47 protein-coding genes, 9 tRNA genes, 3 rRNA genes and 2 other annotated features (2 of these 61 running past the window's edge) are annotated in these 57,671 nt (G+C 48.0%); all 59 genes read right to left on the minus strand.

All coding sequences use genetic code 11. The features are described from left to right. A protein-coding gene (ruvC, locus tag AC1S8V_RS23275; RefSeq protein WP_482070965.1) for a crossover junction endodeoxyribonuclease RuvC crosses the window boundary here: on the minus strand, positions 1-295 show its 5' portion. It extends 209 nt beyond the left edge of the window; 295 of the gene's 504 nt are visible here — the first part of the coding sequence; it begins with the start codon at positions 293-295; the stop codon falls past the left edge of the window. Between the two features lie 303 nt (positions 296-598). After that, positions 599-1,291 carry a BofC C-terminal domain-containing protein gene (locus tag AC1S8V_RS23280; RefSeq protein WP_482070966.1) on the minus strand — a complete coding sequence of 231 codons (693 nt, stop codon included), beginning with the start codon at positions 1,289-1,291 and terminating at the stop codon, positions 599-601. A gap of 200 nt (positions 1,292-1,491) precedes the next feature. Then, positions 1,492-1,565 (minus strand) — tRNA-Pro (locus AC1S8V_RS23285). Between the two features lie 8 nt (positions 1,566-1,573). Then, positions 1,574-1,652, minus strand: a tRNA-Leu gene (locus AC1S8V_RS23290). A gap of 16 nt (positions 1,653-1,668) precedes the next feature. Further along, a tRNA-Arg gene (locus tag AC1S8V_RS23295) sits at positions 1,669-1,745 on the minus strand. Positions 1,746-1,751: 6 nt separating this feature from the next. Next, a tRNA-Gly gene (locus AC1S8V_RS23300) sits at positions 1,752-1,826 on the minus strand. Between the two features lie 24 nt (positions 1,827-1,850). Next, positions 1,851-1,928, minus strand: a tRNA-Asp gene (locus AC1S8V_RS23305). 27 nt (positions 1,929-1,955) lie between these two features. Next, positions 1,956-2,029: transfer RNA gene (locus AC1S8V_RS23310), tRNA-Met, on the minus strand. A 20-nt stretch (positions 2,030-2,049) separates the two neighbouring features. Then, a tRNA-Val gene (locus AC1S8V_RS23315) sits at positions 2,050-2,125 on the minus strand. A gap of 123 nt (positions 2,126-2,248) precedes the next feature. Beyond that, positions 2,249-2,320 (minus strand) — tRNA-Glu (locus AC1S8V_RS23320). 4 nt (positions 2,321-2,324) lie between these two features. Further along, positions 2,325-2,400: transfer RNA gene (locus tag AC1S8V_RS23325), tRNA-Asn, on the minus strand. 84 nt (positions 2,401-2,484) lie between these two features. Continuing rightward, positions 2,485-2,601: ribosomal RNA gene (gene rrf / locus AC1S8V_RS23330) — 5S ribosomal RNA — on the minus strand. A 139-nt stretch (positions 2,602-2,740) separates the two neighbouring features. After that, positions 2,741-5,790, minus strand: a 23S ribosomal RNA gene (locus AC1S8V_RS23335). Positions 5,791-6,154: 364 nt separating this feature from the next. Continuing rightward, a 16S ribosomal RNA gene (locus AC1S8V_RS23340) occupies positions 6,155-7,707 on the minus strand. The 16S, 23S and 5S rRNA genes sit together here with 9 tRNA genes alongside, the layout of an rRNA operon. 545 nt (positions 7,708-8,252) lie before the next feature. Then, positions 8,253-9,872 carry a LysM peptidoglycan-binding domain-containing protein gene (locus AC1S8V_RS23345; RefSeq protein WP_482070967.1) on the minus strand — a complete coding sequence of 540 codons (1,620 nt, stop codon included), beginning with the start codon at positions 9,870-9,872 and terminating at the stop codon, positions 8,253-8,255. A gap of 195 nt (positions 9,873-10,067) precedes the next feature. Then, positions 10,068-10,952 carry a branched-chain-amino-acid transaminase gene (gene ilvE, locus AC1S8V_RS23350; protein ID WP_105410728.1) on the minus strand — a complete coding sequence of 295 codons (885 nt, stop codon included), beginning with the start codon at positions 10,950-10,952 and terminating at the stop codon, positions 10,068-10,070. A 149-nt stretch (positions 10,953-11,101) separates the two neighbouring features. Beyond that, on the minus strand, positions 11,102-11,974 hold the full coding sequence (gene pheA, locus AC1S8V_RS23355) for a prephenate dehydratase (RefSeq protein WP_145325281.1): 873 nt from the start codon (positions 11,972-11,974) through the stop codon (positions 11,102-11,104). Further along, positions 11,971-12,939, minus strand: coding sequence for a homoserine kinase (thrB, locus tag AC1S8V_RS23360; RefSeq protein ID WP_482070968.1), 969 nt, complete (start codon positions 12,937-12,939; stop codon positions 11,971-11,973). Before thrB ends, pheA begins: the two co-directional genes overlap by 4 nt. Continuing rightward, positions 12,936-14,006, minus strand: a complete 1,071-nt coding sequence (gene thrC, locus AC1S8V_RS23365) for a threonine synthase (RefSeq protein ID WP_482070969.1) — start codon at positions 14,004-14,006, stop codon at positions 12,936-12,938. The genes thrB and thrC overlap by 4 nt, the downstream gene beginning before the upstream one ends. Positions 14,007-14,122: 116 nt before the next feature. Continuing rightward, positions 14,123-15,409 carry a homoserine dehydrogenase gene (locus tag AC1S8V_RS23370; protein WP_482070970.1) on the minus strand — a complete coding sequence of 429 codons (1,287 nt, stop codon included), beginning with the start codon at positions 15,407-15,409 and terminating at the stop codon, positions 14,123-14,125. A gap of 58 nt (positions 15,410-15,467) precedes the next feature. Then, the gene (locus AC1S8V_RS23375; RefSeq protein WP_017692625.1) at positions 15,468-15,905 is read right to left on the minus strand and encodes an ACT domain-containing protein; all 438 of its coding nucleotides are present in this window, start codon (positions 15,903-15,905) and stop codon (positions 15,468-15,470) included. Between the two features lie 228 nt (positions 15,906-16,133). After that, complete coding sequence (gene obgE / locus AC1S8V_RS23380) at positions 16,134-17,444, minus strand: GTPase ObgE (protein ID WP_482070971.1); 1,311 nt, start codon at positions 17,442-17,444, stop codon at positions 16,134-16,136. Positions 17,445-17,461: 17 nt separating this feature from the next. Next, positions 17,462-18,199 carry a Spo0B domain-containing protein gene (locus tag AC1S8V_RS23385; RefSeq protein ID WP_482070972.1) on the minus strand — a complete coding sequence of 246 codons (738 nt, stop codon included), beginning with the start codon at positions 18,197-18,199 and terminating at the stop codon, positions 17,462-17,464. Positions 18,200-18,348: 149 nt separating this feature from the next. Further along, positions 18,349-18,660: a 50S ribosomal protein L27 gene (gene rpmA / locus AC1S8V_RS23390; protein WP_017692622.1), complete on the minus strand. Its 312-nt coding sequence runs from the start codon at positions 18,658-18,660 to the stop codon at positions 18,349-18,351. Positions 18,661-18,683: 23 nt separating this feature from the next. Then, entirely contained in the window at positions 18,684-19,013 is a 330-nt protein-coding gene (locus AC1S8V_RS23395; protein WP_482070973.1) for a ribosomal-processing cysteine protease Prp, read from the minus strand. Positions 19,014-19,026: 13 nt separating this feature from the next. Further along, a complete protein-coding gene (gene rplU / locus AC1S8V_RS23400) occupies positions 19,027-19,338 on the minus strand; it encodes a 50S ribosomal protein L21 (protein WP_091037543.1) in 312 nt (103 codons plus the stop codon). A gap of 14 nt (positions 19,339-19,352) precedes the next feature. Further along, positions 19,353-19,437, minus strand: a sequence feature (ribosomal protein L21 leader region). A 56-nt stretch (positions 19,438-19,493) separates the two neighbouring features. Next, positions 19,494-20,744: an Rne/Rng family ribonuclease gene (locus AC1S8V_RS23405; protein WP_482070974.1), complete on the minus strand. Its 1,251-nt coding sequence runs from the start codon at positions 20,742-20,744 to the stop codon at positions 19,494-19,496. Between the two features lie 106 nt (positions 20,745-20,850). Then, complete coding sequence (locus AC1S8V_RS23410; protein ID WP_482070975.1) at positions 20,851-21,711, minus strand: M50 family metallopeptidase; 861 nt, start codon at positions 21,709-21,711, stop codon at positions 20,851-20,853. Then, complete coding sequence (locus tag AC1S8V_RS23415) at positions 21,704-22,552, minus strand: peptidoglycan DD-metalloendopeptidase family protein (protein WP_482070976.1); 849 nt, start codon at positions 22,550-22,552, stop codon at positions 21,704-21,706. The genes AC1S8V_RS23410 and AC1S8V_RS23415 overlap by 8 nt, the downstream gene beginning before the upstream one ends. Before the next feature lie 148 nt (positions 22,553-22,700). Continuing rightward, entirely contained in the window at positions 22,701-23,495 is a 795-nt protein-coding gene (gene minD / locus AC1S8V_RS23420) for a septum site-determining protein MinD (RefSeq protein ID WP_053783092.1), read from the minus strand. A 3-nt stretch (positions 23,496-23,498) separates the two neighbouring features. Further along, positions 23,499-24,161, minus strand: a complete 663-nt coding sequence (gene minC / locus AC1S8V_RS23425; RefSeq protein WP_017692615.1) for a septum site-determining protein MinC — start codon at positions 24,159-24,161, stop codon at positions 23,499-23,501. A gap of 74 nt (positions 24,162-24,235) precedes the next feature. Continuing rightward, positions 24,236-24,769 (minus strand): rod shape-determining protein MreD, encoded by a 534-nt coding sequence (gene mreD, locus AC1S8V_RS23430; RefSeq protein ID WP_482070977.1) that lies wholly within the window; start codon positions 24,767-24,769, stop codon positions 24,236-24,238. Beyond that, complete coding sequence (gene mreC, locus AC1S8V_RS23435) at positions 24,769-25,641, minus strand: rod shape-determining protein MreC (RefSeq protein WP_482070978.1); 873 nt, start codon at positions 25,639-25,641, stop codon at positions 24,769-24,771. The genes mreD and mreC overlap by 1 nt, the downstream gene beginning before the upstream one ends. Positions 25,642-25,826: 185 nt before the next feature. Continuing rightward, a complete protein-coding gene (locus AC1S8V_RS23440; protein ID WP_017692612.1) occupies positions 25,827-26,861 on the minus strand; it encodes a rod shape-determining protein in 1,035 nt (344 codons plus the stop codon). Between the two features lie 183 nt (positions 26,862-27,044). Beyond that, the gene (gene radC / locus AC1S8V_RS23445; RefSeq protein ID WP_145325270.1) at positions 27,045-27,734 is read right to left on the minus strand and encodes a RadC family protein; all 690 of its coding nucleotides are present in this window, start codon (positions 27,732-27,734) and stop codon (positions 27,045-27,047) included. A gap of 37 nt (positions 27,735-27,771) precedes the next feature. Continuing rightward, positions 27,772-28,383, minus strand: coding sequence for a Maf family protein (locus AC1S8V_RS23450; protein ID WP_091037560.1), 612 nt, complete (start codon positions 28,381-28,383; stop codon positions 27,772-27,774). A 94-nt stretch (positions 28,384-28,477) separates the two neighbouring features. Further along, entirely contained in the window at positions 28,478-28,720 is a 243-nt protein-coding gene (locus tag AC1S8V_RS23455; protein ID WP_047841183.1) for a DUF4321 domain-containing protein, read from the minus strand. 145 nt (positions 28,721-28,865) lie between these two features. Next, complete coding sequence (locus AC1S8V_RS23460) at positions 28,866-30,089, minus strand: SPOR domain-containing protein (RefSeq protein WP_482070979.1); 1,224 nt, start codon at positions 30,087-30,089, stop codon at positions 28,866-28,868. A gap of 117 nt (positions 30,090-30,206) precedes the next feature. Then, positions 30,207-31,577, minus strand: a complete 1,371-nt coding sequence (gene murC, locus AC1S8V_RS23465) for a UDP-N-acetylmuramate--L-alanine ligase (protein WP_488656669.1) — start codon at positions 31,575-31,577, stop codon at positions 30,207-30,209. A 5-nt stretch (positions 31,578-31,582) separates the two neighbouring features. After that, positions 31,583-32,959, minus strand: a complete 1,377-nt coding sequence (locus tag AC1S8V_RS23470; RefSeq protein ID WP_482074565.1) for a bifunctional folylpolyglutamate synthase/dihydrofolate synthase — start codon at positions 32,957-32,959, stop codon at positions 31,583-31,585. A 79-nt stretch (positions 32,960-33,038) separates the two neighbouring features. After that, entirely contained in the window at positions 33,039-35,705 is a 2,667-nt protein-coding gene (locus tag AC1S8V_RS23475; protein WP_482070980.1) for a valine--tRNA ligase, read from the minus strand. Between the two features lie 60 nt (positions 35,706-35,765). Next, positions 35,766-36,047: a binding site (T-box leader), on the minus strand. 156 nt (positions 36,048-36,203) lie between these two features. Continuing rightward, positions 36,204-37,748, minus strand: coding sequence for a LysM peptidoglycan-binding domain-containing protein (locus tag AC1S8V_RS23480; protein ID WP_482070981.1), 1,545 nt, complete (start codon positions 37,746-37,748; stop codon positions 36,204-36,206). A 374-nt stretch (positions 37,749-38,122) separates the two neighbouring features. Then, positions 38,123-39,022, minus strand: a complete 900-nt coding sequence (locus tag AC1S8V_RS23485) for an RluA family pseudouridine synthase (protein WP_482070982.1) — start codon at positions 39,020-39,022, stop codon at positions 38,123-38,125. Continuing rightward, positions 39,019-40,323 (minus strand): glutamate-1-semialdehyde 2,1-aminomutase, encoded by a 1,305-nt coding sequence (hemL, locus tag AC1S8V_RS23490; RefSeq protein WP_482070983.1) that lies wholly within the window; start codon positions 40,321-40,323, stop codon positions 39,019-39,021. The genes AC1S8V_RS23485 and hemL overlap by 4 nt, the downstream gene beginning before the upstream one ends. A gap of 26 nt (positions 40,324-40,349) precedes the next feature. Beyond that, entirely contained in the window at positions 40,350-41,351 is a 1,002-nt protein-coding gene (gene hemB / locus AC1S8V_RS23495) for a porphobilinogen synthase (protein ID WP_017692601.1), read from the minus strand. A gap of 102 nt (positions 41,352-41,453) precedes the next feature. Beyond that, entirely contained in the window at positions 41,454-43,016 is a 1,563-nt protein-coding gene (gene cobA / locus AC1S8V_RS23500; protein WP_482070984.1) for a uroporphyrinogen-III C-methyltransferase, read from the minus strand. A gap of 4 nt (positions 43,017-43,020) precedes the next feature. Further along, positions 43,021-44,001 carry a hydroxymethylbilane synthase gene (hemC, locus tag AC1S8V_RS23505; RefSeq protein ID WP_482070985.1) on the minus strand — a complete coding sequence of 327 codons (981 nt, stop codon included), beginning with the start codon at positions 43,999-44,001 and terminating at the stop codon, positions 43,021-43,023. A gap of 2 nt (positions 44,002-44,003) precedes the next feature. Next, entirely contained in the window at positions 44,004-44,654 is a 651-nt protein-coding gene (locus tag AC1S8V_RS23510) for a precorrin-2 dehydrogenase/sirohydrochlorin ferrochelatase family protein (RefSeq protein WP_482070986.1), read from the minus strand. Between the two features lie 5 nt (positions 44,655-44,659). After that, a complete protein-coding gene (ccsA, locus tag AC1S8V_RS23515; protein WP_458123843.1) occupies positions 44,660-45,487 on the minus strand; it encodes a cytochrome c biogenesis protein CcsA in 828 nt (275 codons plus the stop codon). A 14-nt stretch (positions 45,488-45,501) separates the two neighbouring features. After that, positions 45,502-46,887 carry a glutamyl-tRNA reductase gene (gene hemA, locus AC1S8V_RS23520; protein ID WP_482070987.1) on the minus strand — a complete coding sequence of 462 codons (1,386 nt, stop codon included), beginning with the start codon at positions 46,885-46,887 and terminating at the stop codon, positions 45,502-45,504. Between the two features lie 342 nt (positions 46,888-47,229). Next, complete coding sequence (gene speD / locus AC1S8V_RS23525; RefSeq protein ID WP_482070988.1) at positions 47,230-47,631, minus strand: adenosylmethionine decarboxylase; 402 nt, start codon at positions 47,629-47,631, stop codon at positions 47,230-47,232. Positions 47,632-47,967: 336 nt separating this feature from the next. Further along, positions 47,968-48,555: a non-ribosomal peptide synthetase module gene (locus AC1S8V_RS23530; protein WP_482070989.1), complete on the minus strand. Its 588-nt coding sequence runs from the start codon at positions 48,553-48,555 to the stop codon at positions 47,968-47,970. A gap of 276 nt (positions 48,556-48,831) precedes the next feature. Further along, entirely contained in the window at positions 48,832-49,485 is a 654-nt protein-coding gene (yihA, locus tag AC1S8V_RS23535; RefSeq protein WP_482070990.1) for a ribosome biogenesis GTP-binding protein YihA/YsxC, read from the minus strand. A 156-nt stretch (positions 49,486-49,641) separates the two neighbouring features. Continuing rightward, positions 49,642-51,981, minus strand: a complete 2,340-nt coding sequence (lon, locus tag AC1S8V_RS23540; RefSeq protein WP_482070991.1) for an endopeptidase La — start codon at positions 51,979-51,981, stop codon at positions 49,642-49,644. Between the two features lie 86 nt (positions 51,982-52,067). Continuing rightward, complete coding sequence (lonB, locus tag AC1S8V_RS23545) at positions 52,068-53,825, minus strand: ATP-dependent protease LonB (RefSeq protein WP_482070992.1); 1,758 nt, start codon at positions 53,823-53,825, stop codon at positions 52,068-52,070. 165 nt (positions 53,826-53,990) lie between these two features. Further along, the gene (gene ispG / locus AC1S8V_RS23550) at positions 53,991-55,088 is read right to left on the minus strand and encodes a flavodoxin-dependent (E)-4-hydroxy-3-methylbut-2-enyl-diphosphate synthase (RefSeq protein ID WP_482070993.1); all 1,098 of its coding nucleotides are present in this window, start codon (positions 55,086-55,088) and stop codon (positions 53,991-53,993) included. Positions 55,089-55,208: 120 nt separating this feature from the next. Further along, complete coding sequence (clpX, locus tag AC1S8V_RS23555; RefSeq protein ID WP_482070994.1) at positions 55,209-56,462, minus strand: ATP-dependent protease ATP-binding subunit ClpX; 1,254 nt, start codon at positions 56,460-56,462, stop codon at positions 55,209-55,211. A gap of 12 nt (positions 56,463-56,474) precedes the next feature. Then, positions 56,475-57,065 (minus strand): ATP-dependent Clp endopeptidase proteolytic subunit ClpP, encoded by a 591-nt coding sequence (gene clpP / locus AC1S8V_RS23560; protein WP_482070995.1) that lies wholly within the window; start codon positions 57,063-57,065, stop codon positions 56,475-56,477. A gap of 378 nt (positions 57,066-57,443) precedes the next feature. Continuing rightward, on the minus strand, positions 57,444-57,671 hold the end of the coding sequence (gene tig / locus AC1S8V_RS23565; protein ID WP_482070996.1) for a trigger factor. Its footprint extends 1,113 nt past the window's final position; 228 of the gene's 1,341 nt are visible here — the last part of the coding sequence; its start codon lies off the right edge, out of view; it ends in the stop codon at positions 57,444-57,446.

The raw sequence follows: 57,671 nt of genomic DNA on the forward strand, positions 1-57,671 counted from the left end.
TAGGCAAACCCTTCTGCGCGGCAGCAAGCACCATGACTCCTCTAGCCTGACTGACAGACATCGCTGTTGTAACGTTCCGGTTGAAAAAAAGTTTCTCCAGCGCTACTGCGTCCGGTTTGTATTTATCAATCAATTGCACCATACCTTCATATACGTGAAGCAACCGCTCCTCTTCAGGGGTATGAGCTTCCGTCTGAATACATCCATATTGTACGGGTACCACCTTACTGCCGATTTTATCCACAAAACCAAAACCAACAATCGCAATCCCCGGGTCAATTCCCAAAAAACGCAAAACCATCTCTCCCTCACAAAAGCGAACATATGTATCGTTCATTTCATTATAACAAAAGATAGACCCTGCGGCAGGAAAAACTTTGTCTAACTGATTACTCGCCTTTATTCGTGAATTTTTTACATGTTATTTCGAATTTTCATGTATTTTAGTTCAAACGACAAAAAGGACATCTCTTCGATGTCCTTCATCATATTTCACGTATTTTGGAGTCTATCGCTTAGTTTCGCAAACCATGAGTGCTATTGCCCACCGTTTTTTCAGTGACTCAACATCTTAACACTGTAGGTGAGGACGACTGGATTACCCGCCATTGCGGATTAAATGATGATCTTCATCCACTGCATAGTCACTGAACGTAGAGATCACGCTGTCATATTCATCTTTATCCTGAATCCGAATGCCCTGCTGCAATTGCTTCAGCACTCCTTCAGGCAAAGAACTCTCCAACGTCCCAACATCCAACTGAAAAAACGTACGAATGACCTTCTCTTCTGCAGGCTTACCCTCGTACAAATTAAGATTCCCAACAGCATCTATGCTGATATACGCCTGCTGTTTACAGAGCGGTGAAAGGTCATCTACACGTTGCTTCAGATGCAACTCATCTGATGTTCCAACGGTAGCAGCCCATTCCGGATGCTGAGCCAGCAACATCTTCAACTGTGGTCTAGCCATCTTGCCTAACTGCTCTGTTTCCACTCCACAGATGTACTGCGTTTCCAAAACCACACTCGTTAAATGATTCGGATCAGAATCAAGTTGCTCCATGAGTACTTGGATTTCCTGTTCAGATCTTGTTTCTAGCGTAACAGGTCCCATCACACTGGTTGCTTCACTAAAATTAGTCGTTAGCAAACGCTCAATCGCAGATGAGATAGACAACCCGCTGTAAGCCAATATGGTAACTGCAAGTAAAGCCGCCGTCATCCATAGGGTTCGTTTCCATCGGCGCCAGCGTCTCTTGAATTGTTTTCTGAAGTTAAACGTGTTCACATGAACCCCTTCTATCACTTTTTAAACCTATTGTGACCTAAAGAATGAGGCTTTATGCAAAACTAACCTGTCGTCTGAAGGGGAACCCTGCATGTCTTATGTTAAAGGCTTGTCATGATAGTAAATAACTTGCAATATCGCGATTTATACAAGTGAATATAAAAAAAGTACTATCTATTGTTAGATAGTACTTTTCGAGATCGGGATGACACGATTTGAACATGCGACCCCCTGGTCCCAAACCAGGTGCTCTACCAAGCTGAGCTACATCCCGTTATAATATACCGGCGAGAGGACTCGAACCTCCACGGTTTCCCACTCGATTTTGAGTCGAGCGCGTCTGCCATTCCGCCACGCCGGCAAATTTGAAGTTATAATGGCGCGCCCTGAGAGATTCGAACTCCCGGCCTTTTGATTCGTAGTCAAACGCTCTATCCAGCTGAGCTAAGGGCGCAAATATTGGAGCGGAAGACGGGAATCGAACCCGCGACCCTCGCCTTGGCAAGGCGATGCTCTACCGCTGAGCCACTTCCGCATACGGTATTAATAAATATAAAAATGGCGGAACCGACGGGATTCGAACCCGCGATCTCCTGCGTGACAGGCAGGCATGTTAGGCCAACTACACCACGGTTCCAGATCACTTTCTCAAAGGAAAGTATAATTGCGGGGGCAGGATTTGAACCTGCGGCCTTCGGGTTATGAGCCCGACGAGCTACCGGGCTGCTCCACCCCGCGTCGTTATAAAATAAGTTATATGGTGGAGGCTGAGGGGATCGAACCCCCGACCCTCTGCTTGTAAGGCAGATGCTCTCCCAGCTGAGCTAAGCCTCCATATTATGACCCGTAGGGGATACTCTCACTTCGTTCGAGACTGCGAAGCAGTTGCTAACGAAGTACATCCTCCGACGAACCTTTGAGATTCTCATCCCTATTTGAAGCTAATAAATATAGCTATGACCCGTAGGGGATTCGAACCCCTGTTACCTCCGTGAAAGGGAGGTGTCTTAACCCCTTGACCAACGGGCCTTAATGGCTCCCCGAACAGGGCTCGAACCTGTGACAACTCGATTAACAGTCGAGTGCTCTACCAACTGAGCTATCAGGGAATAATATGCATTTGCGGTGCAAATGCAACTCATCGTACAACGTCCACATGCAGAGCCTGTTTTCTATGTATGATGAAAGAGTTCGCTTGGCGGCGTCCTACTCTCCCAGGACCCTGCGGTCCAAGTACCATCGGCGCTAGAGGGCTTAACGGTCGTGTTCGGGATGGGTACGTGTGGAACCCCTCCGCCATCGCCACCAAACGGGCATTTGTATAACAAATGCGTTCGCGTTCCATTCGGTCCGGGCACGGCTGTGTGGATGAATGGTTCAGCGCATCTTCAGAGTGTTGTTCTCTGAAAACTAGATTCGAAACGAAACCTACGAATTACAACTTGCATATTGGATAAGCCCTCGACCGATTAGTACTGGTCAGCTCCATGCATTGCTGCACTTCCACCCCCAGCCTATCTACCTCGTCGTCTTCAAGGGGTCTTACATACTGGGAAATCTCATCTTGAGGGGGGCTTCACGCTTAGATGCTTTCAGCGTTTATCCCTTCCGTACATAGCTACCCAGCGGTGCTCCTGGCGGAACAACTGGTACACCAGCGGTACGTCCATCCCGGTCCTCTCGTACTAAGGACAGCTCCTCTCAAATTTCCTACGCCCACGACAGATAGGGACCGAACTGTCTCACGACGTTCTGAACCCAGCTCGCGTACCGCTTTAATGGGCGAACAGCCCAACCCTTGGGACCTACTTCAGCCCCAGGATGCGATGAGCCGACATCGAGGTGCCAAACCTCCCCGTCGATGTGGACTCTTGGGGGAGATAAGCCTGTTATCCCCAGGGTAGCTTTTATCCGTTGAGCGATGGCCCTTCCATGCGGTACCACCGGATCACTAAGCCCGACTTTCGTCCCTGCTCGACTTGTAGGTCTCGCAGTCAAGCTCCCTTATGCCTTTGCACTCTTCGAATGATTTCCAACCATTCTGAGGGAACCTTTGGGCGCCTCCGTTACTCTTTAGGAGGCGACCGCCCCAGTCAAACTGCCCACCTGACACTGTCCCCGCACCGGTTTACGGTACCAGGTTAGAACCTAGATACGATCAGGGTGGTATCCCAACGTTGCCTCCACGCAAGCTGGCGCTCACGTTTCAAAGGCTCCCACCTATCCTGTACAGATCGTACCCAAATTCAATATCAAGCTGCAGTAAAGCTCCATGGGGTCTTTCCGTCTTGTCGCGGGTAACCTGCATCTTCACAGGTATTAAAATTTCACCGGATCTCTCGTTGAGACAGCGCCCAAGTCGTTACGCCATTCGTGCGGGTCAGAATTTACCTGACAAGGAATTTCGCTACCTTAGGACCGTTATAGTTACGGCCGCCGTTTACTGGGGCTTCGGTTCACAGCTTCGGGATTGCTCCCTAACCACTCCCCTTAACCTTCCAGCACCGGGCAGGCGTCAGCCCGTATACTTCGCCTTACGGCTTCGCACAGACCTGTGTTTTTGCTAAACAGTCGCTTGGGCCTTTTCACTGCGGCCCCCTCGTGCTATTCACACTACCGGGGCACCCCTTCTCCCGAAGTTACGGGGTCATTTTGCCGAGTTCCTTAACGAGAGTTCTTCCGCGCGCCTTAGAATACTCTTCTCGCCTACCTGTGTCGGTTTGCGGTACGGGCACCATCACCTGGCTAGAGGCTTTTCTTGGCAGTGTGAGATCATGACCTTCGCTACTGTAATTTTCACTCCCCATCACAGCTCAGCCTTACGATGTGCGGATTTGCCTACACATCAGCCTTACTGCTTAGACGGACATCCATCAGTCCGCGTCACTACCCTACTGCGTCCCCCCATTGCTCATAACGGCTTACGGTGGTACAGGAATTTCGACCTGTTGTCCTTCGACTACGCCTTTCGGCCTCGCCTTAGGTCCCGACTTACCCTGAGCGGACGAGCCTTCCTCAGGAACCCTTAGGCTTTCGGCGGATCAGATTCTCACTGATCTTTTCGTTACTCATACCGGCATTCTCACTTGTATAATGTCCAGCGCTCCTTACGGTACACCTTCAACCCTTATACAACGCTCCCCTACCCCTGGATCGACTTCACTCCAGCTTCGAAGTCCTGTGTTTATCCCCTGGGAAGCATTTGGTCATCCAAGATAGAGTCTCTTGTCAGACAAAAATGTCCTTGTGGTAAACACCGCCTCAAAGAAGCAGTGAAGTCGATCCAAGCCATAGCTTCGGTGGTGTGTTTAGCCCCGTTACATTTTCGGCGCAGAGTCACTCGACCAGTGAGCTATTACGCACTCTTTCAATGGTGGCTGCTTCTAAGCCAACATCCTGGTTGTCTGTGCAACTCCACATCCTTTCCCACTTAACACACACTTGGGGACCTTAGCTGATGGTCTGGGCTGTTTCCCTTTTGACAATGGATCTTAGCACTCACTGTCTGACTCCCGGAAGTAAGTCTATGGCATTCGGAGTTTGACTGAGCTTGGTAACCCTTGCGGGCCCCGCACCCAATCAGTGCTCTACCTCCACGACTCTGTTTTCCGAGGCTAGCCCTAAAGCTATTTCGGGGAGAACCAGCTATCTCCGAGTTCGATTGGAATTTCTCCGCTACCCCCACCTCATCCCCGCATTTTTCAACATGCGTGGGTTCGGGCCTCCAGTGCGTGTTACCGCACCTTCACCCTGGACAGGGGTAGATCACCCGGTTTCGGGTCTACGTCCACGTACTCACTCGCCCTATTCAGACTCGCTTTCGCTGCGGCTCCGGCTCTTCACCTTAACCTTGCACGGGAACGTAACTCGCCGGTTCATTCTACAAAAGGCACGCCATCACCCCTAAAACGGGCTCTGACTTTTTGTAAGCACACGGTTTCAGGTTCTATTTCACTCCCCTTCCGGGGTGCTTTTCACCTTTCCCTCACGGTACTGCTTCACTATCGGTCGCTAGGAAGTATTTAGCCTTGGCAGATGGTCCTGCCGGATTCATACGGGGTTTCACGTGCCCCGCACTACTCGGGATCCGTCTCGGAGGGAACCAACTTTCAATTACAGGGCTTTTACCTTCTTTGGCGGGCCTTTCCAGACCTCTTCGCTTAACCGGTTCCTTTGTAACTCCATGTGAGACGTCCCACAACCCCAGAGAGCAAGCTCTCTGGTTTGGGCTTCTCCGCGTTCGCTCGCCGCTACTGACGGAATCACTATTGTTTTCTCTTCCTCAGGGTACTTAGATGTTTCAGTTCCCCTGGTATGCCTCTGCACAACCTATGTATTCAGTTGTGAGTAACTGGAAATTACCCCAGCTGGGTTTCCCCATTCGGACACCCCCGGATCAAAGCTTGCTTACAGCTCCCCGAGGCAGTTTCGTTGTTCGCCACGTCCTTCATCGGCTCCTAGCGCCTAGGCATCCTCCGTGTGCTCTTAGTAGCTTAACCATTGCGCTCGTGTTCGAGCTGTCGCTCCGCTTGGTTTGGACTGTGTCCAAATCCAAAAGTCGCTCCATTTCGATCACTCGCTCCAGCAATCTACCGTTTTTATTGAAACTTGTTTTAACACAAGTTCAGCTAAAAAGGAATGTTCTAATTCGCGTTTGTTTCGTTTCGATATCTAGTTTTCAAAGAACAAGCTCCATGCAAAAGCAAGCTGTTTGAGAGTTTGAGCTCTCAAAACTGAGCAACGAGTGAGTGTTGTGCTCTTCATTTCATCCACACCGAAGTGACGGACCGAAATGAATTGCTGTCGCAGGTTCTAAGAACCTGCTTATTTGAATGTTTCCACGCGGGAAACGATTCTCCATAGAAAGGAGGTGATCCAGCCGCACCTTCCGATACGGCTACCTTGTTACGACTTCACCCCAATCATCTATCCCACCTTCGGCGGCTGGCTCCTTGCGGTTACCCCACCGACTTCGGGTGTTATAAACTCTCGTGGTGTGACGGGCGGTGTGTACAAGACCCGGGAACGTATTCACCGCGGCATGCTGATCCGCGATTACTAGCAATTCCGACTTCATGCAGGCGAGTTGCAGCCTGCAATCCGAACTGAGACCGGCTTTGTTGGGATTGGCTCCATCTCGCGATTTCGCAGCCCGTTGTACCGGCCATTGTAGTACGTGTGTAGCCCAGGTCATAAGGGGCATGATGATTTGACGTCATCCCCACCTTCCTCCGGTTTGTCACCGGCAGTCTATCTAGAGTGCCCACCCGAAGTGCTGGCAACTAAATATAAGGGTTGCGCTCGTTGCGGGACTTAACCCAACATCTCACGACACGAGCTGACGACAACCATGCACCACCTGTCTCCTCTGTCCCGAAGGAAAGGTACATCTCTGTACCGGTCAGAGGGATGTCAAGACCTGGTAAGGTTCTTCGCGTTGCTTCGAATTAAACCACATACTCCACTGCTTGTGCGGGTCCCCGTCAATTCCTTTGAGTTTCAGTCTTGCGACCGTACTCCCCAGGCGGAGTGCTTAATGTGTTAACTTCGGCACCAAGGGTATCGAAACCCCTAACACCTAGCACTCATCGTTTACGGCGTGGACTACCAGGGTATCTAATCCTGTTTGCTCCCCACGCTTTCGCGCCTCAGCGTCAGTTACAGCCCAGAGAGTCGCCTTCGCCACTGGTGTTCCTCCACATATCTACGCATTTCACCGCTACACGTGGAATTCCACTCTCCTCTTCTGCACTCAAGTCACCCAGTTTCCAGTGCGATCCGGGGTTGAGCCCCGGGATTAAACACCAGACTTAAATGACCGCCTGCGCGCGCTTTACGCCCAATAATTCCGGACAACGCTTGCCCCCTACGTATTACCGCGGCTGCTGGCACGTAGTTAGCCGGGGCTTTCTTCTCAGGTACCGTCACCTTGAGAGCAGTTACTCTCCCAAGCGTTCTTCCCTGGCAACAGAGCTTTACGATCCGAAAACCTTCATCACTCACGCGGCATTGCTCCGTCAGGCTTTCGCCCATTGCGGAAGATTCCCTACTGCTGCCTCCCGTAGGAGTCTGGGCCGTGTCTCAGTCCCAGTGTGGCCGATCACCCTCTCAGGTCGGCTACGCATCGTCGCCTTGGTGAGCCGTTACCCCACCAACTAGCTAATGCGCCGCAGGCCCATCCCCAAGTGACAGATTGCTCCGTCTTTCCAGTTCTCTTCAGGCGAAGAAAACAACTATTCGGTATTAGCTACCGTTTCCGGTAGTTGTCCCAAACTTGAGGGCAGGTTGCCTACGTGTTACTCACCCGTCCGCCGCTAAGTATCCAGGAAGCAAGCTTCCTATCAACTCCGCTCGACTTGCATGTATTAGGCATGCCGCCAGCGTTCGTCCTGAGCCAGGATCAAACTCTCCAATAAAGTATTGAAAAGAGCGATAAGCTCATTTTGAATCTGACGAGATTAAAAATCTCATTTGTGCTCCAGTCGATTCAAGCCAAGGCTCGTCTCAAACTTTCGCGTTCATTCTGCAAGCAGAATGTTTACTCACTCGTTGTTCAGTTTTCAAAGATCAAACTTATTTCGTCATTCATTGCGCTTCCGTGTCAGCCGTGTGTTTCAGCGGCGACTTAAATAATATATCATACGGCTGAATCTAATGCAATAGTTATTTTTCATTTCTTTTCTTTAATAGTTTTGCATCATCTAAAACCGTCACTAATATCCCCTATCTTGTCCTATCATAATGGTGCGTTCATAGGGTACAAATATTTTAACACACTTCTGAAAGGGTTTACAATACTTTCACAACAAAATGCTCTCCATCAGTCCTGAGCAACTATATCTCTCCGTTATGTGCAACTCAATGTTCACTCAGGTAAGCGGGAAGCCAGCTCTCTATTACAGAGCTGGCTTCCCGCTGATATAACAGGTACCTCACTTATTCATCAATCGCAATCCTCAGGTTAGTTTTGTATCCATGGATTACGACGCTTTTTATCGGATTTCCGTTGGTTGGAAGTTGTTGCACCTTCTCTGGATGTTTTCCCGGACACGGATACCTTGGATTTGTTCTTCAGAGGAGCTTTGCTGTTTGTTCTGCGTTTCGCAGCTGCCGGCTTATTCCCGGCTTGCTTGGACTTCGCCTCCGAATCCGCTCCAGGCTCATCAATTGCTACCTGACTTAAGTTAGCGTCGTCACGTCCCCCTTTTTTACCACCCTTGCCTTGGCCCTGTGGAGGGTACATATCACCAAAAGCACCAAGCGGGGACGGCGGGACCATGTTCTGTGTAGGATACGGATTCTGATAAACATACTCAATAGGCTGATTCGGCATCGTTGATGTGGACATTTCAGGTGGCATACCATACGAAGGACCGTACATGTTCCAAGCCGGATCCTGATAACCATGAGTAGGATAAGTATACTGAGGCATATGTGTATGTGAACCACATCCGCATGGCGGGTACGGAAGCATCGAATACGGAGATATGAACGGTGGCTGATGATTCATATGGCTAGGTGCTGTATACGTTGGGAATGGACTATTCACATGGCCAGCTGGTGCAATTGGAAATGAATTGTTTTGCATGTCTGCAGACACATTTGGCATAACGTTGTTGTGGTTATGACTTTGCTCCGCACCAGTCCACGGACTGTTCGGCAGATCACTGCCACTATAAGGACTCACTTCTGGAATCCCTGGAAAGGGCGCATTGTTGCTCGCTCCTGCCGTGTACATGTCTTGCTGAACAACGTACACCTCTTGTGCAGGTACCGGGATTTGAACATAAGGGTACTCCGCTGGCGCATGATGCAATTTATTACCACACCCACAAGGCTTTTTCGTTGCTGGTGCAACCTCAACCGGAGACTTGGTATTAGGCATTACTGGCAAAGGCATAATTTCAGGTGAAAGATTGGGCATTGTGTATTCCTTGGACTCTGTTACCGGTTTTACATGAACTTCGGGTTTAGCCTCTTCCTTTTTGTGCGTTTTCTTTTCGGGTTTTACTTCAGGAAGCTCAGGCAACTGCGGCAGCACCTCCAGTTCTGGCATTACATTCGGCATTACCGGATTAGCTGGCGGTGGGACGGGTACTGGAACCTCTGATACCGGAGGAGGAGTTGGCGTGACAGGTACCGGTGGTGCAGGCTCTTCTTTTACTCCCGTATATTCCTTCCCTTCAGGCGACAACTTTTCATGTGCAGCAATGTTGCTGGCACCCGAATTAGATGTGCTGTTTCCTTGTGCGTGCATAGATGGAATATAAACTGTCTCCCCCACCAGCAGAGCGTTCGGATTTTTCAACTGTGGATTGGCATTGATCATATCTTTCAAAGGAACTCCCCAGGCTTGTGCCAACTTCCATAACGAATCTCCTTGCTGAACCTTGTGACTGTGCAGCACACCCTCGGGCTTCGGTGTTACTGGCTCTGCAGGGATTTTGACCTTCATACCAATGTCCAGCTTGTCGGGATTTGTGATCTGCGGATTAGCCGCGATCAATTTGTCCAGCGCTACATTGTATTTTTGGGACAGCAGATATAATGTGTCGCCTTTTTTCACCATGTGTATTTTCACAGGGAACTAACCTCCTAGACGTCATACTTGGGCAGTACATTCGCCCATACCGTTACTACATCCTATGCAGAAACCGGGCTAATGACATCAACTAAACAAAAAAAATCCTCCTGTCTCTAAAATCCCCATACGCCAGGCATGCTGAATTTTATCGGACAAGGAGGATTCCTGTTCCCTATGTTATTCAATTCAAACTTAAGATTCCCACACCTTGTAGCCATCTTTGTCAACGATCTGACGGAATGCTTCCAGCAGTCTCAGCGTTACTGGACCTGCTACACCCGTACCAATCGTTCTTCCATCCACTTCGTATGCAGCGATAACTTCTGCAGCCGTCCCGGTGAAAAAGACTTCATCTGCAATATACACATCATGAAGAGTGAATGGAATTTCTTTCAATTCAAGCTCAAGTTCGCCACATAGATCGATAATGGCTTGACGTGTAATCCCTTCAAGTGCTCCGAGATAACAAGGAGGCGTGTATACTACACCATTTTTGATAATGAAGATGTTATCACTTGAACCCTCAGTAACGTACCCTTGGGAATTCAGCATAATCGCTTCACCGGCACCTGAATAGTTGGATTGAATTTTAACCAGGATGTTATTCAAATAGTTCAATGATTTAATTTTTGGATTTAATGCATCCGGAATGTTCCGGCGTTGGGATACAGACACTGCTTTCAACCCCGTAAGATACGCTTCCTCCGGATAGATTGCCAATTGCTCCACGATGATGATTACCGACGCTTTCGGGCAACGTAATGGGTCCAACCCCAGATTACCAGGGCCACGCGATACAATAAGACGAATATAACCGTTACGCATATCATTACGCCGTACCGTTTCAGCCATGACTTCCAGCATCTCATCAATGGACAGCGGGATGTTCAAACTGATGGATTTTGCCGAATCATACAAACGATCCAAGTGGGCCTTACATCTGAAAATATTTCCGTTATAAATCCGAATACCTTCGAAAATCCCGTCTCCATACAAAAATCCATGATCATATACTGAAACGGTTGCGTTCTCTTTGGTCACATACTGACCATCCAAATAGATCCATTGTTCTGCCACCGATGACTGCACCTCCATAAAATATCCATTCCCTGTACTCCTAAACGTTATTAACCCGTCCATTGTACACCAAATGACAAGCCCTTACTTGTTCACTCTACCCACAATTATGACAACCTTCTAACAATCTCAACCATCATAAAGGCCGATTACCTCGAAGGATATGTATAACAAGGATAGCTACCAAGAACGCGCACCTGACAATTCAACGCCTCAATCTCGGCCATAGCTGCGGTGAGCAATACCGAATCGACCGTTTCCACAACATCAATGTAGAAATAGTAACTGCCCAATCGTTTCTTCGTTGGACGAGATTCGAGACGGGTCAAATTCAGCTTCCGCCAGGCAAATGCCGACAATACCTGATGCAACGCTCCCGGTGCATCTTCTGGCAACGTCACCAGCAAGCTTGTTTTCACATGATCCGGTTCACGAGGAATGTTCACAGGTTCATGGCCGATGAGCACAAAACGGGTATAGTTGTTGTCATGATCTGTAACCCGTTCAGCCATAATGTCCAGACCATGCTTCTGAGCAGCAAGCTTTGTACCGATCGCCACCCAGCCCTTACCCGGATTTTTTTTCACAATTTCTACAGCTTCAGCTGTACTGTTCACACCTTCAAGGTCCGCCCCAGGCGAATGCAGCCGAATAAAATTCTGACACTGTGGAATAGCCACAGGATGAGACATGATCTTGGTAATTCTACCGAAATCATACTCGCCGCTCTCCGTCTTAAATTCCGAGCCATGTCCAATAACATTCTGGATGGATGGGTACACCCACTCCGCTTGCATTGGAATGTCCACTTCATTCACAAGCCAGTCCATATGAAGACTAACGGAACCCTCAATGGTATTTTCAATCGGAATGACACTGTATTGTGCTTTCCCACTATCTGTTGCTCGAAATACATCCGAAATTAGCTTCGAGTGAAGCAAATCTAACGGTTCACCGTTAAACAGGAAATCAATCGCTTCATGGGAAACTGAGCCTTCAGGTAATACTGCAATTCGTTTCATGCATTAACTTCCCCTTTGATTCTGTCCAAAAAAGGACGTTCGTCTTGATCAGGCAGCACGGTTACACCGTCCAAATCCGGATCGAGCCACAGTGCAGAAGCAGATATGCCCTCCCGCCCCATGGTGTCCAGCAAATATTGTTCCAATTCCGCTTTTCGGGTGTCATGACGATCGACCAAAGTCAACACAGTCGGTCCGGCTCCGCTCAGGGCAGCTCCCAAAGCTCCATGATCGACAGCATGTTCCAATATCTCAGCCATGCCTGGCACCAATGATGCCCGATATGGTTGGTGAATTCGATCTGACATCGCCTTCTGAATCATATCCAGTCGCCCACTCGCCAAAGCGGCAACGAGCAGTGAGGATCTGCTAATGTTATGCACCACATCAGACATGCCAAATTGCTCTGGAATCACATTCCTTGCTTTTGAAGTAGACAGCTGGAATTCAGGTACAATAACTAAAGCCTGCAAATCCTGGTGTGGTTCAATACGTATATGATCTACCTGTTGACCATTCCATGCAGCCGTAATAATACCGCCATACAGAGATGCTCCCACATTATCAGGATGCTTCTCGAGGGATGTGGCCATATCCAGAAGCTTCGCATCGGATAAAGGAGCACCAATTAATGCATTCGCTGCGGCCAGTGCCCCAACGATGGCTGATGCACTGCTCCCGAGTCCACGCGTAAGCGGAATATCGGAATACATGGAAATCTCCAATTCAGGTACGGACACCCCGGCTTCATCGAATACCATCTGTGCCACTTCATGAATCAAATTTGATTTGTCTGTAGGCAAGCCTGTCAAATGATTGCCGTGAAGATGAAATGTTGTCTGCTCGGCAGGTTTCATTTCCAACCAGGCATACAAAGACAATGCCATGCCCAGGGTATCAAACCCTGGACCGAGATTGGCTGTGCTTGCAGGTATTTTTACGGTTACCTTTTCACGCAAACTCATACAGATTGCTGCTCCAGTTGTGCAATGGCCGCCATTACTGCTTCTTCCGTGTCTTCAACAACAAGTGGCTCAGTCGCTACCGTTTTGATCGCAATATTAGGATCTTTCAGGCCATTGCCTGTCAGTACACAAACTACAGTCTCTCCGCCTTTAAAGTACCCTTCACTCTTCAGTTTGTATACACCAGCAAGGGAAGCCGCAGAAGCAGGTTCAGCAAAAATCCCTTCCCGAGAAGCAAGCGTACGATACGCTGTCAGGATTTGTTCATCCGTTACATAGTTAATCTGTCCACCAGATTCCTCAGCTGCAGCTACTGCCGTTTTCCAGCTCGCCGGATTACCGATTCGAATCGCTGTTGCTACCGTTTCAGGTTCAAGGATCGGCTCGCCTTTGACAATAGCCATCGCACCTTCAGCTTCAAAACCAACCATGCGTGGTAGTGTGCTGGATTTACCTGCCTCTTTATATTCTTTGAAACCTTTCCAATAAGCCGAGATATTACCCGCATTACCGACTGGAATAGCCAGGATGTCAGGCGCTTCGCCAAGTTGTTCAATCACTTCAAACGCTGCTGTCTTCTGTCCTTCAATCCGGAACGGATTCACGGAGTTTACAAGCGTGATTGGGTGTTTGGCTGTAATCTCACGCACAATCTCCAGTGCACGGTCAAAGTTACCATTGATCGCAATCACTTTGGCTCCATAGATCATCGCTTGGGCCAGTTTACCCAGTGCAATGTTGTTATTCGGAATCAGCACGATACAATTGAGACCCCCACGTGCGGCATAGGCTGCTGCAGCTGCTGACGTATTACCTGTGGATGCACACATGATTGTGCGACTGCCCTCTTCCATCGCTTTGGCAACAGCCATAACCATGCCACGGTCTTTGAAAGAACCTGTGGGGTTCAAACCTTCGTACTTGAAATAAACATTTAAGCCGAGCTCCTCCGACAGATTCTCTGCATGAATCAAAGGTGTGTTTCCTTCCTGAAGCGTAAGCAGGGGTGTATTTTCATTAACCGGAAGGTGCTCTCTGTACGTTTGCAAAAGTCCTTGATATCTCATTGTGGGTAAACTCCTTTATGTTTTAATAATCTGAAATGATGACCTGTTGAACCGGATATGATTAACTTGTACGTTATAATTGAAATATTTGAGATGCCGTATGGGGATACGGACAATTATCCTTCGACCCGGTAGACACTCTTAATGCGGCGAATGACGCTGAGTGATTCAAAATGTTTTAACACTTTATCCATGCTTGCCTTACTTGCATTATGTGTAACGATAATGATCTCGGCATCCGGGTTATGCTCATTCGGCTGTTGAACAACCGAGGCCAGACTGACATCATATTCTGCGAAAATTTGGGTGATTTGTGCCAATACACCGGCTTTGTCGTCTACGTGTAGTAAAATAAAGTTTTTCGACACGATCTGCTCGTCGCTTTGCAGTCGCTTCGTCTTATAAGGCACAATCGCTTTGAGACCGTTCACGCCAAGTTTAAGATTTTTGGTAACCGCCACTATGTCAGCTACAACAGAAGTTGCCGTTGGGAGTTCTCCCGCACCTGCACCGTAGAACATGGTCTCCCCTACAGCTTCACCGTGTACATATACTGCGTTGAATACGCCGTTGACTGAGGCAATCGGGTGATTCTGTCTAACCATTGTCGGCTGAACGCTAATCGTGATCTCATCGCCAATACGGTCCGCAATACCAAGTAACTTCATCTCATAGCCCAGTCTTCTGGCATACGTAATGTCTTCACGGGTTACGGAGGATATCCCTTTAACGGTTACATCCTTCAACTCCACATTGGTGCGGAAACCGAGCGTGCTCAAGATCGCCATTTTGCGAGCTGCGTCAAGTCCTTCCACATCCGAGGTTGGATCCGATTCGGCGTATCCCAGCGCCTGTGCCTCGGCCAGCACTTCTTCATAGGATGCACCTTCCTGACTCATTTTGGTCAAAATAAAGTTCGTTGTTCCGTTCACAATCCCCATAATGCGGGTGATCCGGTCGGAAGAGAAACCTTCAATCAGCGTACGAATGATCGGAATCCCTCCCGCAACACTCGCCTCATAGAACACGTCACATTGTTTTTCCTGCGCCTTCGCCAAAATCTCTGTACCATGCAGTGCCATGAGATCCTTGTTCGCTGTTACGATATGTTTCCCACGTTCCAATGCTTCAAGAATATACTCCTTCGTCTGATCAATGCCGCCCATGACTTCAACGATGACATCAATATCCGGATGACGAATAACTTCCCAAGGATCTTCAGTAAGCTTGGCGCGGTCTACAGCAATGACACGGTCTTTCTCTGTATTTTTCACTGCGATTTTCTCGATGACAATCGGCGATCCAACCTGACTGCTCAGATCCTCCTGATTTCCTTCCACAATGCGAACGACTCCCGTTCCGACAGTTCCCAGACCCAACAATCCGACTTTTACCGGTTTCACTAACGATCTACCCCCTAATGTCTATTCTTGTCTGTCAGCCCTGTATGATAAAGCCTAATTAACCTTGGCCTACAATACGCGTTCGTCTCACTCCAGGCATATCTTGCATCCGATCCAGCATTTCTCCAATTTCGCCGTGAAGATGTGTTGTTTCCACCGAAATGACAACATTGGCTCTTCCCTGAAGCGGGATACTCTGATTAATCGTGAGTACGTTAGCTCCATAACCAGCTACATGTCCAAGCACACGAGACAAGATCCCCGATTGATGCTCCAGATCAATGGAGATTGTTACAATTCTCTCGCGCTCAAGCTGGTTGATCAGATGAATTCCATCCTTGTACTTGTAAAAGGCACTCCGGCTTAATCCGACCTGTTCAACCGCCTCATGCACTGTTTTAACATCACCGGAAGCCAGTAGTTCTTTTACCTGCATGGTCTTCACCACAGCCTCTGGTAAAATATCTTCCCGCACTAAGTAATAGCGTTCGTTCACAGAACGTCCTCTCCTCAAAGACTCATGTATTCATATAGTGGACATTATATAGGATCTATGACAAAAGGGCAATACATGACACACCTATTTTTTGAAATATGTTCCTCACAGTATCAAGTTTATCTTTCTCCCATGTCAGGAAAAAACAAAAAAAACGCAGAGTTGCGGGTCAACTTCCCACTTCTCTGCGTCCATATATCGATCTGTCTCTCTACGGAAGACGGCTACTTAGTAGTAACTGCTGCCTTCCACAAATTCGAATTCAAAGTCTCCAATACGCACGATGGTGCCTTCTACAGCTCCGCGCTTACGCAACTCAGCGTCCACACCCATATAACGCAGTGTACGTGCGAGTTTCAATATAGCTTCATGCGAGTTCAATTGCATCCGTTTCATCATGCGATCAATCTTGGCACTTTCGACAACGAACATTTCATTCTCACGCACAATACGGAAACCATCGTCCTCTTTTTTGTCCAAGCTGTACACTTTACGTTCGGATACGTCTGCTACCTCTTCAACCACTGGCTCGTCCGGAATCTGATCCAGCAGATCAGCGGCACGATACAAGAGCTCTTGAATCCCTTTACGAGTCAGAGAGGAAATAGGCATTACTTCAATATCCGGTTGCACCTCACGAACTTGCTGCAAAAATTGCGCCAGATTTGCTTCAGAGTCCGGCATATCCATTTTGTTGGCTGCTACAACCTGCGGTCTCTCAGCCAGAAGCGGATTGTACAGTTTCAGTTCATCATTGATTTTCTGCCAGTCTTCAAATGGATCGCGCCCTTCTGAACCGGACATGTCCACCACATGAATAATAATACGGGTACGCTCGACATGACGTAAAAACTCATGCCCCAATCCGATTCCTTCATGTGCGCCTTCAATCAGTCCAGGCAAATCGGCCATGACGAAACTTCGGCCTTCTCCTACACCGACTACACCCAGATTCGGTGTAATGGTTGTGAAATGGTATGCCCCGATCTTTGGCTTGGCTGACGAAACGACAGAAAGCAGTGTGGATTTCCCTACACTCGGGAAACCAACCAGACCAACATCTGCCATAACTTTTAATTCGAGTACGATGTAACGCTCTTGTCCTTCTTCACCGTTCTCAGCAAGTTCAGGTGCAGGATTGTTCGGTGTAGCAAATCGGATGTTCCCCCGTCCGCCCCGACCACCACGAGCAATAACAACCTGTTGACCGTGACGTGTCATATCCGCCAGTACTTCTCCACTGTCTTCATCCAAGATGATAGTTCCTGGTGGAATGCGCACAATCATGTTCTCCGCGTTTGCACCATGCTGACTTTTATTACGTCCCTTCTCACCACGTGGGGCCTTGAAGTGACGCTGGTAACGAAAATCCATCAACGTACGCAAACCTTCATCCACGCGGAAAATGATGTCAGCTCCTCTGCCTCCATCGCCCCCGGCAGGTCCGCCGTTTGGTACATACTTCTCACGACGGAACGAAATAATTCCGTCCCCTCCGTCTCCGGCTTTTACATAAATCTTCGCTTTATCTACAAACATTGGTTAACCCCTTCTTCCTATATTCCACACGGCATTCTGAATTGTATAAACGTATCCTCAGACGGAAACTGCTCCGTTCTGACTTTTTTTCCTTTGAGTACGGCAGTAAGCTGCCGCAGTGTTTCCGGATCGGGTGGTTGATCCCCGTCCAGTCGGACAACCACATCTCCATGATCCTGTCCGAAGTTCAAGGTCAGTTTGCGAACCTCTCCCCAAGAAGACCGGCCGCCGCCATATTGATAGGCCCTGATTGCATCCGCAATCGCCCCGGTAAGTGACTCGCCATCCTCGGGAGAGACCAGAGCACTAAGCTGCAACTCATCTTCTATTTCCACATGCAATTCCAGCGCGATTCCACTGGCGCGGAAAGACTGAAGATAAAATACGAGGGACGGAATGCCTAATCTGGAGATTCGGCTTTCTTCTGTAACCCGCTCTTTTATTCTTTCCACACATTGCAAGGATTTATCAAGTTTGCCCAGCCGAAGATATCCATATAACACCTGAAGGTCGTTCATCCAGTCGTGTCGATGATGATTTAATGAAGCAATTGCTGTCTTTTCCATGGATTGTATGATAGTTCTGCGTTCCGCCTCCGCCTGTCTCTTCATCGCATTGACAGAAATTAACAATACTGCGACGGACCACAATGCGCACACGACGCTTGAGATCATCGCCGGATACAACATAACGAAAACCAAAGGAATCAGAAGTGAACATGCCGCAATCCACGGCACTCTTTTCCAAGATTTCATGGCTTCTCCCCGTTCTACAAAACTCGGTAGGTCTACACCCACCGTAACCAAGTATAACATGTCTTTTCTGCCAGTTCATTATCGAATAACCGTGAATACAAAAAACCTCCGGCAAAAATGCCGAAGGCTCCTTAGGCGGAATGCCGATATTACGCTTCTACTGCAGCTGCTACAGGAGCAACATTAACAGGATAGATGCTTACTTTTTTGCGATCGCGTCCCCAACGTTCGAATTTTACAACGCCGTCGATTTTCGCGAACAAAGTGTCATCCTTACCGATGCCAACGTTAGTTCCTGGGTGAATTTTCGTTCCGCGTTGGCGAACGAGAATGCTACCACCAGTTACAGTTTGACCATCAGCACGTTTAACACCCAGACGTTGAGCATTACTGTCACGTCCGTTCTTCGTGGAACCTACACCTTTTTTCGATGCGAATAACTGAAGATTTAATTTCAACATGATTGGTTGTCCTCCTTCTTTGATTATTTGAGTTGCTGTATCTGAATATACTTCCCGTATGACTCTTCAATATTAGAGAGCATAACCACCATGGATTCGAGTAACAATTGTACCTGGGACCAGGTTTCCCCTCTCTCTAACAAAGGTAAAGAACCACTTAAAAAGCCATTCTTCATCTTGGCGTCCATTTCGACACCAGTCAATGTTTCAATCGAGTTCACCGTACCCACTGTAACAGCGGATACCCCGGCACATACGATGTCTTCTCCCCGCTTGGCAAAATTAGCATGCCCTTCGATGGAAAAGCGTTCGATGCTCCCGTCCTCATCACGAAAGATTTGAACGATAATCACTTATCGCACCTTCTTACGCTTTGATTTTTTCGATAGTTACTTTAGTGTACGGTTGACGGTGACCTTGCTTCACATGGTAGTTCTTTTTAGGTTTGTATTTGTATACAATAACCTTTTGTCCTTTGCCATGTTTCTCCACTTTAGCCGTTACAGTAGCTCCGGAAATCAATGGTGTACCTGCTGTCAAACCTTGATCGTTAGATACAGCCAGGACACGGTCGAACGTTACGCTTTCGCCATCGTTCGCAGTCAATTTCTCGATGAACAGAACATCGCCCTCTTGGACTTTGTACTGTTTGCCGCCTGTTTCAATAATTGCGTACATTTGCCTTGCACCTCCTCATGTCTCAGACTCGCCCGTTCTCAGGTGACAGTATCCTTGCGGAACTGTTCTTATACCCGGCCAGTGCGGTTACAGCATGTGCAAGACCAATAGGCTAAACACATACTTGAATATTATATCACGCAATATATCAAAAATCAATGCAAAGGTGAAATATATCTTTTCCCCGTACCATGACAGGAAGAACACAGCTCCACATAGGGCAACGTACTCTCTTCCCGCACTTTCTTACGGGTAAGTTCGAGCAAGCCCAGCTTGGTCCAACCCATTACAAACGCTTTGGTCCGATCCTTCTTGAGCTCGCCCTCCAAGGTTGCCGCGACTTCATGCCGATTCGAAGCTTCCTCCATATCAATGAAGTCGACAATAATCATGCCACCGATATCACGCAGGCGCATCAGCCGGGCAATCTCCACTGCTGCCTGCATGTTGGTTTCCGTCACAGTCTCTTCCAGACTGTCACCGCCAGCTCCCGTATATTTGCCCGTGTTCACATCCACTACAGTCAGAGCTTCAGTATGGTCAATGACAATATATCCGCCTCCGGGCAGCCACACTTTCCGGGCAAAATCCTTGTTCAACTGCTCCTGGACACCATAAGCAGCAAAGATAGACTCTGCTCCCCGATAAACCTGTACCTTCGGTTGATGACCAGGACTAATCTCTTCCAGCAATGCTTTTACCTCACGGGCTTGTCCTTCACTATCAGTGATGACTTCATCACTGCCCGGTGTATACACATCTCTGATGATTCGCTGCACCATGCTATGATCCCGATGCAAGAGACTTGGCGAAGGCAAACTGTCTGCTTTTTCACGAATCAGGTACCACTGCGCGCGTAATGTTTCCAAGTCTGCCTGAATGGCTTCATGCTGCTCTTCTTCAGATACGGTTCGAATAATAAGCCCTTCTTCATCCCGCCTCAGTTGCTCCCCAAGTGCCTTAAGACGGGAACGATCCCCTTCACGGGCAATTTTCTTGGATACCGCTACATAGTCAGCAACAGGCATGTAGACAAGCCAACGGCCCGGGAGTGAGTAATGAGTCGTCACCCGGGCTCCCTTGCCTCCTACCGGTTCTTTCAGAACCTGAACAATGATTTCCTGACCTGGACGAAGCAACTCCGAGATGGAAGGCTTCACCTTGGGCTGCTTCTCCAGATGGGGATGTAACACATCGTCCACATAGAGAAACGCATTCTTTTTCTGACCAATATCCACAAAAGCAGCCTGCATACCTGGTAACACATTCACGACCCGTCCCTTGAAAAAGGAACCCAGCAGTCCACGCTCGCGTGTACGCTCTGCCGTAAATTCCACAGCTTTGCCTTCTTCCAGAAGCGCCATTTGCATGAGGTTATGTTCATTATGTACTATCATTTGTTTCATGGCTTCACCTCTAGAAGACAATTCAATTCATCCACATCCATTTCAGTATCTTTGCAATTCTCATTGTACATGTATTAACCCATTTCAGAACAGGTCCACCAGAACACTACAATTTATCACCATTTTGCCTAAAATAGGAACCGATAATCCGTTGTTCAGGCAACACGGCCATAATTCGACCCTGTCTATTCATCACGTATACCATATGGTATCTTTCTCTCTTTAATAGACGCAAAATAGTGTCCAAAGGTTTCGCCGGAAATGAGATTATTGGCTGCGCCAAACTGCCAGTAGCCGCATGCCGAGCGAACGCACCCTCTCGATTCATGAGAAAACGGATAAAGCGGTAGGGCACATTTCGGTAATCCGTCAGGTTGGAATAGAACAAAAAAAGGCCGATTAACAGAATGTTGAGCGGCAGGCCGTAGTCTCCGGTCAGCCATCGGCTGATCGCATACAAAATAACTCCTGCGCTACACAGGATACTAATTCTGTATGTCCACATTAATGTTGTATAGTAGGGTGCCCACAGACTGACAAGTGCCTGAACAATTTTACCTCCATCCAGAGGGAGTACTGGAAGCAGATTAAAGAGGGCAATGAGCAGGTTCCCCTGAATGATATAGCTCAGAAAAACAGGATCGCCCAGATTGCCATACTGCAACAGCAAAACAACGCCAACCATCAGCATGTTTTGTAACGGGCCTGCGAGAGCAATCATGATTTCCCGGTAGGCCGTGATAGTACCTCCATCTTCGATAACCGCTACTCCTCCAAAAGGGAGCATCTGGATCGACAAGACACGATAGCCCAGAAGGGCCGCAGCCGCAGCATGTCCACATTCATGAATGAAGACGATCGCAAACAACGTAATGAGTTCAATAAAATGTCCAGTCAGAAGGGAGGCCATCATGATGATCACAAAAAACGGATGAAACGTAATACGGACTCCCCACACCCTAATCAAGGGCAACGACTTCCGCTGGGTCTACGTACTCCTCCCCCTCTTTGACCGCAAAATAGAGCGTGGCCGGTTGCTGACCACCAGTAGCCTTGAGACTCCCCACTGGATTCCCCGCTTCCACCCAATCATTCACGTTCACTTCACTTTCGTTCAGCCGACCATATATTGCCGTGACATTGCCTGTATGTTGGATGACAACTGTGAATCCACTTGCTGCATCGCCGATAACCTCCATGACACGCCCAGCATCCGAACTGGCGACCTGTATAAGTTCTGCACCTGCGGCATCCGGAACGATCTCTATTCCCTTCATACTCAGCGCGAATGGCTGAACCACTGTGCCTGAGATTGGTTTGCCCAGTAACTGTCGAATGCCTGAACCATTGACAGCATCCGTCGTATGTCCAAGAACCGGAAGAAACGAAGGCGCTCCTCCAAAATGCCGTTCATACCAAGCCGCTGCTGAGGCAAAATCCATATCCCGATGGAGTGCATCGGCAATTACTGTTTTGGGTGATGTCGTCCACGATGTATCCATTTGAAATAGACCCCATACTCCGCCAAATATCAAAGCGCTAATGAACGTCCGCTTTAGAAGTGACTTAAAGAGGTTGAATCTCGAATCCCCCCCTGGAACGAAATGGCCATTCTCTTTTTTCCACAGCCATTCCGGATCTCTTTCCTGTGTCCCCTCACCAGACGCAAACGGCTTCCGTTGTATGATCTCATTCTTGTCCAATAGCGAACCTACTTTTTGCTCCTGTAAGACTTCAACAGTCGCACCGTCCATCAGTCGCCGAATGCGTTCTTCTCTTCTCTGCTTGATTCTGAGTTTCGTATTCATGGAATGTCCTCCCGCCGAGGCTTGTTTACTACATCCTATGAAGAGGCGGTTGATAATATGAACAAGCCTGTCGGCAGGTAACAAAAAAAGCCGGGCTATAAGCCACGGCTGTCATGTAATCAGATAATAAATAAGTCCGTTTAACGAATTAACCCATTCCAAAGAACTTTTTGAAACGAGTAAAAGCACCCTTTTTCTGCTCCAGCTGCATCAATGGAACCGTATCTCCCAAAATGCGTCGTGCAATGTTGCGATACGCAATCGCCGCAAGTGAATCCGGATTCATGACCGTAGGTTCTCCTGAATTGGCCGCTTTGATGACCAGCTCATCATCAGGTACGATCCCAATCAGGTCAATATTAAGTACTTGTAAGATGCCATCGATATCCAGCATGTCACCCGATTTAACCATATTATTGCGAATTCGATTCACCACCAGCTTCGGTGATTGAATGTGCGAACTCTCCAGCAGGCCGATGACACGATCGGCATCACGTACTGCAGCATTTTCCGGTGTAGTGACCACGATGGCCTGATCTGCTCCTGCTACCGCATTTTTGAAACCCTGCTCTATGCCGGCTGGGCAATCAATAATGACGTACTCAAAATCTTTTTTCAATTCAAGGATAATATCCTTCACCTGTTCTGGCGACACCGAGTTTTTGTCTCTCGTCTGCGCAGCAGGCAACATGTATAATTCTTCGAAACGCTTGTCTTTGACCAAAGCCTGATTCAGACGGCAGCGGCCGTCCGCAACGTCGCACAGATCGTAAATAATACGGTTTTCGAGTCCCATCACGACATCCAAATTACGAAGGCCGATATCGGTATCTACCAGACAAACCTTTTTGCCGAGCAGCGCCAGCGCTGTCCCGATGTTTGCCGAGGTGGTTGTTTTACCCACGCCGCCTTTACCCGAAGTGATCACGATCGCCTCTCCCATGAGCTACACTCCTTTAAACACATTAAAATCTCGGCGCAACCGAACGATATTGCTCATCTTGTCGATCTGCATCTGATTGTCCTGTAAGTAAGCAAATTCCATTCCGGTCTCTCGGCTCTCCCATTCATCGGGAGGACGACTGATGATATCCGCAATCCGCAGCTGCGTCGGTGCAAATACCGAAGCGGCAATGATCGCTTCCTCGTCCCCGCCAATTCCAGCATGAGCCATACCTCTGAGTGAACCCAACACATATATATCTCCGGTACACGTCACTGTGCCCCCCGGATTGATATCCCCAAGAAACAGGAGATTTCCTTCATGATGAAGCACCTGACCTGAACGCACCATACCACACATGGTTACAATCGGCGGCGGTCCTTTAACCTCCGGTTGGAGTGCAGGTGAGTCGATGGATCGAATAAGCAGATTCCCTTTTTGCTTCAATATATCGAGGATTGCTTCTTTCTGGTCCTCTGTCACTTCGCGGGCACCCAACTTGATATCCACATGAACAATTGGTCCGGTCAAAATATTTTGATGGCTGTGTTCCAGCTTATAGCGGAGCTCATAGAGCAATTCCTCGAATTCACATTGATCGTCCAACAGGAAAACCAGGCCGTCTCGGATGCCTTTAATCGTTACGTGATTCGATTTTACCGTCATAAGCCTGTCCCTCCCATCTCATTACATTTCGTGCCCGGGGCCCCAAGTTCCTGCTTTGCGCTCCATAAATGTATTCAGGAAGCTTCTTCTGTCTTGCTCCGTCTCTTGCCGATCCGCTCCAGTTGTTTCCGAAGCGGGACATAAATGATCAAGGCAAACACAAAATGAATGAACAAATTAGGAATCATGTATTCAATCAACGCCCAGTCAAAGGTCACGTGGTTAAGTTGGAAGAGCTTGTACAGGAAGAATAGCATGGTGTCATTAAGCAGACTTCCCAAAATGACAACCGACACCATCACCGGCAGTGGTGCACGCGGTGCTTGAAAAATGAGTCCCATCATGTATGCCGATAAACCCATTGAAAATCCGTAAGGTCCAATCATCTCGCCATAGAATACGACGTCATGTAATAGTCCAAATAATATGCCGAGCACTAACGCCGTGTGCCGATGGTGATATACAGCGATAAACAAAATTGCGATATAGACCAGATTGGCAGCAATACGCATGTGCCAGCCGGAAGGAATGAGCAGCGGCAGAATCGTGCCTTCCGCAATGAACAAAACGAATAGTAACAGGAACAAGACTTGCTTGCGCGTCACCATTACTCTTTTACCTCAGGCGGAATAATGACAATCAGTTCTTTCCAGTCAAGGAAGCTTGCATATGGGTCAATTGTAGCTGTTTTTGTTAAACCATATTCACTTTTCTCTACACTCTTCACTTCCCCAATGCGCATATACTTTGGAAAGTTATTGATGATTCCGGAGGAGATAATCTCATCACCTTCTTTGATGTTAGAATCCTCTGAAATCTTGGTCATCTTGAGCATGCCTGTCTTCGGATCATAACTCTCAATCATACCAAATACTTTTTCCTTACCTACTGCCGTTGCTGCAATCGCATTGGATGTCGGATCATTGGCGTCCATCGACGTTAACAGATTAACCGTTGATGTATATGAGCTGACATGACTGATCACGCCAACCAGCCCTTCCTGCGAGGTAACGGCCATCCCCGGCTTAATTCCCGCATTTTCACCGATATCAATGTTAATGGTTCTGCTGTTCGGATCCGAATTGGCACTGATAACCTGAGCAATTCGTGAACCGTAATTATACCGATTTTTCTGTTCTTCCGTGAAATTCAGTGCTTTTTGAAGCTGCTCGTTCACCTGTTCCATATCATTGTACTTCAGCCGATCCCGGGTATAGTGACCCATCGCGATGCGAAGCTCTTCATTTTCTTGATATACCGTACGCATGTTCGCTACATCTTTGAAAAAGCCCGCTACATAGGAAGCGGGCTTGTAAAATACGTATTGTACAAATCCAACTGAATCCTTCAGGAATTTCTCCGGCCAGGATAGAGTGGTTCGCGGACTGAGCGTAAAGCCCATTAACGCGATAAATGTAACAAGGCCCACCAGCAAAACAAAAAGTCTTTTGTTGCCTAGCAGTTTAAACAGTTCGAACACCCTCTAACATCCATATTCTCTTCCGAGCCATGCCCGGCGGGGAGACTGTCAGACCTGTAGTCCCTGCGAGAATATCAGCTGATCCTCCCCTGTTAAGCGGGTAATAGCTCATCCCCGGGGTTAACCGGGTCCTCTATAAAGATATCTTGCCACTTAGTCGCTATGCCAAGTTAGGCAAATACCTATTAACGTTTGGAACGAACTGCCGAACTGCTTCTGCTTTTGAACAAATGAATATTCTCTAGCGCTTTACCTGTTCCGATCGCTACACAATCCAGCGGGTTCTCAGCTACAATGACAGGCATGCCTGTCTCACCAGCCAGAAGTTTGTCCAGGTTGCGAAGCAACGCCCCACCACCGGTAAGAACGATACCCCGATCCATGATATCGGCAGCAAGTTCAGGCGGGCATTTTTCCAGTGTTACTTTTACCGCTTCAACAATTGCATTCACTGTATCAGCCAGCGCTTCGCTGATCTCGTCGGAAGTAATCGTAATCGTCTTCGGCAGACCTGTAACGAGGTCGCGTCCACGAATTTCCATCGTCTCTACTTGCTCCAGTGGCATTGCTGATCCGATGTCCATCTTCAATTGCTCCGATGTACGCTCACCGATCATCAGATTGTATTGACGTTTGATGTACTGGATCACGGATTCATCCATCTCGTCACCCGCTACACGAACCGAACGGCTTGTTACAATACCGCCAAGAGAGATGACAGCCACTTCCGTTGTACCGCCACCAATATCGACAACCATGCTACCCGTTGGTTCCCATACAGGCAGATCTGCACCAATGGCAGCTGCAAAAGGCTCTTCAATCGTATAGGCTTCACGTGCTCCAGCCTGTTTTGTTGCATCTTCAACCGCACGTTGTTCTACTGCAGTAATCCCGGATGGTACACATACCATCACGTTTGGATGACGCTGGAACATGGAGCGTTGTTTCTGCGCCTCACGGATGAAATATTTGATCATCGTTGCCGTTGTATCGAAATCGGCAATAACGCCATCTTTCATTGGACGAATGGCACGAATGTTACCTGGTGTACGTCCAATCATTTTTTTTGCAGCCTCACCTACTGCCTCTATGCTATTAGTATCTGTCCGTATAGCGACAACCGAAGGTTCGCGCACCACAATTCCTTTTCCTCGTACATAAACCAACGTATTTGCTGTCCCCAAGTCAATACCCAAATCCTTCGTAAAACCACCAAACATAACATAATCTCCTTTTCTGCCTCATATAGCCGCTCTATTCTGATCCAGAGCGTAATAATTTCATTCCCACGCAACACGTGGAGCTAATATTCGCATTTGTTTTTTTGCATTTGTAAAGTGAACCTATCTTTTACGGACAACGCCGTTAACACTCATAGGAAAACATCAACGCCAACCATTATATTATACTAAGCCCTTCTCCTTCAAACTTACATACGTTCCATCTCCGATAATAATATGATCAAGCACATCAATGCCGACAATAGCGCCTGCTTCAATCAGTCGCTTGGTTATTTGGATATCCTCCGGACTGGGCGTAGGATCACCGCTCGGATGGTTGTGTGCGCACACAATCGATGCGCTGCTGCATTTGATGGCAGCCCGGAACACTTCACGCGGATGTACAATCGAAGCGTTAAGGCTGCCCATGGAGAGTGTTTCCTGGGCAATAATATGATTTTTGCTATTCAGAAAGAGACACACAAAATGCTCTTTCTGCAAGTAACGCAATTGTTCCATTAGGATATCGGCTGCATCACGCGGTGTACGAATTGAAGTCGACTGTATAAGTCTGCTCTTGGCAATTCGATGCCCCAGCTCAATGCCGGCTTTCAATTGCACTGCCTTGGCATTGCCGATCCCTTTCATCGCGGTCAGTTCTTCCAGACTCAAATCCATCAACGAGCGAATACCACCCGCTTCGGCCAGAATCCGCTGTGCCATATGCACCGCGGATTCCTGTCTTGTGCCTGTTCGAAGTAAAATTGCCAGCAATTCAGCATGGCTCAAGGCGCCCGCCCCGTATTCCATCATGCGTTCTCTCGGGCGTTCTTCCTGGGGGATGTCGCGCATCATATATTGAGGCGACTCCATATGTTCCCTCTTTTCATTTCACAACATTTGGCTTCATTCATGTTCGTGGCAACACATGTACGCCGAACCCGTCCAACATATCACTTAGCAAGGATAGCGGCAAGCCAACCACATTAAAATAACATCCTTCAATGCGGTCGATCAGTGAAGCGCCGATGCCCTGAATGGCATAAGATCCTGCCTTATCCGAAGGCTCTCCTGTCTGCACATAGGCACGGATGGTCGCATCCGAAAGTTCTTTCATCGTTACATCGGTCTGGCGGTAATGAACTAATGACTGTCCATTGCCCGCATCAATACAAGCGACACCTGTAAACACCCGATGTACACGGCCCTGCAACCGGGATAACATACGTTCAGCATCCGCTTCGTCTACGGGTTTGCCTAGAATCTCACCATCCAGAACAACAACGGTGTCACTACCAACAATAATGGCTTCCTGCTCGCGGCCTTCAAGCCCGCGATACACGGCAAGCGCCTTGCGCAAAGCAAGCTCCTGTACCGTCTGTTCAGGTGTCCACTCTGGTGGTGTATCTTCATTGGCATGACTTGGTATTACATCAAACGCTAGGTGGAGTGATGCGATCAGTTCTTTGCGCCGAGGCGATGTGGAGGCCAGAATAATAGGGCGCTGTTGTGTGTTATCCAAAATGAACGGCTCCTTATGCCACGGCAACATCCTGTCCGGATCACGATAATAGATGTCACTGGTTTAATTTTTTTCGTCATAACTCGTCATTCTCCTACAGTCTGCGATACAGCCACACAGCGGCAATCATACCGATCAGACTCAGAAGGCTCATTTGAAATTGAAGTGAAATATCATAACTGATAATATCCAGATCAGCCTGCGGCGACCAACGTATGGTCGTGGCTTTCGTAAGAAAGGCTACTGCCTTAACAGGCTGCAGTGCCTTGGCGATCCACGCTCCGGCCATCCAGCCGAGCAGCAGAAACAGCAATAACATGCCGAAGTTTTTTTTCATCGGTAATCTTCCCTCGCCATTTTTTGACACCCACATTATTATACGGGGTTTTGTACGTCAATACAAACACAAATCCGGCAAGGGGAACTATTTCCAGTTCCTTGCCGGACAGGTATTTCCAAGCGTTGTTATGGGAAAGAGCATGTTACTGCTTTATCGCTTCAAGCCATTTTTTCTGCTGCAGTACGTATTCCATCAGATCGGACTGTACAGACCACATGTGCACATCATCCGGGTTTTTATTGTACTCCGCGATAGCCGTAATTGCATGGTTCATCGATTTCTCCATTCCGCCAATAATAGGTTGTACCTCTCTGGTCAGGCCGGGTGAAAGACTATTCAAACCGGTTAACCATGACTCGTGCTTATTCTGAATCGCGGTCATCGTTTCTGTTGGGACTGCTACTGGGGTAGACTGTCCCAGTTGCTGAATGGACAAGGTAGATAGTTGTTCGATTAGTGCAGAACTGTTTGTAAAGAAGAGCTGTACATCCTCTTGCTTGCCACCGAATATGGCCGGATTGATCTCAGGGTTCACGATCTCCTTGACGTACAGTTCGACTCCCTGAGCTTTAAGTCTGGTGCTAAGTAGCTTTGCCTCTTCACGATCAGCTGAAATACCCGCATATACCCGATTACCATCTTCAGGATCAGAACCTGCGGCTATACCTGCTTGAGCCAATTCAAGCTTGGCCTGTTCGGCTCGTTCGGGTGAACTAAAGACGCCGTATTGAAGTGCATAATACGTGTTGCCAGTCGCAGCTGCCTGAAGCTGCTGCTCTGTTCCTGCAGTCCCCTCCTGACCAGCCACGGTGGAAACCGCCTGATTGACGGGAAGAAGTTCACCTGGCTTCGCGGCTCCTTCTTTATTAAAAAATGAAAGAATGACCATGCCGAATAGTGCTCCCGTAACGAGCGCCCCGGTAACAGAGCCAATCATCTTCCAGCCCCTTGGAGGGCGATTTCTCTTATAGGAATAGTTCTCGGAATCTACAAGCCAGTCGTGTCCTTGATCATCATGCGTATTGGACAGATCGCGACGCTCTTCCTCCGGATCTGCTATGTGAGTATGATAACCGTAACCTGATCGGTTCCCAAGATAATGGGCCTCATCCAAGTTAGAATCAAGGCTCATCCGTTGTTCAGGGTCAGGTACAGTAGAGCTTGTCAGCACCGTCTCTCCCCAGTCTCCGGGGATATCCTCTGGTGTCCAAGACGGGGTTGTATCCAGCTTCTTAGGCGTTAGCGTATGATTGTGCGGTAATTCTTCACTCAACGTCACCAATGGACTGGACGCGGAAATCCTCTTATTTTCAGGCTTGTCCGACTCATGATCCCCGAAGCGAAACGTCATTCTAGCATTACTCACCCGTACCCTCTCCTTTGTCCCATTTATATCAGCTATATGCAGAGACGGGAGAAGACATTCCATTCAACGCAAAAAAACGCCTGCTTCTTATCGAAGACAGGCGCTTTCTGAATTGATTTATTTCAATCCTTTGGCAAGGGTATCGCCGACTTTCCAAATATCACCTGCGCCCATCGTGATCACAAGATCTCCTGGCTGCAGACGATGCTGCAGATCAGCTACAACTTCTTCTTTCGTTGGGAGATAACGCGCAGAAGCATTACTGTTTTGAACGATCAGTTCAACCAGTCTGGCTGAGTGCACCCCTTCGATCTGTTTTTCGCCCGCAGGAGAATAGATATCCGTAATAAGCACCTCATCCGCTTCCGCGAAAGCACGACTGAACGCATCCAGCAGAAAGAACGTCCGCGTATAACGCTGTGGCTGGAATACCGCAATAATGCGCTTGCCCGTTGCTTTGGCCGCACTAATGGTCGCTTCAATCTCGGTAGGGTGATGAGCATAATCATCGATGATCAGCATATCACGCGCCTCGCCCAATACCTGGAATCTGCGTTTGGCTCCGTGGAACTGGATGATAGCCGCCACAATCTTCTCAAATGGAATACCGGCTTCCAGACAGGTGATCACGGTAGCCATCGCATTATAAACGTTATGCTTACCTGGAACCGATAACTCCACCGTGCCCATAGCAGTGCCCTGATGATTCATCGTAAAGGAGATCCGGCGATCGCCCAGTACAATATCCGTAGCTGTATAATCCGCAGCATGGTCAATACCATAAGTCGTGATCCGTGACTTGAGTTCTGGCAAAATCGCTTGAACATTCTCATCGTCAGAACACACAATGGCTGTTCCTTCCGGACGAATCTGGCTCAGGAACTGCACATAAGCCTTTTTGAGTTCTTCAAAATCACTGTTGTAATTCTCCAGATGATCTGCCTCAATATTCGTTACAATACCGAGCCATGGATGGTACTGCAAAAATGAACCATCGCTCTCGTCCGCCTCAGCGACAACCCAGTCTCCCTGGCCTGCTTTGGCGTTGGTGCCCACATTCATGATTTCTCCGCCAATGATATATGTCGGGTCCGTATCACATTTATCCATAACAAGTGCAATCATGGATGAGGTGGTTGTTTTACCGTGAGCTCCCGCCACAGCCACGCCCTTACGTTCGTTCAACAAACGTGCAAGCATCTGGGAACGATGCAGAATCGGAATGTTCAGCTCTGCCGCTGCTACCCGTTCCACATTATCAGCAGGCGCTGCCGTAGAGTAGACAACCAGGTCTGCTCCAGTGACGTGCTCTGCCGTATGTCCGATATATATTTTCGCTCCCTTGGCTGCCAACTTCTCGGTCAACTCCTGTGAAGCGACATCCGATCCGGTAACGGTATACCCCATTTCCAGCATAACTCTTGCGATGGCACTCATGCCATATCCGCCAATCCCTATAAAATGAACGTGTTCCGATGTATTTAACAAAACTTTCACCAACCTTTTTCAGAATCGGTTTGATGCAAAAGGGCTGCCCGCACATCCGCAATCAGGTACAGTGTGCCGGAGACCACCCCCAGATCTTCCGCTTCCGTCCGTGACTTCAATAGATCAAGTGCCTTTGCCCATTCGGGCTCGACGATGATTTCCAGTTTCTGCTTCGCAATGGCGGGACGTACCCGTTCGACAATCTGCAGCAATTCGGCTGCATCCATTTTGCGTCGGAAATCTGGCTCGGTCAGGATCAGCGTATCCACTAGTGGCAGTATATGCTGCAAATACGCTTCGTGATGCTTATTTGCCAACATACCCATCATCAAAATTAACTTGTTGTGAGGATAGACATCCATAATGCTCTTGGCCAGTGACTCTGCCCCTTCCGGATTATGTGCTCCATCGAGCACAATTCGAGGTTCATCGACGACTTTTTCGAATCTCCCTGCCCAGAAGGCATTCTCCAGTCCAAGTGCAATATCGTTATCATCCAGCATAAATGCCATGTATTGTCTGAGCAATTCAAGCACCATTAGTGCGGCCGCTGCATTGTCACATTGATGTGAACCCTGCATGCTTATGCGAACGTCCAGGTCGCGAAACGGGCCTGTAAAATGAAAAGATTGTCCGTTCTCATTGCTGTCCAGTCTATGATAAGAGAATTGATCTCCAGCCAAATACACGCTTGATTGAAGCTGCTGTGCTTTCTCCTGAATTACCTTCACAGCTTCGGGTTGAGTCGCGCAGGTCACAACAGGTACTCCCGGCTTGATAATCCCTGCCTTTTCCCAGGCAATCTGCTCAATTGTATCTCCAAGCACATCCGTATGATCCATACCAATGTTGGTGATGACGGACACAACAGGTGCAACAATATTCGTTACGTCCATCCTTCCCCCTAGCCCCGTCTCCCATACCACAACGTCAGGGTAACACTCTTCTGCATAATACAGAAGCGCGAGAGCCGTGGACACCTCAAACATCGTTGGTGATCCAAGCGGAGTGGAGGCCATTTCCATGACCAGTGGGCGCAACCGATTCGAGAACTTGAGCAGGATCTCTTCGGGAATATCCTCACCGTTGTATTGAAAACGGTTTGTAAACTTGGTGATATAAGGGGACGTAAAGGTGCCCACATCATATCCAGCCTGAAGAAGCACTGACGTCAAAAAAGCGCAAGTCGAACCTTTACCGTTCGTTCCCGCGACATGAATAAATTTAAGACGTTGGTGTGGATTGCCCAACATGGACATCAGACTCTCGATTCGTTCCAATCCAGGTCGAATGCCAAAAGGAATAAGGCCATTGATCCAGTCCACGGCCTCGTTATACGTAAGTAAAGGAGCTGCTGCATCTGTCCCGTCTAATTGCGTCATCTGATTCACCTTCGGTCCCGAGTTTGATTGAAAAAAGCGGCCGGATGGCATAATAGCTCTCCATCCGACCCAGATATATTTAACCTTTCAGTTCCTTGATACGTGCAATCACTTTATCCCGTTTATCGGAATAATCTGCTTGCTTGGCGCGCTCTTCCTCAATAACCTTCGCAGGAGCTTTGGCTACAAAGCCTTCATTCGCCAGCTTTTTCTCCACACGGAGTACTTCGCCCTCAAGGTTCTGCAACTCTTTCTCCAGGCGAGCCACTTCCTGCTCGATATCAATAAGACCTGCCAGTGGCAAGTATAGCTCTGCCCCCGTAATGATCGCAGTCATTGCCTTATCCGGTGAGCTTAGCTCCAGCCCACTATCGAATTCGGACGTATTACAGAAACGTTTGATGTAGTGACTGTTACGCTCAATGATGCTGGACGTCTCAGCACTATTTGCTTTGACCATCAACTCGATCTTTTTGCTCATCGGCACGTTCACTTCTGCACGAATGTTTCGAACTGCACGAATGGTATCCATGAGCAGGTTCATCTCGGCAACAGCCTCTGGATTCTCGAGAGCAGGATCATATACCGGCCATGCTGCCAGCGTAATGGTCTCACCTTCATGCGGCAGATGCTGCCAGATCTCTTCGGAGATGTATGGCATAAACGGATGAATCAGGCGCATGGTCTGATCCAGCACATAAGCAAGCACGGATTGTGTTTTCTTCTTGGCAATCGGATCTTCCCCGTAGAAGGACAGCTTAGCAAACTCAATGTACCAGTCACACAGGTCATCCCAGATAAAGTTATACAGCACACGACCCGTTTCCCCAAATTCATACGCTTCGATTAGACGCGTAATATCGCGGGAAGTTTCGTTCAGACGATGCAAAATCCAATAATCCGCTGTGCCAAGCTCTCCGCTAATGTCACGTTCCTCATAGGTGAATCCTTCCAGATTCATCAATGCAAAGCGCGAAGCATTCCAGATCTTGTTGGCAAAGTTACGAGCCTGCTCCACCCGCTCCCAACGGAAACGCAAATCCTGACCTGGCGTGCTGCTGGTTGAGATCATGTAACGCATTGCATCTGCGCCGTATTTCTCAATCACATCCAGCGGGTCTACACCATTGCCCAGTGATTTGGACATTTTACGTCCATCTGCGTCACGGACAAGACCATGCATCAGCACATCCTTGAACGGAATCTCATCGGTGAATTCCAATGCAGTGAAAATCATACGTGCAACCCAGAAATATATGATGTCATACCCTGTCACAAGTACACTTGTCGGATAATAACGTTTCAAGTCTTCTGTATCTTCCGGCCAGCCCAGTGTGGAGAACGGCCATAAGCCGGAGCTGAACCAAGTATCGAGTACGTCTTCGTCCTGTCTGAGCTTGCGGCCAGCATTCTCTGGCAGCGTTGTCGGATCTTCAGCAGATACGATGATTTCACCCGTTTCCTCATCATACCAGGCAGGAATACGATGTCCCCACCACAGTTGACGGGAAATACACCAGTCACGAACGTTCTCAATCCAGTTCAGATAGGTTTTCTCAAAACGGTCTGGAACAAAATTAACCCCTTCGCCACTCTGTTGCTTCTGGATCGCTCTCTCTGCAAGTGGCTTCATCTCAACAAACCACTGGGTAGAGAGATACGGTTCAACAATGGCTCCGGTACGTTCACTGTGTCCAACCTGATGCGTGTGATCCTCAATGTTGATCAATACGCCCTGCTCTTGCAAATCAGCAACAATCTGCTTGCGGCAGTCACTGCGATCCAGTCCCTGATACTTGCCGGCCTCAGCATTCATTGTGCCGCTCTCATCCATGACCGTAATTTGAGGCAGATCATGACGAAGACCTACTTCAAAGTCATTCGGATCATGCGCAGGCGTAATTTTAACTGCACCACTTCCGAACTCTTTATCCACATAATCATCAGCGATAATTGGAATTTCTCTTCCGATGATAGGCAGTACAAGTACTTTACCAATCATATCTGCATAACGCTCATCCTTCGGATGAACAGCAACCGCTGTATCGCCCAGCATCGTTTCAGGACGCGTTGTTGCCACGGTAACGTAACCACTTCCGTCTTTGAGAGGGTAACGCAGATGGTACAAGTGACCTTGAACCTCTTTATATTCAACCTCAATGTCGGACAGAGCTGTCCGGTTCACCGGGTCCCAGTTAATAATCCGTTTGCCTCGGTAAATAAGGCCTTTTTCATATAATTGAACAAATACTTTGCGAACCGCTTGGGACAGACCTTCATCCAGCGTAAAACGTTCACGTGAGTAATCAAGCGACAATCCCATTTTGCCCCATTGCTGACGAATGGTAGTGGCATATTGATCTTTCCAGTCCCATACTTTCTCCAAAAACTTCTCGCGTCCCAGATCATAACGCGTCAGACCTTCTTCACGCAGTTTCTGCTCCACTTTGGTTTGGGTAGCAATGCCTGCATGGTCGGAACCCGGAAGCCACAGTGCATCATAGCCCTGCATCCGTTTCGTACGGATCAGTATATCCTGCAGTGTAAAATCGAGTGCATGCCCGATGTGCAGCATCCCGGTCACATTCGGGGGTGGGATAACAATCGTGTAGGGCTCGGCATCTTTACGTTGACCGGCTTTGAAATATCCACGTTCCATCCAGGTGGAGTACCATTTATCCTCTGCCGCCTTTGGATCGTAAGTGGTCGGCATTTCTGTTGCAGCTGATTTTTTTTCCTCAGACATGTGTCATTCCTCCGTTACTTATCATCTTCGCCAAAAAAAACAAAAAAAACCTTTCATCCATCAAAGGACGAAAGGTTAGCTTTCGCGGTACCACCTTTGTTTCACGCAGACAGCGAGATAGACTTCACCCTCTGTACATGACGTGACACTTCAAGCAGATAACGGCTGCGACCGGCCCATCCTACCTCAGAAATAAATGACGATAAATCTCATTCATCCCTTGTATTCAAACAGGCAACTCCCGGGCGACTTCGATCAGTTGGTTCCTGCGGAATCTCACAGCGCTACAATTCCACTCTCTGATAGGTCATACTGTCTACTACTCCCGTTCCACGTTGTTCTTCAAAAAACCTACACACATCATACCTTGCTCGTGCGCGATAGTCAACCTGACAACAGCGGAAAAAGAGCGCTGGAATGCAGGTTTAGGACGAATCATGCAAAAACCCGTAATCCTCAAGGGGATCACGGGTCCTAACGAAGGCTTTTAACTACGGATTAAGGAATGTACAATATCTGACCTTCTTCCACAACCTGTTCAGATAATCGGTTATACAACTGAAGTTCCCTCGTGCTCAATTGGTATCGATCTGCAATGGCATCAAGTGTATCTTCTCGCTGGACGATACACAGTTTCACTTTGCGGAATGGGGTCTGATCCACGATCGTCCCCAGGAACAGATTCTTCCACTCCACTTCATCAGGAGGGTACGTTTCTTCCTGTACCACAACACCCGCAGGAACCTCATCACCTCGCTCCACTTCAGCATCGCGTGCCGCTCTGCCAGAGGATAACAAGGAAGAGATACCTACGCCCTCTTCTTGCCGTGGTGCGGATTCTTTCTTGCTGCCAAAAGCAACCTTAAGCTCCGGCTTGTCTTCCGTCTCCCCCACAGGTTCAGGAACAAATGCTTCGTTCTGCACAAACTCGTCTACCCCATTCGCTTCAAAGGACGGCCGGTCTTCCTCCGCATTGTCTGGTTCGGACGAAGCAAATACACCCTGCCAGTTCTCAGCCTGTGATTCCACCGGAACATCGGCAACGGCTGGGTTCTCCTGTTGAGGTACAGATCTTGCTGATTCGAAGTGCCATACATCCGGTGCATCCGGTACACTCTGTGGTGCCAACTCATCAGATGATTGTGCAGCCAGCTCAGAGGTTTCTTGATCTGGACTTCTCGGGTTCGCAGGCAATGCATCCACGGAAGGCTCAGACCACACAGAAGACTCTTCTTCCAGAGGTAGCAATGGTTCCGACTCAGGGTAAGAAGCTAAACGATCAGCGGTCTCAGCCATAAATGACGAGATTGGAGTAGGTTCGCTGTATTGTTCATGGGATGCCAATTCATCTCCATCCGCTGTCAGAGATGCGAGATCTTCGTTTGCATCAGGTTGTCTGTTTTCGTTAGCGTATTCCGTACTTTGCTCCTCAGATTGAAGTGAATCGGCCGAAGACGCATTCGCATATTCCTGCAGATCAGCGAATTCCGGGGCACCATATGCAAGTTCTGCTGCATTCGCAAGTCTCTCTTCCTCACTCCGCTGGAGCAGATACTCTTGTGCAAATGTATTGGGATCGCTACCTGTCTGTGCTGCTTCATCGGAACGGTTGGATTGCTGAGCATCAGGTGAATGAACAACTGTAAACTCATCTGCTGACCACACTTGTGGCTCCTCAACAGGAAAACCCTCGATGCCTCGCAGCGACAACACGCCTGTAATGTTCAGACTTCGATTGGATAACAGATCCACGTCAAAATTTTCGATTTCGATGGAAATATCCTCAATCGATCTGACCCGGTTCAGAGGCACCGTGATCTCCACAGGAATGAAGTGTTTGAGCTCCTCTGAAGTCTCGTTCTCTCCTCTGTACGCACCTGTAAGTAAAAGATGCCCTCTTAACGTGGCATGATCATCCTGCCCTATGACTTGAATGCGCGGGTATAGTTCAATTTCCTCTAATTCCTCAATCGCAGGGACTCCCTCAGACAAATGAACGCGCTCATAAATATCGAACCGCAAACCATAAGGTTGATTCAACAAAGGTGGCGTCCTCCTTTCGGCATATGTTCACCATGATCCTTCTCATGGGACTGATCCATGGTCCAAATCCTTCGTTACCCCATCTATATGCCTTGAATGAGATGAGCATGCCACCTTTTGAAAAACCTTGCTATATAAAGCGAAATAGAGAATGTTGCACCTAGCCACTTCGATGACAGAATAACCTTCCGATCACTGTTATCCCCAGATTTTTTTGATTCCCTTCTTCAAAGGGAAAATCCGGGGATAGCTTATGCTTCCGAAGCAGCTTTCTTTCAGAAAGCTTTTAGGCGAACGCTCCGCTTCTTCACGTTATTCTGTCCTCTCCGTTCTCGTGTAACTAGTCAGTCAAACTTATATAGTGTATTAATAAATTAACTCTCTCGCTCTGCCAATTGTGTGAAATCGGACGGCCAAGGGTCATTCACTTCAATCATAGCTCCAGTTAACGGGTGGCTAAACTTCAGCACTTCTCCGTGAAGCGCCTGCCTACCAATGGCATCCGCTCTACCTCCATACAAGGCATCACCAATAAGCGGGTGTCCAGCATAACTCAGGTGTACACGAATTTGGTGTGTGCGTCCTGTATCCAGCTTTAATCGTACAAGGGTGGCTCGTTTCCATACTTTGACGATCTCTACATGGGTAACAGCTTCCTGTCCACCTTCCGAGACACGTCTGCGCTGCTTGTGATGTCTGTCCTTGCCAATCGGAGCATCAATTTTGTGGAGTTCAAGGGGGAGTTGTCCCCCTGCAATGGCTACATAATGCCGGCCAATCTCTTTGCGCCGCATCGCTTCATCCAGTTTGGCGAGGGCAAAAGCATTTTTCGCATACAGGACAGGTCCGGTTGTATCCTCATCCAGTCGATGAACATGGCGTACACTCGCCTGAATTCCATTCATTTCATAATAGGAAGCAACCGCATGATCCAGCGTAACGGCCTGATCAGCACGGCTTCCATCCGGATGCAGTTTCATTCCTGCCGGTTTGTGCATAACCAGACAGAAATCATCCTCATACAACACATCCACATCAGCCCAGCGTGGTTCAACATCAATCGGCTGGGATGCAAAAAGGGCCAGCCGAAGCCGGTCCCCTGCAAGTTGTATTCCTCGGTTTGCTTTCAGCTGACGGAGCAGTTTCTCCGGGAACTGAAGCTCGGACAATAACCATTGCTCCGTAGCCATCTGTTTGTCCGAGCTGCCGGTTACGGCTTTTCCTGGCATCAGCTCAAGCCATTCCCCGCGGCGTTTCCAACTTTTGATCGTCATAGCGATTGAAGAGCTTTACGATTCGCCTCGATCGTATCGTCAATATCCTGCTCCGTGTGCACACCAGAGACAAACATGCCTTCGTATTGCGAAGGTGCAACACTCACACCTTGATCAATCATGGCGGCAAAATAACGACGGAATTGATCCAGATTGCTTTCTTTGGCAATATCATAGTTGGTTACGGGAACGGCACTGAAAAATGGACAAACCATGGAACCGACCCGGTTAATGGTTATCGCAACACCCGTCTCAGCTGCATTTTTCTCGAATCCGGCTTGCAGACGTGCAGACAGTGTCTCCAGACGGTCATAGACCTCTGGTGTTAACAATTTGAGCGTGGTATACCCTGCTGCCATAGCCAGCGGGTTCCCGCTTAGTGTACCTGCTTGATAGATCGGTCCCGTAGGAGCAATCTGTTCCATCAGATCCCGACGACCACCATAAGCACCAACGGGGAGTCCGCCACCGATAACTTTCCCCAGACAAGTCAGGTCAGGTGTAACCCCATACCGTCCCTGAGCACAGTTCAACCCTACGCGGAAACCGGTCATGACTTCGTCAAAAATAAGCAGGCTGCCATATTGCGTCGTCAAACTGCGCAGTCCTTCAAGGAAACCGGAAGCCGGAGGTACAACCCCCATGTTACCCGCCACAGGTTCTACAATAACAGCGGCCAGTTCTTCACCATAACGTTCAAAAGCAAGCATCACGGACTCCAGATCGTTATAAGGTACCGTAATGGTATTCACAGCTACGCCTTCAGGCACGCCTGGACTATCCGGTAGACCCAGTGTTGCAACACCTGAACCCGCCTTGATCAGCAAGCTGTCCGCATGTCCATGATATGATCCTTCAAACTTCAGAATTTTACTGCGTCCGGTTACCCCGCGTGCCAGTCGAATGGCACTCATCGTTGCTTCCGTACCGGAATTAACCATCCGTACGATATCGATAGAAGGTACACGCTCACAGACCAGTTTTGCCATCTCGGTCTCCAGCAAGGTAGGCGCACCAAAGCTTGTTCCTTTGAGGGCTGTCTCACGCAGAGCTTCTACAACTTCAGGGTGTGCATGTCCCATAATGAGTGGGCCCCATGATCCCACATAGTCAATAAAAACATTGCCATCAATATCGTAGATTTTGGACCCTTCGCCGCGTTCTGCATAGATCGGAGTAAGTCCCACCGATTTGAATGCGCGTACAGGGCTGTTCACACCCCCGGGTATGTACTGCTTAGCTTCCTCAAACGCGCTGCGTGAGCGCTCATCATTGCGACGATTACCTTGTTGTGCAGTCATGAATATCCTCCTTCATGTAATTTATTTTATTTCTCAGCCAACCAGCGTGAAGCGTCTTTTCCGTAGTAGGTAATGATCATATCTGCACCTGCGCGTTTCATGCTGAGCAGGATTTCCATGGCAACTTTTTTCTCATCGATCCAGCCTTGAATCGCGGCCGCCTTAACCATGGCATACTCGCCACTTACATTATAGGCAACAAGCGGAAGATCAAATTGATCCTTGATAGTGCGCATAACATCCAGATAGGAAAGGGATGGTTTTACCATCAACATGTCCGCTCCTTCCAGCACATCCGTTTCGGCTTCACGCAAAGCTTCACGTGCATTGGCCGGGTCCATCTGATACGACTTTCGGTCTCCGAATTGTGGTGTGGAATCCGCAGCTTCACGGAATGGACCATAGAATGCCGACGCGTATTTTACAGAGTAGGACATGATCGGAATGTGACTGAAGCCATTCTCATCGAGCCCGGCGCGTATCGCTTGTACAAATCCATCCATCATGTTGGATGGTGCAATAATGTCGGCTCCTGCTTTGGCTTGAGACACTGCCGTTTGCACGAGCAGATCCAGTGATTCATCATTTAACACATCTCCGCAGATATGACCGTCAATCTCCACGGTGTGTACCATACCGCAGTGACCGTGATCCGTGAATTCACACAGACAAGTATCCGCAACAACCAGCAATTCTGGATACCAGGATTTGATCAATCTCGTCGCTTCCTGCACAATGCCATCTTCAGCGAAGCCAGATGAACCCACACTGTCCTTCGTCTCCGGAATACCGAACAATAACACGGCTGGAATTCCCAGCTCGGCAATTTCCGTTACTTCCTCCTGAAGACGATCCAGCGAGAAACGGAATACGCCAGGCATGGATTTAATTTCAGATTTTACATTTTCTCCATACGTCACATAGATTGGTTGAATAAAGTCATCCACGGTTAGATGGGTCTCTCTGACCATATTGCGAATACCTGTGGATTGACGTAAACGGCGATGCCGTACAATCGGAAAACTCATACTTGTAAAACCTCCCTGAAATTTAAATAGAGCAAAAAGGGAAGCGCGCTGGGATCCTAACGAATTCAGCACGCTTCATATGTTGACATGATTACATGTGTATTAATTTCGAAGAGCGCCTTCCTTGATGCCTGTCCGTTTCCAGTCGCATAGAACTGTGATCAAGCTATCCATCGTTGCTTCCTCTGCCATCAGTGTAACCTTTAGTCCAGCGGCCTCTGCCGTCTTCGCTGTAACAGGTCCGATACATGCAACCTCCACATCTTTCAACAAAGGCAGTGGATCTTGCAATCCCATACGTTTCAACATACTCATGAAGTTGGTAACCGTTGATGAACTTGTAAAGGTCACCGCATGAATGCCACCTTCTTCAAGCAACTTAAGTAGTTCGTCATCATCCTCACCAGCGAGGATCGTATCGTAGATGATGGCTTCGGTGACCTGAAGCCCTCGTTCTCTCAACTGGTCACGCAACCACGTACGTGCCAGATCACCGTGTGGAAGCAGTACTTTCTGGCCTTCCTTCAGTTCGCTTTCAAAAGCCTCAAGCATGCCTTCGGCCTGGAAAGGGCCTTTGACAACTTCAGCTACGATACCATGTTTGCGCAAAGCATCTGCTGTGGATGGTCCTACGGCTGCAATTCTCGCTTGATGAATCGAGCGAATGTCCTTGCCTTCCTGTTCCAGATGGCGGAAGAAAAACTCAACGCCGTTCACACTTGTGAAAAATACCCAGTCATAGGTATTTAAAGCACTGAAGGCGTCTTTGACACTTTGCTTGGCAGATTCACTGGACGGCATGACCGTCTCTATGACCGGAAACTCATACGGTTCCCCGCCGAGTTCCTCGATACGATTCACCAGTTCACTCGCCTGACTGCGAGCACGGGTCACCAGAATTCGTTTGCCAAACAGCGGCAGCGCTTCTGCCCATTTCAACTGTTCCCGCTGATTGACGACATCCCCCACCACAATAACTGCAGGCGGTTGGAAGTTGGCTGAGATCACTTTCGCTTCTATATCTTCAAGGGTACCTGTAATGGTATCCTGTTCCGCTCGTGTTCCCCAACGAATCAGAGCCACAGGTGTTTGCGCCGGACGACCATGACGAATCAATTGTTCGCTGATATATCCAATTTTGGCAACCCCCATCATAAATACAAGTGTGCCCGTTGCATTCGTCACTTTATCCCAATGGATGCTGCGATCAAGCTTGTCCGGACTCTCATGCCCCGTGATAATAGAGATGGAGGACGCATAATCGCGGTGAGTGACTGGAATTCCGGCATACGCAGGCACACTTATCGCAGCGGTTACCCCAGGTACAATCTCAAACGGAATTCCGTTCTTGTGTAACAAACCCGCCTCTTCGCCCACGCGTCCAAAGATGGTCGGGTCGCCACCCTTAAGTCGAACTACAACCTTACCTTCCAACGCCAGATCAACTAACAGTTGATTGATCTCTTCCTGCTTCATCGTATGTCGATCCGGGCGTTTGCCCACGTAAATCTTGACCGCACCGGGTTTCATTTGTTTCAACAATCTCGGACTTGCCAAACGATCGTAGACTACAGCATCGGCTTTACCGATGGATTCCCACCCTTTTACCGTAATCAGCTTTGCATCCCCAGGACCTGCCCCTACCAAAAAGACCTTTCCCACCATGTCTTCATCCCCTAACTTCTGCCAGTATCTGCTCTGCTCCCCGTTCGATCAATCTCCAAGCCACTTCTTCTCCCAGACGAACCGGGTCTTTGCCAGTCAGAGCTTCCTTAAGAATCAGTCCACCATCCGGTGTACCAACCATACCTGTTAATTGTAACGTATTTTCTCCATTTAATTGTAACGTGTTTTTTTCTTTGGGGGAATCTGCATCTTGCTGAGGCAGCCATACCGCATGAGCACCAATCGGAACCTGACAGCCCCCATTCAATACACTGAGAAAACGGCGTTCCGCCTGTACAGGAAATGCTGTCTCCGGATCATTATACAGCTGCAGCAAGTGCAACAATTCCTCATCGTCTTCACGACATTCGATACCAAGCGCGCCCTGACCCACTGCCGGAAGGCAAGCTGTTTCGGTCAGGTACTCTGTGATCCGGTCTTCCCATCCCATACGGTACAATCCTGCAGCTGCCAGAATAATCGCATCGAAGCCTTCAGTCTCCAGCTTCCGCAAACGGGAATCAATATTGCCGCGAATCGATTCCAATTGCAAATCTGGACGATAGGCCTTCAATTGACTGGATCGGCGCAGACTGCTTGTTCCGACTCTAGCTCCTTCTGGCAGTTGATCCAGAGTAAGTCCACCATTGGAGATCAGTGCATCCCGTGGATCTGCACGACGGGGAATAGCGCCATTGATTAATCCTTCAGGTAACTCGGAGGGCATATCCTTCATGCTATGCACAGCCATATCAATCGTACGATCAAGCATCGCCTGTTCAATCTCTTTGACAAACAATCCTTTGCCTCCCACTTTTGACAACGTTACATCCAGAATGAGATCTCCCTTGGTAACAATCTTATGTACTTCAAAGTCAAAAGCTAATCCTTCCCGCTTACAAATGTCGCGTAAATCCTGAATGACATGGCCTGTCTGGGTTAGCGCAAGTGCGCTCTGTCTACTTCCAACTTTAATTGTACGCATATCTACACTTCCTCCTGATTACGGGATATCCAGTCCCCGATTTCTTCTTCGGTCCACCACCGGAAATGGCCTGTACGAATATCTTCTAATATGTGCATTTCAGTTAACTGCCGGAGTAACGTACTTCTGAGACTTGAAGAAGATACGCGTGACTTCACCTCGATCCTCATCTGGTGTAAAAACTCAAGGTACGTCTCGTACTCATCACCGAACTGTCGTTCGAGTGTGGCACGTATCTCAGCAGCTGCTGCCGGCCCCGCTCCTGCTGTGGATATAGCTATGCTTAATCTCCCACGTCGGACCACGCTTGGCGTAATAAAGCCGCTGTGCTCCGAAGACATCGCGTCATTCACCAGTATGCCCGCGGTCTCCGCATCCTGAACCACCGTTGTATTGACCTCTGAACGGTCAGTCGCTGCATATACGAGAAAGGCCCCCCGCAAATCTCCATTGCGGTAGGACCGGTCTATCCATTGAATTCGGGATTCATGATGCAGTTGTTGTAACACGGGAGTAAGCTCTGGACTAATGACCGTAATCTGTGCCTCGGCATGCAGCAATCCCTTTATTTTACGCTCGGCAACACGTCCACCACCAACCACGCAGCACTTCTTGCCTGAAGTATTCACAAATATCGGCGTGTAGCGGTCCATACCCTTCACTCTCCCGTCCAACGATGAAACGCTGAATATGCATTGGATAAAAAACTCATAATGACAAATCCGTACCCGATCAGTGTCCATCTTGCCATGATAATCGTGGAGAACTGTTTCCTTCTCTTGGACACGAAGTAACCCACATAGATGGCTATGGCAAGACCTGTCGATATGACTTTGAGATCCAAAAGCAGATTCCAGCGCGTTTCCGCCACAATGGATAATACGGCAAGCATTACAGAAACACCAAGTAGCGGTGTCCCGATCAAAGTAGCACCATCCATGTACTTCCCGATCACTTCCAGGCTGGGTAGCCGTCGCATCGTATCATTCCACTTTTTTTTCTTCAGCTTGTGATGCAAGAACAGATATAACAAGGCAAATACCGTACCAACGGTTAACGCTGCAAAACCGAGATTTGCCAAGGTAATATGCATAATAAGTAATCCATGAACGGTTTGCCAGTTGTGCAGTGATATCTCACCAGCCGTGAACCACAGTCGGTTCAATACAGTAACGGAAAAACCTACAACATTCAGCAACAGAATGACAAATTCAGAACGCTGGATGCGAGTCATGGCGAGAGACATCAACACAATACTGAATGAAAATATAAACAAAAAGTCAAAGGTGGTGTAGATGGGGAAATGTCCTTCGGTCCACATCCGCAAAATGACATGCGTTACCTGTAGCCCCCACACAACAACAAGAAACCCTGTGCCTGTCCGCTTCGCCCCCGCATTGCGTCGAATGCAGTCCGAGAAATAGAACAGTAGGCTCAGGGCATACATATAGATTAGAGCTTCATAGACTTGTTCAGCAAGGGTCAAGCTGCCCACCCGCCTTATACGCCTGCCGGAGCATAAGCCGGCACGGGGTCTTGCCGGTTTTCGTTAAGGTGAGCGGCTGGTTTGCCCAGAGCCGTGGCATCACTCTGATTTACTTTTTCAGCAGCCATCTCTACTGCATCTTCCAGAGCAAAAATCTGAGTAAACATGCGCAGAGCTTCATCACCTTGCTTCGTGCCTGCCATTTCTTTAATCCGGTTAATCGGATCTGTCGTCATTTGATTCACAATACTCTTGGTCAAACGACGAATGACTTTACGTTGGTGTTCATCGAGCTCAGGCAGTTTATTAAACAGGCTATCCATCGTTTCTTCATGAATGGAGACACCTTTTTCCTGCAAAGCGCGAATGACAGGACGAACGCCCAACGTTTTGAGCCAATGATAATAATCCTCCATCTCAAGCTCGATCATTCTCTCAATCTTGGCAGCTTCCACCTTACGCATCTCCAGGTTACTCTCCACGATTCCTTCCAGATCATCAATATCATAGAGAAATACGTTGGATAATTCACCAATGGCCGGATCAATATCACGTGGAACCGCAATATCAATCAGGAACAGTGGGCGCGATTGCCGACGCTTCATGCTCTCCCGAACTACACCAGCATCCAAAACATAACGTTCCGCCCCAGTGGAACTAATCACAATGTCGACTTCATTCAGCCTTGCGATTGCCTGTTCCATGGTACAAGGGGTTCCCCGGAACTTGGCTGCCAGTTCCTCGGCTCTTGCGAGCGTACGATTCGCCACAATGACTTCCGATGCTCCGTTGGCATAGAGATGTTTCACGGTCAGTTCACTCATCTTGCCGGCACCCAGAATCAGTACCTTCTTGTCTGTGAACATGCCAAAGATTCGCTTACCGAGCTCAACAGCAGCATAACTGACAGATACGGCGCTCTCCCCGATGGAAGTCTCCGAATGTGCCCGTTTGCCCAGCGTAACGGCCTGTTTAAATAACTTATTAAACCAGGTACCTGTTGATTTCTCTTCCTGAGCTTTCAGAAAAGCCTGTTTCACCTGTCCAAGAATCTGAGTCTCCCCAATGACCATGGAGTCCAGTCCGCAGATGACACGGAACAAATGGCGCATGGCTTGGTCATCTTCATATATATATAAGTGTTGCGTAAATTCTTCCCGTGGTACATTGAACCATTGTTCCATGAATGTTCGAATAAAATAACCACACATGTGAAGACGGTCCACCACAACATACAACTCGGTACGGTTACATGTGGCTACGATTACACCTTCCAATACACTCTTGGTCAGCTTGAGCTGCTGCAGCGCTTCAGACAAGTCCTTTTCTGCAAATGTGAATCGTTCCCTAACCTCTACAGGCGCCGTGCGATAATTCAAACCAACGACAACGATGTGCATTGCAAGTTCACCTGCCTAATAAATTTCCAATCAAAGTGCTTACTGCATATGTCTATCCATTTATGATTGACATGGTTAATTATATCACACATCATAGCCGTGACCGGGTCATTTTTATGAAATGTTTATGAAATCACCATGTTCATCATCATATGCACTGTCATTTATTGTAGTGTCTCACCAAAGTTCACCGTTATGCGTTAAAATGTGCTGATCATGAATATTCATAACGATCGGGATATTAAAATAAATAGCCATGGAATTATTCCATGACTATTAGAATTTGGGAGGTTATGCGCCCATCCCGATATGTGAACATTGTTCATGTGATGTACTTCTTTTTTACACCAGTTCAATCTGATTGTTTATCTCTGGTGTTTCAACTTGCAATTCGCCCAATCCACGTACCAACTTCTTTGCATACGTTTTTTCAGGTTTTAATACGGATACCAGGTAGTCAATAGCGAGCTGCGGGTCAACGGTCTCCCCACAAGTGTAACAATCAATCGCTGCAAAACCTCTCTCAGGATACGTATGAATGGAGAGATGGCTCTCAGACAATAGTACGAGCACTGTCGCTCCCTGTGGATCAAACTGCTTGGACTGTACGGACATTACGGTCGCACCACATGCCTCCGCTGCTTCAACCATTTGGGCTTGCAAATACTCCGCATTGTTCAGTAGATCAAAGTCAACACCCCAAGTGTCAACAGCAACGTGTCTTCCGAAAGTTGAATATTCCATCCTTCGGTTCCCCCTTCCTAGGAATAAAATGTTTGAAAAATTTCATCCGCTAGGACCTACGTCATTCACTTCCCGAGGGAAAATCCTCTCGCAACATATAATGTCCTGAGTGAATCCTGGTTCCTATATTCTTTTCAACGAGATTAAAAATAACATTGAATCAAAGTGAAAGCAACCCTTTTCCAGAAGATTGTAAAATAAAAAATTTCAATTTGGAATATTTTTATCTCGCATCAAAAAATCCCCCTGTAACCTCCGCATTGGCAAGTGCCTGTGCCCGGAAGAAACAAGGGAATTCATTGCATTCATATACGTGTATAAACATACACTTTCAGGTTAATAAGCTTCAAGCTCAAACAACCGTTTTTGATAACGAGCAAGGGTCTCATCAATCTGATGGAGCTGATCAGCAGTCGCATCTTTTCTAGTGTCCAGCAGTGAATCGATCTCGGCATACACACGGTTGATTTCGCGTTCTACATCCCGGGCCTGGAACAGATGTTGCAATTCAAGCAACGTATTTTTGTATTCATAGATCACTCGGGTGTTCTCCCCGGTCTTCTCCACAATTTTACGGACAGTGCCTTGAGCATAAACATACGTCATGGTAAACCCTTCATAGATCCGATGAACGACCCCGTCACCTTTAAAAGTCATAAAGAGCTTACGGACAACGTTGGTCAGATGCAGATTCACCAGGCGGCAAGATAACTCACAGATATAAAACCCTTCTATGCGGTCAAAAGGGAAATGAACTTCTTCTCCACTCACATCCCCCAATACAACCTCCTGACAACCATTGTCCAACACCTTAACTCGATGATGAAGCCTGCCGTCTTCTGTCATGCGCAAAAACTGATGCATCTGGGGTTCTGACAATTTCATAGTGGCCTTCACATACTCTGTGGCTAACCGCTGAGCCATACAAATCTCCTCAATTCTTTCCCCGATTGTTTTGCCTTCCTGCACATGTAGCAGTCATCTCAAAATTCTTCAGGCCGGCAACGCCGGTATTTTGGTACTGTTGGCAACATGCGCCTATGCTCATTATACACTACCATAACGCTATTTTGCTCCGGGCCCACATGATGAATTCTCACGAAATTCCATAAAAAACCGGACTAATCCTTGATCTCATCAAAGATTCACTTAGCATGCTCACTTTCCCGCACTAAAACGGCATACTATCTCGGTCATTCGTTAATTTTCGTTGTTTTCTTCCTCATCAGCTGTGCTCTCTGCTTCCAGTACTTCTGGTGCATACTTATCTATGCGTGCATGACGGGTAATGATATCCCATAACTCTTCCTTGCCCAATCCCTCTTCGGATGAAAAAGGGACAAACAGATCCCCTGAACGAAGACCCAGTGATTCCTTGATAACTTTGATATGTTTCGCTCTGCGCGTTTTTGGAATCTTGTCCATCTTGGTTGCTACGACAACCAAAGGCAATCCATTATGACGAAGCCATTCATTCATCATTTTGTCATCCTTGGATGGCTCATGTCTCATATCCACCATCTGCATGACCAGTTTCAATTCCTCACGTCCGAGCAAGTATTTCTCCATCATTTTGCCCCAGGCAAAGCGTTGCTCTTTGGAAACTTTAGCGTAGCCATATCCCGGGAAATCGACGAAGTAGAGATCCTGATTAATTTTATAATAGTTCAGCTGCTGTGTCTTACCCGGTGTTGAGCTCGTCCGAGCCAAATTCTTACGATTGATCAAACGGTTGATCAGGGAAGATTTCCCCACATTGGAGCGTCCCGCCAAAGCAATCTCTGGCAGACCGTCCTCGGGGTATTGTTCAGGCCGAACGGCACTGATAATAAATTCAGATTGATTTACTTTCATATTGTATCTTTCCTCTCTTGAACGCCTGGGCTATGCATAACCTGTTGAAGGTATTATGCCATGGATTGTTCTATCATACCAAAAAAACCGTTCCAGCGGACGCCGAAGCCTCCGCAGAACGGTCTACTCTTCATACGAACCTTTCGAATACGTGGATTACAGGTGAATTCCTGCCTGCTCAACAAGTGCATGTTTCAGCACCTGATCCATATGGGCTACAGGAACAAATTCCACATCTTCCTTGATGCTGTCTGGAATGTCACGCAGGTCCCGTTCGTTATCCTTGGGCAATAATATTTTTTTATAGCCGGCACGATGGGCTGCCAGTGATTTCTCTTTCAGACCACCAATCGGCAGCACACGTCCACGCAGTGTTATTTCACCAGTCATGGCGATATCCTTGGACACATGTTTGTTCGTCAGGGCTGAGATTAACGCTGTTGCCATCGTAATCCCGGCAGATGGACCATCCTTCGGAATCGCTCCTTCCGGAACGTGGATATGAATATCGTTCTTCTCATGGAAGTCAGGCGCGATCCCGAGCTGTGTAGCTTTGGAACGGGTGTAACTGAATGCGGCTTGCGCCGACTCCTTCATGACATCCCCCAGTTTACCTGTGAGGGTCAATTTACCTGTTCCAGGCACAACAGTCACTTCAATGACAAGAGTATCTCCGCCCACTTCAGTCCACGCCAGACCCGTTACGGTACCAATCTGATCTTCCAGTTCGGCCATGCCATAACGGAATTTACCAGGTCCAAGGTAGTCTTTGATCTCATCGGATGTGATGTTAATTTGACCTTCCACACCAGATACGATATTCTTGGCAGCTTTCCGGCACAACGAAGCCATTTGCTGTTCCAGATTCCGCACACCCGACTCCCGTGTATATTCACGAATTACACGCAACAGCGCGTCATCCGGGATTTCCAGTTGCTCTTCTTCCAGACCATGGTCTTGCTTCTGTTTGGGCAGCAAATAGTTTTTCGCAATTTGCAGCTTCTCCAGCTCCGTGTAACCAGGTATGTTGAGCATTTCCATCCGATCCAGCAATGGACGCGGAATATTGTGTACCGTGTTGGCAGTTGTTATAAACATAACGTTGGATAAGTCAAACGGCAATTCTACAAAGTGATCACTAAACGTATTATTTTGTTCCGGATCAAGCACTTCAAGTAACGCTGCGGAAGGATCTCCGCGGAAGTCTGAAGCCATCTTATCAATCTCGTCCAGCAGGAATACCGGATTAAGTGAAGCTGCCGTTTTCATCCCCTGGATGATACGCCCAGGCATGGCTCCTACATAGGTGCGTCGGTGTCCACGAATTTCTGCTTCATCCCGCACGCCGCCAAGAGAGATTCTTACAAACTCCCGACCTAGCGATCTGGCGATCGAACGGGCAAGTGATGTTTTACCAACCCCTGGAGGTCCAACCAGACAGAGAATTGGCCCTTTAAGCTTCTTGACAAGTTTCTGAACAGCCAGATACTCGAGCACACGCTCTTTGGGCTTTTCCAATCCGTAATGATCTGCATTGAGCACATCCTCGGCTTTTTGGATATCCAGATCATCCGCTGTCATCTGACTCCAAGGAAGGCCAAGCAGCCAATCCACGTAGTTGCGAATAACTCCGCCCTCGGCTGAACTTGCAGGCATCTTCTCCAGTCGATCAATTTCTTTCTCGACCTTTTCTTTCACCTTGTCCGGCAAGCCGAGTTCTTCCATCTGAGTGCGAAGTTCCTCGACCTCACCCGCACGGCCTTCTTTTTCACCCAGTTCTTTCTGGATCGCTTTCATCTGCTCGCGCAAATAATATTCCTTCTGCGTTTTCTCCATCTGTTTCTTCACACGTTGGCTGATCTTGCGTTCAAGCTCCAGCACTTCGCGCTCATTGTTCAGGATATCCAGCAATTTCTCCAGACGTTCCCGAACGTCGATGGTCTCCAGAATTTCCTGTTTATCCTTGATCTTCAAGGACAGGTGACTCGTAATGACATCGGCCAGACGCCCTGGTTCTTCGATGTCAGACACCGCTGCGAGTGTCTCTGGTGTCACTTTTTTGGACAGATTAATATAATTCTCGAACTGGTTCAGAACGGTACGCATCAAGGCATCCGTCTCTGGATGGGTATTCTCCTCTTCAGGCAGTTCTTGTGCCAGTACTTCGTAATATTCCTCGTTGTCCGTATATTCAATAATTTCAGCCCGTTCCAAGCCTTCCACGAGTACACGAATCGTACCGTTTGGAAGCTTCAGCATCTGTCTGACCTTGGCCACGGTTCCGATTCTGAAAATGTCCTCTTGTGTTGGTTCTTCAATATTTACTTCGGCTTGGGAACATAGGAGAATCAAATGTTCTTCTACCATCGCTTTTTCTAAAGCCTTGACCGATTTCTCCCGGCCCACATCGAGATGCAGTACCATACTCGGGTAGACGAGAAGTCCTCTTAAAGGCAGTAAAGGAAAACGACGACCTTTCGCTTTGCTCGGTCCCATCGCTTTCGCACCTCCAATGGCTCTCAGGTTGTAGTCATTCATTATTCTATCAAATGTTCACATAAAAAACCAATGAAGGGAAGCGCTTAGCAGCTTCCCGAATCTGTAACCTGTCCTGGGCGAGGCACATCAGCACGCAAATAGGAAGCGGATGCCGGTGGAAAAATCTCCGGTGCAGGTGCAACTGCCTCCTCTGCAAGCTTCGTCTGTTCCATCTGTTGTGATTCCGGAACCCAGGCGAACACTTCACGGAATACGTCCTGCACCGTATCTACCGGAATAACGCGCAAGCCCTCCAGATTCTCAAAAATGGACTGCCAGTTCTCCGCCGGAATAATAACGGTCTTCGCTCCTGCTTGAAATGCAGCCTCCACCTTGGCCAGTACGCCACCAATTGGCTTGACCCGACCATGGATGCTGATCTCGCCAGTCATCGCTGTCTCATGATCCACAGGGCGTCCCTGAATGGCTGATGTAATGGCAGTCGCCATGGCAATCCCGGCTGATGGACCATCAATAGGCGTTCCACCTGGGAAATTCACGTGTAAATCGTAATCATTCGGACGAATACCCATGGCTTTTAATACGGTTAACACATTTTCAACCGAGCCTTTGGCCATACTTTTTCGCCGGAGTGTACGCGAACCGCCTCCAATCTCTTCTTCATCCACAACCCCTGTAATGTTGATCCGGCCTTGATCTTTAAGAGCTGGAACAGCAGACACTTCGATTTCCAAAATGGTTCCCATATTCGGTCCGTATACCGCCAAGCCGTTAACAAACCCCACCTGCGGCTGTGAAGGGACCTTCCGATCAGGCCGCGGCTGAATCTGGCTGCTACCAGCCACCCACTCCACATCGGACGCCTGAAGCGTCTCACGCTTCTCTGTCAGCGCAAGTCCAGCAGCCAGCTGGATGATATTGACCGCTTCACGTCCATTGGTTGCATATCGCTTGACCACATCAACGGCATCCGGACATGGACTGAACCCTATTTTCTGAACAGCATCTTCTGCAATTCGCCCAATCTCCTCAGGCAACAAAGGACGGAAATAGACTTCCATGCAGCGCGAACGCAAAGCTGGTGGCAGTTCATGAGGCGAACGTGTCGTTGCTCCAACAAGGCGGAAATCGGCCGGCAGGCCATTTTGAAAAATATCGTGGATATAAGCAGGAGTATGCGTGTCTTCCGAGTTATAGTACGCACTCTCCAAAAACACCTTGCGATCCTCCAACACTTTCAACAGCTTATTCATCTGAATCGAATGCAATTCACCAATTTCATCAATAAAAAGCATTCCCCCATGCGCTTTCGTCACAGCGCCCGGTTTCGGTTGGGGAATACCTGCAACGCCCATGGCTCCTGCTCCCTGATATATCGGATCATGAACCGAACCTATTAAGGGGTCCGCAATACCACGCTCATCAAAACGGGCTGTTGTTGCATCCAGCTCCGTGAATTTCGCGTCTGGCTTGAAAGGAGAAGTTGGATTCTTCTTAGCTTCTTCCAACACGACCCTTGCGGCAGCTGTCTTCCCGACTCCGGGCGGGCCATAAATGATAACATGTTGCGGATTCGCACTGCATAATGCAGCTTTAAGGGCACGCAATCCGTCTTTTTGCCCAACAATATCGTTAATGGTTGCAGGACGCGTCTTCTCCGACAGCGGCTTGGTGAGTGAGATCGAACGCAGCTTGCGCAGCTTCTCCAGTTCCTTGCGAGATTCACGCTCAACGGCACTGCGGTTTGTTTTCTGGCCACGCAGCAGGTTCCAGAAATACAAACCAATCACCACTCCAAAAAATAACTGAATCAACATTATGAACATTCCGAAATCACCCATGTCTCAACATCCTCCTTCTGTCCCTATTCTCATATGAGATCATGCTAATACTTGGTAGTATAGCCTTTTCAACGAGACGTAAACGGGCAATGCGGAATTTGTATACGAGAATATAAAAAGCCCGCCATCGCTGGCGAGCTTTTGTTGTAACAAGATATGAATCAATCAGTGCGAACGACCAGGAATAATACCTGTCTCTTCATAGGTTTCTACGATTTTGTCGATCTCTTTTTTCAATTCCTCAACCATGATTTCTTCAGGCACTTTACGGATCATCTTGCCGTGACGGAACAAGAGACCTTCTCCACGAGCACCGGCAATCCCGATATCCGCTTCTTTCGCCTCACCTGGACCATTAACCGCACAACCCAACACCGATACTTTAATCGGCACCTTAAGTTTGGAGATATACTCTTCCACTTCGTTGGCAATGGAGAACAGGTCGATATCCAAACGTCCACACGTTGGACAGGAGATTAATGTGGCTGCATTCGTAATGAGTCCAAATGTTTTGAGCAGATCACGAGCGACCTTAATTTCTTCTACCGGGTCCGCACTCAGTGAGATCCGCATCGTTGAACCAATACCCATGGACAACAAGGCTCCCATACCTGCAGAGCTTTTGATCGTACCGGAGAACAGTGTACCTGCTTCGGTAATCCCGAGATGCAACGGATACGGAATGATTTGAGCTGCTTTGGTATAAGCTTCAATCGCCATCGGCACATCCGATGCTTTGAGAGACACGATGATATCATGGAAATCAAGCTCTTCCAGAATACCAATGTGATACAATGCACTTTCGACCATAGCATCCGCCGTAGGGTACCCATACTTATCAAGAAGATGGTTCTCCAGAGAACCGGCGTTTACCCCGATGCGAATTGGAATACCCCGCTCTTTACATGCTTTTACGACTTCTTCCACTTTTGAACGTTTACCGATATTACCCGGATTAATCCGTACTTTATCAATACCATTCTCAATCGCAAGCAAAGCCAGCTTATAGTTGAAATGAATGTCCGCCACAAGCGGTATGTTAATACGTTTCTTGATTTCCTTAATGGCTGCAGCGGCTTCCTCATTATTTACCGTTACACGTACCACCTGACAGCCGGCTTCTTCCAGTCGCAGAATCTCTGCAACCGTCGCCTCAACATCTGCCGTTTTGGTTGTACACATACTCTGGATAATGACTTCGTTGCTGCCACCAATCGTTACATTCCCGACTTTTACGGGACGTGTATCTTGTCTTAAATACATGAGTGATTTCTCTCCCCACAACGTCAAAGCTCCACCCTGACAGAGACATGAATTCGCCTTCTGCCAAAGTGGAGAACTGACAAGTCTATATTTCAGAGTTCAACGGGATTCAGGCCTTCATTAGGCGCTTTCTTCCTGCTTATCGTCCTTCGATTGGCTTAGTTCAGGCACGACTCTTTTCTCAACGACTTCTTCGGTAATGACACAGTTCGTAACATCTTCACGTGAAGGCACTTCATACATGATTTCAAGCATGATGCCTTCAATGATGGCACGCAATCCACGTGCACCTGTGTTACGTTTGATTGCTTCTTTTGCAATCGCGAGCAATGCAGCTGGTTCAAATACCAGATTGACATTGTCCAGCTCAAGCAGTTTTTGGTACTGTTTGGTGAGCGCGTTTTTCGGTTCGGAAAGAATCCGTACCAACGTATCTTCATCCAGCGGCTCCAAAGTGGAGATGACTGGCAAACGGCCTACAAATTCCGGAATCAGACCGAATTTCAGCAAGTCTTCCGGCAATACCATGCCCAGGTATTCACCTGGTTTCAGATCTTTTTGCTCAGTAACAGTATTAAAGCCAATGACTTTTTTACCGATCCGGCGTTTGATCATTTGCTCCAGACCATCAAAGGCACCGCCACAAATGAACAGGATATTCGTTGTATCGATCTGAATAAATTCTTGATGAGGGTGTTTACGACCACCTTGTGGTGGTACAGAAGCCACGGTTCCTTCAAGAATTTTCAAGAGTGCCTGTTGAACACCTTCACCCGATACATCACGAGTAATGGATGGGTTCTCGGATTTACGCGCTACTTTATCAATCTCATCGATATAAATAATGCCACGCTCTGCTTTTTCCACATCATAATCAGCAGCCTGGATCAGCTTGAGCAGAATGTTCTCTACATCCTCACCCACATAACCCGCTTCCGTTAATGAGGTAGCATCAGCAATAGCAAAAGGTACATTCAGAATTTTGGCCATCGTTTGTGCAAGCAACGTTTTACCAGAACCCGTAGGTCCTAACAGCAAAATGTTACTCTTCGACAGTTCAACATCATCAATCTTGCTTTGTGTGTTGATCCGTTTGTAGTGATTATACACCGCAACAGACAATGACTTCTTCGCTTGCTCCTGTCCAATAACATATTGATCCAGAATATTACGAATCTCTTTCGGTTTTGGAATATCTTTGAGGTCTACTTCTTCATCATGACCGAGTTCTTCCTCAACGATTTCGGTGCAAAGTTCGATACATTCATCACAAATATAGACACCTGGTCCAGCGACCAGCTTGCGTACCTGTTCCTGAGATTTACCGCAAAAAGAGCATTTCAGTTGCCCTTTCTCATCGTTAAATTTAAACATGAAACCACCCCTTTAGGAATTGATCGGTCTACTGAGCACCTGGTCAATAATGCCGTACGTCTTAGCTTCTTCAGCGCTCATGAAGAAGTCACGGTCTGTATCCCGCTCAATTTTCTCAAGAGGCTGACCCGTACGATCAACGTATATTTGATTCAGTTTCTGACGTGTTTTAATAATCCATTCTGCGTGTATCTTAATATCCGCAGCCTGTCCTTGAATGCCGCCAAGCGGCTGATGAATCATCACTTCGCTGTTTGTCAGCGCATATCTCTTGCCAGGTGCACCGGCTGTCAGCAATAAAGAGCCCATGCTTGCTGCCATCCCTACGCAAATGGTAGATACATCCGGCTTGATATATTGCATCGTATCGTATATACCCATCCCTGCGGTGACAGAACCACCAGGTGAATTAATGTACAAGCTGATATCCTTCTCAGGATCGTCGGCTGCCAAAAACAAAAGCTGTGCTATGACAAGATTGGCTACATCGTCATCAATCGCACTGGTTAGAAAGATAATGCGATCCTTCAGCAAACGCGAATATATATCGTAAGACCGCTCGCCTCGATTGGTTTGTTCTATAACCATTGGCACCAGACTCATGAGACCAACCTCTTTTCTACATGTAATTAGACATAGGCCGCCTGTAAAGCAAACCCAAATTCATTCTAACACTTTCCTGTGACAATGTCATTTTTCACAAGAGGTGTCAGACCTCAGTTAGTTTACTTTTCAGCCTGATCATATTTAACCATGTTTTCTATGTATGTGCAAATTGAAGCCATCCTATGCCGTCTTGCCATTTTTTATTTGCATGAAGTACATAGATATGTAAAAAGTGTACACCGATCAACAAAATTAGTATCCATCCATATTATTACTTTGTTTTCTATAAATTGGATGCCATAATTTAAAAATAAGGCACGCAATAATTCACGTGCCTTATCGTTTATTCAACTGACAAGTTTATAACAGCTTGTCTTATTTTTCGTCAGCTTCTGCAACAACTTCTTCGGCTGGAGCTTCAACTGGTTCAACAACTGTGCTGTTCTCAACAAGAACGTCAATCGTTTTACGCAGTTTAACTTCATCGCGAAGGCTGTCCAGGGAACCATTACCCTCGAGGATGCCACGGATCTCATCAGCAGGACGCTTGTAAGATTCAGCCATTTTTTCGAGTTCTTGATTCACTTCTTCGTCAGATACTTC

The sequence above is a fragment of the Paenibacillus sp. B46(2026) genome (genome assembly GCF_056786355.1).

Coding starts and splice junctions, on each gene's coding strand:
- obgE (WP_482070971.1), bottom strand. CDS start 17,444: ATGTTTGTAGATAAAGCGAAGATTTATGTAAAAGCCGGAGACGGAGGG.
- AC1S8V_RS23475 (WP_482070980.1), bottom strand. CDS start 35,705: ATGTCTGAGGAAAAAAAATCAGCTGCAACAGAAATGCCGACCACTTAC.
- hemC (WP_482070985.1), bottom strand. CDS start 44,001: ATGCGTACAATTAAAGTTGGAAGTAGACAGAGCGCACTTGCGCTAACC.
- rplU (WP_091037543.1), bottom strand. CDS start 19,338: ATGTACGCAATTATTGAAACAGGCGGCAAACAGTACAAAGTCCAAGAG.
- lon (WP_482070991.1), bottom strand. CDS start 51,981: ATGGGACCGAGCAAAGCGAAAGGTCGTCGTTTTCCTTTACTGCCTTTA.
- thrC (WP_482070969.1), bottom strand. CDS start 14,006: ATGAGATATCAAGGACTTTTGCAAACGTACAGAGAGCACCTTCCGGTT.
- AC1S8V_RS23415 (WP_482070976.1), bottom strand. CDS start 22,552: ATGAATACGAAACTCAGAATCAAGCAGAGAAGAGAAGAACGCATTCGG.
- ispG (WP_482070993.1), bottom strand. CDS start 55,088: ATGTATTTAAGACAAGATACACGTCCCGTAAAAGTCGGGAATGTAACG.
- thrB (WP_482070968.1), bottom strand. CDS start 12,939: ATGAGTTTGCGTGAAAAGGTAACCGTAAAAATACCTGCAAGCACAGCC.
- AC1S8V_RS23530 (WP_482070989.1), bottom strand. CDS start 48,555: ATGGCTCAGCGGTTAGCCACAGAGTATGTGAAGGCCACTATGAAATTG.
- AC1S8V_RS23385 (WP_482070972.1), bottom strand. CDS start 18,199: ATGAAATCTTGGAAAAGAGTGCCGTGGATTGCGGCATGTTCACTTCTG.
- AC1S8V_RS23405 (WP_482070974.1), bottom strand. CDS start 20,744: ATGAAACAAATGATAGTACATAATGAACATAACCTCATGCAAATGGCG.
- yihA (WP_482070990.1), bottom strand. CDS start 49,485: ATGAAAGTAAATCAATCTGAATTTATTATCAGTGCCGTTCGGCCTGAA.
- hemB (WP_017692601.1), bottom strand. CDS start 41,351: ATGAGTTTTCCGATTGTACGGCATCGCCGTTTACGTCAATCCACAGGT.
- speD (WP_482070988.1), bottom strand. CDS start 47,631: ATGGAATATTCAACTTTCGGAAGACACGTTGCTGTTGACACTTGGGGT.
- clpX (WP_482070994.1), bottom strand. CDS start 56,462: ATGTTTAAATTTAACGATGAGAAAGGGCAACTGAAATGCTCTTTTTGC.
- cobA (WP_482070984.1), bottom strand. CDS start 43,016: ATGGTGGGAAAGGTCTTTTTGGTAGGGGCAGGTCCTGGGGATGCAAAG.
- AC1S8V_RS23470 (WP_482074565.1), bottom strand. CDS start 32,959: ATGACGCAATTAGACGGGACAGATGCAGCAGCTCCTTTACTTACGTAT.
- minC (WP_017692615.1), bottom strand. CDS start 24,161: ATGACGGTAAAATCGAATCACGTAACGATTAAAGGCATCCGAGACGGC.
- mreD (WP_482070977.1), bottom strand. CDS start 24,769: ATGGTGACGCGCAAGCAAGTCTTGTTCCTGTTACTATTCGTTTTGTTC.
- AC1S8V_RS23485 (WP_482070982.1), bottom strand. CDS start 39,022: ATGACGATCAAAAGTTGGAAACGCCGCGGGGAATGGCTTGAGCTGATG.
- hemL (WP_482070983.1), bottom strand. CDS start 40,323: ATGACTGCACAACAAGGTAATCGTCGCAATGATGAGCGCTCACGCAGC.
- rpmA (WP_017692622.1), bottom strand. CDS start 18,660: ATGTTGAAATTAAATCTTCAGTTATTCGCATCGAAAAAAGGTGTAGGT.
- pheA (WP_145325281.1), bottom strand. CDS start 11,974: ATGAAACGAATTGCAGTATTACCTGAAGGCTCAGTTTCCCATGAAGCG.
- minD (WP_053783092.1), bottom strand. CDS start 23,495: ATGGGAGAGGCGATCGTGATCACTTCGGGTAAAGGCGGCGTGGGTAAA.
- AC1S8V_RS23455 (WP_047841183.1), bottom strand. CDS start 28,720: ATGAAAAAAAACTTCGGCATGTTATTGCTGTTTCTGCTGCTCGGCTGG.
- lonB (WP_482070992.1), bottom strand. CDS start 53,825: ATGGGTGATTTCGGAATGTTCATAATGTTGATTCAGTTATTTTTTGGA.
- AC1S8V_RS23510 (WP_482070986.1), bottom strand. CDS start 44,654: ATGGACCGCTACACGCCGATATTTGTGAATACTTCAGGCAAGAAGTGC.
- clpP (WP_482070995.1), bottom strand. CDS start 57,065: ATGAGTCTGGTGCCAATGGTTATAGAACAAACCAATCGAGGCGAGCGG.
- radC (WP_145325270.1), bottom strand. CDS start 27,734: ATGGAGTCGCCTCAATATATGATGCGCGACATCCCCCAGGAAGAACGC.
- AC1S8V_RS23440 (WP_017692612.1), bottom strand. CDS start 26,861: ATGTTTGGTGGTTTTACGAAGGATTTGGGTATTGACTTGGGGACAGCA.
- hemA (WP_482070987.1), bottom strand. CDS start 46,887: ATGCACATCGTTGTCGTTGGTTTGAATTATCGCACGGCGCCTGTAGAG.